Below are 57,671 nucleotides of genomic sequence, written 5' to 3'. Positions count from 1 at the left end.
GATGGCCGGACAGCTCATCGTCGGCATCGGCTTCGCGGTGCTGGCGCTGATGTTCGCCGACAACCGCGGCAACACCCCGGCCTCCACGAAGCTCTCCTTCGTCCAGGACTTCGGCTGGTCCATCGGGCCGGTGCTGTTCGTGGTCTGGGCGCTGTTCATGATCCTCGCCATGTCGAACGGCGTGAACCTGACGGACGGTCTGGACGGCCTCGCCACCGGCGCCGCCACGATGGTCTTCGGCGCCTACACGTTCATCGGCGTCTGGCAGTTCCAGGAGTCCTGCGCCAACGCGGCGACCCTGACCAACCCGGCCGCCTGCTACGAGGTACGCGACCCGCTCGACCTGGCGGTCGTCGCCTCCGCCCTCATGGGCGCCTGCTTCGGCTTCCTGTGGTGGAACACCTCGCCCGCCAAGATCTTCATGGGCGACACCGGTTCGCTGGCCCTCGGCGGCGCGCTCGCCGGCCTCGCGATCTGCTCCCGCACGGAGATCCTGGTCGCCCTGCTCGGCGGCCTCTTCGTCCTCATCACCATGTCGGTGGTCATCCAGGTCGGCTCCTTCAAACTGACCGGGAAGCGCGTCTTCCGCATGGCCCCGCTGCAACACCACTTCGAACTCAAGGGGTGGTCCGAAGTCCTTGTCGTGGTCCGCTTCTGGATCATCCAGGGCATGTGCGTGATCGTCGGACTCGGCCTCTTCTACGCGGGATGGGCAGCCAAGAAGTGACCAACTGGCAGGGCAAGAACGTCACCGTCGCCGGCCTCGGCGTCTCCGGCATCCCGGCGGCCAGGGTGCTGCGCGGCCTCGGCGCGGCCGTCACGGTCGTCAACGACGGCGCCGACGACCGGGCCCGGGCGCAGGCCGCGGAACTGGAGGCGCTCGGCGTCACCGTGCGCCTCGGTGACGGCGACACCCTGCCCGAGGGCACCGAACTCGTCGTGACCGCGCCCGGCTGGCAGCCCGGCAAGCCGCTGTTCGCGGCGGCGGCCGCGGCGGGCGTCCCCGTCTGGGGCGACGTCGAACTCGCCTGGCGGCTGCGGGACCTGGACGGGCGGAAGCCCGCCCCCTGGCTCGCGGTCACCGGCACCAACGGCAAGACCACCACGGTCCAGATGCTCGCCTCCATCCTGAAGGCGGCGGGCCTGCGCACCGCGGCGGTCGGCAACATCGGCGTCTCCCTGCTCGACGCGGTCCTCGGCGAGCAGACCTACGACGTCCTCGCCGTCGAACTCTCCAGCTACCAGCTGCACTGGGCGCCCTCGCTGCGCGCGCACTCCGCCGCGGTGCTCAACCTCGCGCCGGACCACCTCGACTGGCACGGCTCCATGGAGGCGTACGCCGCCGACAAGGGCCGCGTCTACGAGGGCAATCGGGTCGCCTGCGTCTACAACGTGGCCGACAAGGCCACCGAGGACCTGGTGCGGGAGGCGGACGTAGAGGAGGGCTGCCGGGCGATCGGCTTCACCCTCGGCGCCCCCGGACCCTCCCAACTCGGCGTCGTGGACGGCATCCTGGTCGACCGCGCCTTCGTGGAGAACCGGCAGAAGAACGCCCAGGAACTGGCCGAGGTCTCCGACGTCCGGCCGCCCGCCCCGCACAACATCGCCAACGCCCTTGCCGCGGCGGCCCTGGCACGCGCCTACGGGGTGCCCGCCCGGGCCGTACGGGACGGGCTGCGGGACTTCACCCCCGACGCGCACCGCATCGCGCACGTCGCCGACGTGGACCAGGTCGCCTACGTGGACGACTCCAAGGCGACCAACACCCATGCCGCGGAAGCCTCCTTGGCGGCCTACGAGTCGATCGTGTGGATCGCCGGCGGTCTCGCCAAGGGCGCCACCTTCGACGAACTCGTAGCCAAGTCGGCGAAGCGGCTGCGCGGCGCGGTCCTGATCGGCGCGGACCGCGCGCTGATCCGCGAAGCCCTGGCGCGACACGCGCCGGAGGTACCGGTGGTCGACCTCGACCGGACCGACACTGGGGCGATGCTCGCGGCTGTCCAGGAGGCCAAGGGGCTCGCCCGCCCCGGGGACACGGTGCTGCTGGCGCCGGCCTGTGCGTCCATGGACATGTTCGCCAACTACAACAAGCGCGGTGACGCGTTCGCGGAGGCGGTTCGCGGACTCGGCGCCTGACCCGGCCGGCTCGCCGGGCGAACCTGGGAGGGACGGACGCGTGACTTCGCTGTGGCCCGGAGACGCCGATGCCGACTAGCCGTACCGGACGACCTCCCGTGCAGCGGGCGCCGCGGCGCCCCGCCGTCGCCCGCTCGCCCCACGACAACCCCGCGGCCCGCCTGGTCACCCGCGCCCGCAGGGCCTGGGACCGGCCGCTGACCGCGTACTACCTGATCCTCGGCGGCAGCCTGCTGATCACCGTGCTGGGCCTCGTGATGGTCTACTCGGCCTCGCAGATCACCGCGCTCCAGCTCTCGCTGCCCGGCTCCTACTTCTTCCGCAAGCAGTTCCTCGCCGCCCTGATCGGCGGGGTGCTGATGCTGGTCGCCTCGCGGATGCCGGTGAAGCTGCACCGCGCCCTGGCCTACCCGATGCTGGCGAGCGCCGTCTTCCTGATGGCCCTGGTCCAGGTGCCCGGGATAGGAGTCGCGGTCAACGGCAACCAGAACTGGATCTCGCTCGGCGGCTCCTTCCAGATCCAGCCCAGCGAGTTCGGCAAGCTCGCGCTCGTGCTGTGGGGCGCCGACCTGCTCGCCCGCAAACAGGACAAGCGGCTGCTGACCCAGTGGAAGCACATGCTGGTGCCGCTCGTGCCCGTCGCCTTCCTGCTGCTCGGCCTGATCATGCTCGGCGGCGACATGGGCACCGCGATCATCCTCACGGCCATCCTGTTCGGCCTGCTGTGGCTCGCGGGGGCGCCCACCCGGCTGTTCGTCGGGGTGCTGTCCGTCGCGCTCGCCATCGGCTTCATCCTGATCAAGACGAGCCCCAACCGCATGTCCCGGCTGGCCTGCATCGGCGCCACCGAACCCGGCCCGAACGACACCTGCTGGCAGGCCGTGCACGGCATCTACGCCCTCGCCTCCGGCGGGCTCTTCGGCTCCGGCCTCGGCGCCAGTGTGGAGAAATGGGGCCAACTGCCCGAAGCGCACACCGACTTCATCTTCGCCATCACCGGGGAGGAACTGGGCCTCGCGGGGACGCTGTCGGTCCTCGCCCTCTTCGCGGCTCTAGGCTATGCGGGTATCCGCGTGGCCGGACGCACGGAGGACCCCTTCGTGAGGTATGCCGCGGGAGGCGTGACCACCTGGATCACGGCGCAGGCCGTGATCAACCTCGGTGCGGTGCTCGGTCTGCTGCCGATCGCCGGAGTCCCGCTCCCGCTGTTCTCCTACGGGGGTTCCGCCCTGCTGCCGACCATGTTCGCCATCGGGCTCCTGATCGCCTTCGCGCGTGAGGACCCCGCTGCGCGGGCGGCACTCGCGATGCGGCAGACCCGCTTTGGCAGAAAGCGGGCTGCGGTGAGAGGCTCCGCGAGGGCCGCGGGGCCTCGGAGATGGAACACGATGCGACGGCGTGCCTCGGCGGCGCGTTCGTCCGGAGAGCGGTGAATTTCGGTGCATGTCGTACTCGCCGGCGGGGGGACCGCCGGCCACATCGAGCCCGCGCTCGCCCTCGCGGACGCCCTGCGCAGGCAGGACCCGACCGTGGGAATCACGGCCCTGGGCACGGAACGCGGACTTGAGACCCGACTCGTACCCGAGCGCGGCTACGAACTCGCGCTGATCCCCGCCGTACCCCTGCCACGCAAGCCCACCCCCGAACTGATCACCGTCCCCGGGCGGCTGCGCGGCACCATCAAGGCCGCCGAGCAGATCATGGAGCGCACCAAGGCGGACGCGGTCGTCGGCTTCGGCGGCTACGTGGCCCTGCCCGGCTATCTGGCGGCCAAGCGCCTCGGCGTGCCGATCGTCATCCACGAGGCCAACGCCCGCCCCGGGCTGGCCAACAAGATCGGCTCGCGCTACGCGGCCCAGGTCGCCGTCTCCACGCCCGACAGCAAGCTGCGCGGCGCGAGGTACATCGGCATCCCGCTGCGCCGCTCGATCGCCACCCTGGACCGCGCCGCGGTACGGCCCGAGGCGCGCGCCGCGTTCGGGCTCGACCCGAACCTGCCGACGCTCCTGGTGTCGGGCGGCTCGCAGGGCGCCCGCCGCCTCAACGAGGTGGTGCAGCAGGCCGCTCCGTACCTCCAGCAGGCCGGAATCCAGATCCTGCACGCGGTCGGCCCGAAGAACGAACTGCCGCAGGTGCACCAGATGCCGGGGATGCCCCCGTACATCCCGGTACCGTACGTGGACCGGATGGACCTCGCGTACGCCGCGGCGGACATGATGCTCTGCCGCGCGGGCGCGATGACCGTCGCCGAACTCTCCGCCGTCGGGCTCCCGGCCGCCTACGTCCCGCTGCCCATCGGCAACGGCGAACAGCGGCTCAACGCCCAGCCGGTGGTCAAGGCCGGCGGCGGACTGCTGGTCGACGACGCGGAACTGACCCCGCAGTGGGTCCAGCAGAACGTGCTGCCCGTACTCGCCGACCCGCACCGGCTGTACGAGATGTCCCGCGCCGCCAGCGAGTTCGGCCGCCGGGACGCCGACGACCTGCTCGTCGGCATGGTGTACGAGGCGATCGCCTCGCGCCACCGCTAGGGTCTGTTGCCTGGATCAGGCGGCGCCGGGACGCGGTGCCCTGCCCCGCGACCCGCCGCGTGATCCGGACGACGGGCCCTAGGACCGCATGAGGGAAGGCAGGGAGCGTGGCCGGACCGACGACCGCCGAGCGCGGTGAACGGCAGAAGCTGGAGTCCGGCCCGCCCCGGCCGCCCTTCCTCGGGCGGCTCCGCCGCCTGCGCAGGCTCCTCGTCCTCCTCCTCGCCGTGTCGGCGGCCGGCGGCGCGACCCTGTGGATTCTGTACGGTTCGCCCTGGTTGCGGGTGGAGCGCGTATCGGCCTCCGGCACCCGGGTCCTGACGCCAGGACAGGTACGCGAGGCCGCCGACGTCCCGGTCGGGGCCCCGCTGGTCTCCGTCGACACGGACGCCATCGAGGCCCGGCTGCGACGCGAACTCCCGCGCATCGACTCGGTGGACGTCGTCCGTTCCTGGCCGCACGGAATCAGCCTGCGGGTGACCGAGCGAACTCCGGTCCTGCTGATCGGAAAAGGCGCGAAGTTCGTCGAAGTGGACGACGAGGGCGTGCGGTTCGCCACCGTTTCCGACGCGCCCAAGGGCGTACCGGCACTGGAATTGGCCGTGGCCCGCCCCGAGTCGCTGCGCCGCTTCCCGACCGGCCGGCTGGTGCGCGAGGCGGTCCGGATCGCCGCCGACATTCCGCCCGCCGTCGCCCGCGACACCCGCGCGGTCACGGTTCGTTCCTACGACTCCGTCTCGCTGCGGCTGAAGGACGGCCGGACCGTGGAGTGGGGCAGCGACGAGAAGGGCCGCGCCAAGGCCAGAACACTCACCGCTCTCATGAAAGCGGCTCCGAAGGCCCGGCACTTCGACGTGAGTGCTCCCACCGCCCCTGCCTCGTCAGGGAGTTGACGCACATCTGTGCAGGCCAGCACCCTGGTTGGGCAGTGACATGGCTGATCACATAGGGTGAAAAGAAAAACGGGAGGTTCGGCGTGTTCGTTGAACGTGCGCCACTTGTCGACTTAGTGTCCTGTTCGGAAGAGTCCAAGGAACAGACACACTGGTAACCCTAAACTTCAGCGTTAGGGTTCGGGTCGGCGTTCGGACCGTCCCATTCGGCATCAGTCGTCGGATCGCGAACACCGCGAGGCGACGACACGTAACTCGAGGCGAGAGGCCTTCGACGTGGCAGCACCGCAGAACTACCTCGCAGTCATCAAAGTCATCGGTGTCGGCGGCGGTGGTGTCAATGCCATCAACCGGATGATCGAGGTCGGTCTCAAGGGCGTCGAGTTCATCGCCATCAACACCGACGCACAGGCGCTGTTGATGAGCGACGCCGACGTCAAGCTCGACGTCGGCCGGGAACTCACCCGCGGTCTCGGGGCCGGAGCCAATCCGGCCGTCGGCCGCAAGGCCGCCGAGGACCACCGCGAGGAGATCGAGGAGGTCCTCAAGGGGGCCGACATGGTCTTCGTGACCGCCGGTGAAGGCGGTGGCACGGGCACCGGCGGCGCTCCGGTCGTGGCGAACATCGCCCGCTCGCTCGGCGCCCTCACCATCGGCGTGGTCACCCGCCCCTTCACCTTCGAAGGCCGGCGCCGCGCCAACCAGGCGGAGGACGGCATCGCCGAACTCCGCGAAGAGGTCGACACCCTCATCGTCATCCCCAACGACCGGCTGCTGTCCATCTCGGACCGCCAGGTCTCGGTCCTCGACGCCTTCAAGTCGGCGGACCAGGTCCTGCTCTCCGGTGTGCAGGGCATCACCGACCTCATCACCACGCCCGGTCTGATCAACCTCGACTTCGCCGACGTCAAGTCCGTGATGTCCGAGGCGGGTTCGGCCCTGATGGGCATCGGCTCCGCCCGCGGCGACGACCGCGCGGTGGCCGCCGCCGAGATGGCGATCTCCTCGCCCCTGCTGGAGGCGTCCATCGACGGCGCCCGGGGCGTCCTGCTCTCCATCTCCGGCGGTTCCGACCTCGGCCTGTTCGAGATCAACGAGGCCGCCCAGCTCGTCAGCGAGGCCGCGCACCCCGAGGCCAACATCATCTTCGGCGCGGTCATCGACGACGCCCTCGGCGACGAGGTGCGGGTCACCGTCATCGCCGCCGGCTTCGACGGCGGCCAGCCGCCGGCCAAGCGGGACAACGTCCTCGGTTCGACCTCCGCCCGACGCGAGGAGCCCGCCCCGGCGCGCCCCGCCGAGAGCCGCCCGTCCTTCGGGTCGCTCGGCAGCGTCACCCCGAAGGAGGCCGCGCCGGAGCCGGCCGCCCCGGAGCCGGTCAGTGAGCTGCCCGTCTCCCCGCCGGTCCCGCCGTCCCGTTCCTACTCGGACAGCGCGGCCGAGGAACTGGACGTGCCGGACTTCCTGAAGTGATAGGACAGCGCTCCACAACGAGCACCGCGAGCGGCGCCCATTTCGCCTTCACCGACCGGTGGGGCGGGGTGAGCGCCGTTCCGTACGAGGAGCTGAACCTCGGCGGGGCGGTCGGCGACGACCCGGCGGCGGTACGCGCCAACCGGGGGCTGGCCGCGGGGGCGCTCGGGCTCGACGCGGCCCAGGTCGTCTGGATGAACCAGGTGCACGGCGCGGACGTGGCGGTGGTCGAGGGACCGCGGGACTCCGCGGAGATCCCCTCGGTCGACGCCCTCGTCACGACGCGGCGCGGACTGGCGCTCGCCGTGCTCACCGCCGACTGCACGCCCGTCCTGCTGGCCGATCCGGTCGCCGGGGTGGCCGCCGCCGCGCACGCGGGACGGCCGGGCATGGTCGCCGGCGTGGTGCCCGCCGCGGTCGCGGCCATGGTGGAGCGCGGCGCCGATCCGGACCGGATCGTCGCCCGCACCGGACCCGCCGTCTGCGGCCGGTGCTACGAGGTGCCGGACGCGATGCGCGCCGAGGTCGCCGCCGTCGAGCCGGCCGCGTACGCGGAGACGAGCTGGGGGACTCCCGCGGTCGACGTGACCGCCGGGGTGCACGCGCAGTTGGAACGGCTCGGCGTGCGCGACCGGGAGCAGTCGCCGGTCTGCACGATCGAGTCGGGGGACCACTTCTCGTACCGACGGGACCGCACCACCGGGCGGCTCGCGGGCTATGTCTGGCTGGACTGATGGGGCATGACGGACCGTAAGGCTCAACTCGCCGGGAATCTGGCGAAAGTGGAAGACCGCATCACGACGGCCTGCGCGAAGGCCGGGCGCAAGCGCGAAGAAGTGACCCTGATCGTGGTCACCAAGACGTATCCGGCGAGCGATGTGCGGATTCTCTCGGAACTCGGGGTGCGGCACGTCGCGGAGAACCGGGACCAGGACGCGGCACCCAAGGCCGCCGAATGCTCGGATCTGCCCCTGAAATGGCATTTTGTCGGCCAGTTGCAGACCAACAAGGTGCGTTCCGTGGTCGGTTACGCGGATCTCGTGCAGTCGGTCGACCGGGCGCGGCTCGTCACGGCCCTCTCGAAGGAGGCGGTGCGGGCGGAGCGCGAGATCGGGTGTCTGATCCAGGTCGCGCTCGACGCCGAGGAGAGCGGGCGGGGGGAGCGCGGCGGGGTGGGGACCGGCGGGATCGAGGAGTTGGGTGATCTCGTCGCCGCGGCTCCCGGACTCCGGCTCGACGGACTGATGACCGTCGCCCCGCTCACCGGTGAGTACGCGGGACGGCAACAGGCGGCGTTCGAGCGGCTGATGGATTTGTCGACTGTCCTGCGCCGGGCGCATCCGGCTGCGAACATGGTCTCCGCAGGGATGAGCTCGGACCTCGAACAGGCCGTGGCGGCCGGAGCGACACATGTACGCGTCGGTACTGCGGTACTCGGAGTCCGACCCAGGCTCGGGTAACGTCGCCAAGAAGTCGGACCACAGCAGAAAATATGGTCATTTCCGCCGCAGGCGGGCATAACGACCTCGTGGATCGCGGGCACTTGGCAGTTCGTCAGCCGATCCACCACAGAGCGGAGGACTCAGAGCATGGCCGGCGCGATGCGCAAGATGGCGGTCTACCTCGGCCTCGTGGAGGACGATGGGTACGACGGCAGGGGATTCGACCCCGACGACGACTTCGAGCCCGAGCTGGACCCGGAGCCCGAGCGGGACCGGCGACGGCACGAGTCGCACCACCAGCCACATCAGGCGCACCAGTCCCAACGGGACGAATCGGTACGAGTGGTGCAGCCCCCGGCGCCGCGTGACCCGGTGCCGCATTCCGCTTCGCTCGCCGCGGAGTCCGGCCGTCCGGCACGTATCGCCCCCGTGGCATCCATCACACAAGAACGCCAGCCCCTGGAGAAGAACGCCCCGGTGATCATGTCCAAGGTCGTGTCCGAACGAGAGCCGTACCGGATCACCACGCTGCACCCCCGGACCTACAACGAGGCCCGTACCATCGGGGAACACTTCCGTGAAGGCACCCCGGTGATCATGAATCTGACTGAGATGGATGACACAGACGCGAAGCGACTTGTCGACTTTGCGGCCGGTTTGGTGTTTGGTCTCCACGGCAGCATCGAGCGGGTGACGCAGAAGGTGTTCCTGTTGTCGCCTGCTAACGTCGATGTCACGGCGGAGGACAAGGCCCGCATCGCAGAGGGCGGGTTCTTCAACCAGAGCTGAGACGCAGGACCGGAACACCGCAGGGAAAACAGGGGAGAGGGAAGCACGGGATCATGAGCGTGGTCGGGCAGGTTCTCTACATCGCGCTGATGTGCTTCCTCATCGTGCTGATTTTCCGGTTGGTCATGGACTACGTCTTCCAGTTCGCCCGCTCATGGCAACCCGGCAAGGCGATGGTGGTCGTTCTGGAGGCCACCTACACTGTCACCGATCCACCGCTCAAGCTTCTGCGGCGGTTCATTCCGCCGCTGCGTCTCGGGGGCGTGGCGCTTGACCTGTCCTTCTTCGTACTGATGATCATCGTCTACATCCTGATCTCCGTCGTGAGCCGGCTGTGAACGATACGGTCTTGCCGAATGCCGACGACTACGTTGAGGTGAAGAGATGCCGTTGACCCCCGAGGACGTGCGGAACAAGCAGTTCACGACCGTCCGCCTCCGAGAAGGCTATGACGAGGACGAGGTCGATGCCTTCCTCGATGAGGTCGAAGCCGAACTGACGCGCCTGCTCCGCGAGAACGAGGACCTGCGCGCCAAGCTGGCCGCTGCCACGCGCGCGGCCGCGCAGAACCAGCAGCAGCAGGGGATGCGCAAGCCGCCCGAGCAGCAGGACCAGCAGCAGCAGGGTCCGCCGCAGGGTATGCGCGGCGGCCCCGGCGCCCCCGTGCCCGCCGGGATATCGGGCCCGCCGCAGCAGCAGATGGGCGGCCCCATGGGTGGCCCGCCCCAGCTGCCGAGCGGTGCCCCGCAGCTTCCCGCCGGTCCCAGCGGCCAGGGCGGCCAGCAGGGTCAGGGCGGTCCGATGGGCCAGGGCCCCATGGGTCAGGGTCCGATGGGCCAGGGCCCCATGGGCCAGGGTGGTCCGATGGGCCAGGGCGGCCCGATGGGTCAGGGACCCGGCCAGATGCAGCAGATGCAGCAGATGGGCGGCCCGATGGGCGGTCCCATGGGTGGCCCCATGGGCGGTCACGGTCCGCAGATGCCGCAGCAGGGCCCCGGTGGCGACAGCGCCGCCCGTGTTCTGTCGCTGGCCCAGCAGACCGCCGACCAGGCGATCGCCGAGGCCCGTTCCGAGGCCAACAAGATCGTCGGCGAGGCCCGCAGCCGCGCCGAGGGTCTGGAGCGCGACGCCCGTGCCAAGGCCGACGCCCTGGAGCGGGACGCGCAGGAGAAGCACCGCGTCGCGATGGGCTCCCTGGAGTCCGCCCGCGCCACGCTGGAGCGCAAGGTCGAGGACCTGCGCGGCTTCGAGCGCGAGTACCGCACGCGGCTGAAGTCCTACCTGGAGTCGCAGCTCCGGCAGCTCGAGACGCAGGCGGACGACTCGCTCGCCCCGCCGCGCACTCCGGCCACGGCCTCCCTGCCGTCGTCCTCCGCGCCCTCCATGGCTCCCGCGGGCGCCGGTGCCCCGTCCTACGGCGGCGGCAACCAGGGCATGGGTGGCCCGGCTCCGGCCGCGCCGTCCTACGGCGGACAGCAGCAGATGTCCCCGGCGATGACCCAGCCGATGGCTCCGGTGCGGCCCCAGGGCCCGTCGCCGATGCAGCAGGCGCCCTCGCCGATGCGCGGGTTCCTCATCGACGAGGACGACAACTGACGGCCTTGAGTACGCCTTAGGCGTCGGCAGCGTTCAGGGCGGAGCCCCCGGTTCATCCGGGGGCTCCGCCCTTTTGCGCCCTCCGGGCCCGGCGCCGGTCGCACGCGCGTCCCGAACGGGGTTGCCGGGGCGGGCGCTTGTGCGGGGGACGCGACGCCGAAGGCCCGGGTCCGCCAGGAACTCCTGGCGGACCCGGGCCTTCGGTCCGTAAGCCTCGGCGGGGTCCCGCCGAGAGGGTGTTACGCCTTGCGGAGGCGGAACGTGAGGGACAGGCCCTCGTCGGTGAACGGCTCGCCGTAGCCGCCGTCGGCCTCGCCCTGCGCGAAGTCGGTGGCGAGCACCTCGTCGGAGATGAGCGGCGCGTGCTCGGCGAGGGCCGCGATGACCGCCGGGTCGGTGGAGGTCCAGCGGAGCGCGATGCGGTCGGCGACGTCCAGGCCGCTGTTCTTGCGGGCCTCCTGGATCAGCCGGATCGCGTCACGGGCGAGGCCCGCCTGACGCAGCTCCTCGGTGATCTCCAGGTCGAGGGCGACCGTCGCACCGGAGTCGGACGCGACGGACCAGCCCTCGCGCGGGGTCTCCGTGATGATGACCTCGTCCGGCGCCAGCGTCACGGTCTCGCCGTCCACCTCGACCGACGCGGTGCCCTCGCGCAGGGCGAGGGAGAGCGCGGCGGCGTCGGTCTCGGCGATGGCCTTCGCGACCGCCTGGACGCCCTTGCCGAACCGCTTGCCCAGCGCGCGGAAGTTCGCCTTGGCGGTCGTGTCGACGAGTGAGCCGCCGACCTCGGAGAGCGATGCGAGGGAACTCACGTTCAGTTCCTCGGTGATCTGCGCGTGCAGCTCGCGGTCGAGCGACTCGAAGCCGGTCGCCGCGACCAGCGCGCGCGACAGCGGCTGGCGCGTCTTGACACCGGACTCCGCGCGGGTGGCCCGGCCCAGTTCCACGAGCCGGCGCACCAGCAGCATCTGCCGGGACAGCTCCGGGTCGATCGCGGACAGGTCCGCCTCCGGCCACGACGACAGGTGGACCGACTCGGGCGCGTCCGGCATGACCGGGACGACCAGGTCCTGCCAGACCCGCTCGGTGATGAACGGGGTCAGCGGGGCCATCAGTCGCGTGACCGTCTCCACGACCTCGTGCAGGGTGCGCAGCGCGGCCTTGTCGCCCTGCCAGAAGCGGCGACGGGACCGGCGTACGTACCAGTTGGAGAGGTCGTCGACGAACGCCGACAGGAGCTTTCCGGCGCGCTGGGTGTCGTACGCCTCCAGGGCCTGCGTCACCTGGTCGGTGAGCGCGTGCAGTTCGGACAGCAGCCAGCGGTCCAGGACCGGGCGGTCGGCCGGGGCCGGGTCGGCCGCGCTCGGCGCCCAGTCGGCGGTGCGGGCGTACAGGGCCTGGAAGGCGACGGTGTTCCAGTAGGTGAGGAGCGTCTTGCGGACGACCTCCTGGATCGTGCCGTGGCCCACCCGCCGGGCCGCCCACGGGGAGCCGCCGGCCGCCATGAACCAGCGCACGGCGTCGGCTCCGTGCTGGTCCATCAGCGGGATCGGCTGCAGGATGTTGCCCAGGTGCTTGGACATCTTGCGGCCGTCCTCGGCGAGGATGTGGCCGAGGCACACGACGTTCTCGTACGAGGACTTGTCGAACACCAGGGTGCCGATGGCCATCAGCGTGTAGAACCAGCCGCGGGTCTGGTCGATGGCCTCGCTGATGAACTGCGCCGGGTAGCGGCTCTCGAACAGCTCCTTGTTCTTGTACGGGTAGCCCCACTGCGCGAACGGCATCGAACCCGAGTCGTACCAGGCGTCGATGACCTCCGGCACGCGGGTCGCCGTCAGGCCGCAGCCGTCCTGCGGGCACGCGAAGGTGACGGCGTCGATGAACGGACGGTGCGGGTCCAGCTCCGACTGGTCGGTGCCGGTCAGCTCGGACAGCTCGGCGCGCGAGCCGACGCAGGTCAGGTGTCCCTCCTCGCAGCGCCACAGCGGGAGCGGGGTGCCCCAGTAGCGGCTGCGGGACAGCGCCCAGTCGATGTTGTTGTTGAGCCAGTCGCCGAAGCGGCCGTGCTTGACGGACTCCGGGAACCAGTTGGTCTGCTCGTTCTCCTCCAGGAGACGGTCCTTGACGGCCGTCGTGCGGATGTACCAGGACGGCTGCGCGTAGTACAGCAGTGCCGTGTGGCAGCGCCAGCAGTGCGGGTAACTGTGCTCGTACGGCACGTGCTTGAAGAGCAGGCCGCGGCTCTGGAGGTCCTCGGTGAGCTTTTCGTCCGCCTTCTTGAAGAAGACACCGCCCACGAGGGGGACGCTCTCCTCGAAGGTGCCGTTCGGGCGGATCGGGTTGACCACGGGCAGGCCGTACGCGCGGCACACCTTGAGGTCGTCCTCACCGAAGGCGGGGGACTGGTGGACCAGGCCCGTACCGTCCTCGGTCGTCACGTACTCGGCGTTGACCACGAAGTGGGCGGTCTCGGGGAACTCGATCAGCTCGAACGGACGTTGATACGTCCAGCGCTCCATCTCGGCGCCCGTGAAGGACTCGCCCGTGGGCTCCCAGCCCTCGCCGAGCGCCTTCTCGACGAGCGGCCGCGCGACGACGAGCCGCTCCTCGCCGTTCGTCACCACGACATAGGTGACGTCCGGGTGGGCGGCGACGGCGGTGTTGGAGACCAGCGTCCACGGCGTGGTCGTCCACACCAGGAGCGCGGCACGGCCGGCCAGCGGACCGGAGGTGAGCGGGAAACGGACGTACACGGAGGGGTCGACGATCGTCTCGTAGCCCTGCGCCAGCTCGTGGTCCGACAGGCCCGTCTCGTCACGCGGGCACCAGGGGGCCACTCGGTAGTCCTGGACCAGCAGGCCCTTGTCGAAGATCTGCTTGAGCGACCACCACACGGACTCGATGTACTCGGGGTCCATGGTCCGGTAGGCGTCGTCCAGGTCGACCCAGTAGCCCATGCGGTTCGTCAGGTCGGTGAAGGCGTCGGTGTGCCGGGTCACCGACTCGCGGCACTTGGCGTTGAACTCGGCGATGCCGTACGCCTCGATGTCCTGCTTGCCGGTGAAGCCCAGCTCCTTCTCCACCGCCAGCTCCACCGGCAGGCCGTGGCAGTCCCAGCCGGCCTTGCGCGCCACGTGGTAGCCGCGCATGGTGCGGAAGCGCGGGAAGACGTCCTTGAAGACGCGCGCCTCGATGTGGTGGGCGCCCGGCATGCCGTTGGCGGTGGGCGGACCTTCGTAGAACACCCACTCGGGCCGGCCCTCGGACTGGTCGAGGCTCTTGGCGAAGATCTTCTGCTCACGCCAGAAGTCGAGCACGGCGTGCTCAAGGGCGGGCAGGTCGACCTGGGCGGGCACCTGGCGGTACGTCGGCGCTGTCATCGGCGAGCTTCCTCCAACGGACTTTCTGCCTTCCGTCGGAGGGACGAGAGCCGTGTTGCTACGGACGCCGTGTGCGGCGCGCTCCCGCGGTACCACCCTCCTTGGCCCGCCCGTGCGCCGTTCGCACCGGTGAGCCCCCTCATTGGGGTCGCGATGCCGGGTCTACTGACCCCTCGGGGGGTGTTCTGCCGGCGGCTCCGGGGTGATCTTCACGTCGCGCTGACCCCCGGGCTTCCACCGTCCCCGGGTCGCTCCTGGCCGCGTACGCCGCTACTCGTCCCCATCCACGCTTCTCGCTCCGCCCAGTGTACGGCGCGCCGGGGACAGCGGCCGACCGGTTTTCCGGGCACCGCCGTGGCCTGCGCGGTGACCCGAATGGCGCGGGTGCCGCGTCCGGATCCCGGGACACCGGTTCTGGCGGATTACCGGGCGGGGAGCTGGGCACAACGCTTGCATGCCTGCCGCGCGGGACTCGCGGGGCCGGCGATGCGCGGGCGTGCCCCGTTGCCGCGGGCCAGAAGTCGATTTATCGTCCCAGCACGACGCGCGAGCAAGATCACAAAATGTGAAGGGGCCGCGGCCATGGTGGCGAAGAAGACCGCCGTACAGCAGTCGGCGTCCGGAAGATCCACGGGTTCGGCGGCCAGGACCTCTGCCGGGAAGAAGGCGGTGGCCAAGAAGGCCGGCGCCGCGAAGAAGGCGCCTGCCACGACCGGTACCGCCGAGAAGGCGCCCCCCAAGAAGGCCACCGCCAACAAGACGCCCGCGAAGAAGGCACCCGCCAAGAAGACGCCTGCCGAGAAGGTGGCCGCCGAAAAGAAGCCTGCCGAAAAGACGTCTGCCAAGAAGGTGGCCGCCGGGAAGACTCCTGCCGAGAAGGCCGCGGTCATGAAGGACACCGCCAAGGACACCGCCAAGACGACCGCCAGGAAGCAGGCGTCGGGGAAGACCGCGGGCGGGAAGAGCGCGGGTACGGCGGGGAAGAGCACCAGCACGGCCAAGAAGACGGCCGCGTCCGCGGCCGAGGGCGCGGCGAAGGCCGCGGAGACGACGGGAGCCACGACGGTGGTTGCGAAGAAGACCCCTGGCACGGCCACGGCCGCGAAGAAGGCCACCGCGGTTCCCAAGGCGCGGCTCGCCGCGCCGGAGTCCGGCGAACTCGCCGTACGCCCCGGGGAGGACCCCTGGACCCCGGAGGAGGTCGAGGAGGCCCGCGCGGAGCTGCAGTCCGAGGCGCTGCGGCTGAGCGCCGAGATCACGTCCTCCGAGGCCGCCCTCGCCGGCCTGATGCGCGACTCCGGGGACGGCGCGGGCGACGACGAGGCCGACACCGGTACGAAGAACATCACGCGCGAGCACGAGATGGCCCTCAACTCCAACGCGCGCGAGATGCTGGAGCAGACCGAGCGTGCCCTGCAACGCCTCGACGCGGGCACCTACGGGCTCTGCGAGAACTGCGGCAACGCCATCGGCAAGGCCAGGATGCAGGCATTCCCGCGCGCCACGCTGTGCGTCGAGTGCAAGCAGAAGCAGGAACGCCGGCACTGAGAACCGCGCGCGGCGTGGGGCCTCCTGAGCACGTGGGCCCGCGGGGGTGTGCCGTACCCTCGTCCTCAGTCAGGAACCTAGGTCGAGGGACTCACTCACGTGGCAGAGGCGGAGCGCATCATCGGTACGCCGGGCATCCCGGGGGCGGCGGCTGCCGAGCCGGAGCAGTCCGGCAAGAACGCGGCGCCGGGGGACCGGCCCGGCGGCGACGGAGCGGCCCCGGCCGGGCGGCCCGCCGAGGAGTCCGCCACGGGCTCTGGATCGGACCAGGCGCAGGAGCGGCCCAAGGGCAGGCGCAAGGTCGCCGTGCTCTTCTCGGTGGCCGCGCTGGCGTACGCCCTCGACCTGGTCAGCAAGATGATCGTGGTGGCCAAGCTGGAGCACCACGACTCGATCGGGATCATCGGGGACTGGCTCAAGTTCGAGGCGATCCGCAACGCGGGCGCGGCCTTCGGCTTCGGAGAGGCGTTCACGGTGATCTTCACGGTGATCGCCGCCGCGGTGATCGTCGTCATCGCCCGGCTCGCCCGCAAGCTGTACAGCGTGCCGTGGGCCATCGCGCTCGGCCTGCTGCTCGGCGGCGCGCTCGGCAACCTGACCGACCGGATCTTCCGCTCGCCGGGCGTCTTCAAGGGCGCGGTCGTCGACTTCATCGCCCCCAAGCACTTCGCCGTCTTCAACCTGGCGGACTCGGCGATCGTCTGCGGCGGCATCCTGATCGTGCTGCTGTCCTTCCGGGGCCTCGACCCGGACGGCACGGTCCACAAGGACTGAGGGCGGGCGCGGGCCGCGGAGTCCGGAGGGTGCTTTCCCGGGGGCTTCCGGGGACGTCGCGGGTACGGGTGTTCGGGCCGTGGTCCGGGGGTGTCCGGGGCGTCCGGCATACTCGACGGGTGAGCACCATTCCCGAGATCCGCACCCTGCCCGTGCCCGACGGCCTGGAGGGCGAGCGTGTCGACGCCGCCATCTCCCGCATGTTCGGCTTCTCCCGCACCAAGGCCGCGGAGCTTGCCGCGGCGGGGAAGGTCTCGGTCGACGGCTCGGTGGTCGGCAAGTCCGAGCGGGTGCACGGCGGCGCCTGGCTGGAGGTCGAGATGCCGCAGGCCCCGGCCCCCGTGCAGATCGTCGCCGAGCCCGTCGAGGGCATGGAGATCGTCCACGACGACGATGACGTGGTGGTGATCGTCAAGCCCGTCGGCGTGGCCGCCCACCCCAGCCCCGGCTGGACCGGCCCGACCGTCATCGGCGGCCTGGCCGCCGCCGGCTACCGGATCTCCACCTCCGGCGCGGCCGAGCGCCAGGGCATCGTGCACCGCCTGGACGTGGGCACCTCGGGCCTGATGGTCGTCGCCAAGTCGGAGTACGCGTACACCTCGCTCAAGCGCCAGTTCAAGGAGCGCACGGTTGACAAGCGCTACCACGCGCTCGTGCAGGGGCACCCGGACCCGACCAGCGGCACCATCGACGCGCCCATCGGCCGGCACCCGAACCACGACTACAAGTGGGCGGTCACCGCCGAGGGCAAGCCCTCCGTCACGCACTACGACCTGATCGAGGCGTTCCGCGCCGCCTCCCTGCTCGACATCAAGCTGGAGACCGGGCGCACCCACCAGATCCGCGTCCACATGTCGGCCCACCGCCACCCCTGTGTCGGCGACCTGACCTACGGCGCGGACCCCACCCTCGCCAAGCGCCTCGGCCTCACCCGCCAGTGGCTGCACGCCAAGCGCCTCGGCTTCGAGCACCCCGGCGACGGCCGGTGGGTCGAGTTCGAGAGCGAGTACCCCGAGGACCTCCAGCGGGCCCTCGACAAGGTCCGTGAGGAGAGCTACGCGTGACGGCCCCGGAGAGCACGGGGACCGGTTCCCCCGCGAGGGCGGACGGCTCGTACGCGGTGCGGGTCGCCGAGGACGCCGCCGACCGCGAGGCCTGCTTCCGGGTCCGCAAGGACGTCTTCGTCGCCGAGCAGGGCGTCCCGGAGGACATCGAGTACGACGCGTACGACGCGGGGGCCCTGCATGTGCTGGCGGTCCGCGCGGACGGCGTACCGCTCGGCACCGGGCGGCTCCTGTACGGCCCGGAGGCGGCGGCCAAGACCGGCGGGGACGCGAGCGTGGGCTCCCTCGGGCGGCTCGCCGTGACGCGCGCCGCGCGCGGGCTCGGGGTCGGTGCCGCGCTCGTGCGCGCCATCGAGGACGCGGCACGCGCGCGTGGCCTGGGCGCGGTGGACCTGCACGCGCAGACCCACGCCCTCGGCTTCTACGAGCGGCTCGGATACGTCGCCTACGGGCCCGAGTTCCCCGACGCCGGCATCCCGCACCGCGCGATGCGCAAGCCCCTGTGACGCGGGGTCTGTGACGCGGGGTCTGTGGCACCGGCCCGTGGCACCGCGCCTGTGACGCGGGCGCCTGTGACGCGGGCCCCGGGATGCGCGACCCTGTGACCCCGGCCCCCGGGACGCGGTGCTCTGTGACGTAAGCCCCAGTGACGCAAGGCTCCGCGAGCGGGGTTTGTCACAGCGGCATGGCACGCTTGAGATCCGGATCACCCGTGATCACCCGTGATCGCCCAGACCTCGCCCGGAGCGCTGACCGTGGATCAGTTGGCCCTGCTGTTCATCCTGTTGCTGGGGGCTGTGATCAGCGTCCCGGTGGGAGACCGGCTCGGGCTGCCCTCGCCTGTGCTGATGACCCTGCTCGGCATCGCACTCGCCCTGCCCAAGTTCGTCCCGAACGTGGACATCCCGCCGGACCTGATCCTCCCGGCGCTGCTGCCCCCGCTGCTGTACGCGGCGGTGCGGCGCACCTCCTGGAGACAGTTCGCGGCCAACCTGCGGCCGATCTTCCTGCTCGCCGTGGCCCTGGTGTTCGTCACGACCCTCGTCGTGGCCGCCGTCGCCAGCGCCATCGTGCCCGGTCTGCCGATCGCCGCCGCCGTCGCGCTCGGCGCGCTCGTGGCGCCTCCGGACCCGGTCGCGGCGACCGCCGTCGCCGGCCAGCTCGGGCTGCCGCGCCGGCTGGTGTCCATCCTGGAGGGCGAGGGCCTCTTCAACGATGTGACGGCCATCGTGCTCTACCACGTGGCCATCGCCGCCGCGGTCAGCGGAAGCTTCTCGCCCTGGCGGGCCGGGCTCGACCTCGTGCTGTCGGCGGTCGTCGCCGTCGCGGTGGGTGTCGCGCTCGGCTGGGCGACGAACAAGCTGATGACCCTGCTCGACGACACCACCCTGCAGATCGGCCTGACCCTGCTCGTGCCGTTCGCCTCGTACGTGCTGGCCGAGGAGCTGCACGGCTCCGGGGTGCTCGCCGTCCTCACCACCGCCCTGTTCCTGTCGGAGTACGCGACCGACGCCGACGACGTCATGACCCGGCTCGCCGGATCGACCGTCTGGGACGTGGTCGACACGCTCGTCACCGGCGTCGCCTTCGGCCTCATCGGGCTCGAACTGCACAACGCGCTGCGGACGGCGGCCGGGCGGTGGGGCGAGATGCTCGGCTGGGCCGGCGCGATCGTGGCCGTGGTGGTGCTCGTACGCCTGGCCTGGCTGCTGCCCGCGACCTGGCTGACCAAACGGCTGCACGCCAAGCGGGACTACGACGAGGAGATCCCCACCTCCTGGCGGGAGACCGTGGTGATGTGGTGGGCCGGGATGCGCGGAGTGGCCTCCGTCGCGCTGGCGCTCGCCATCCCGCTGGAGATGGAGAACGGATCGCCCTTCCCCGACCGGGACGAGATCGTGTTCATCGCCTTCGGCGTGATCATGGCGACCCTGGTGATCCAGGGGCTCACCCTGCCGTGGCTGGTCAGGAAACTCGGGGTGCGGGCCGACGAGGACGAGGAGAAGGCCTTCGAGAAGGAGCTGGCGCTGCGGGCGGCGAAGGCCGCGAAGAAGCGGTTGCGGGAGATCGAGGACGCGGAGGACCTCCCCGAGGAGGTCTCCGAGCAACTGCTGCGCCGGGCCTTCGAGATCGGGGTGCGGATCAGCCCCGATGTCGGGGACGAGGAGCGGCGCGAGGGGCACGAGAAGCGGGTTCGGCGGATCAAGCGGATGCGGCGCATCCAGGCCGAGATGATGAGCGCGGCCCGGCACGAGGTGCTGTCCGCGCGGAACGAGCCCGGCGCCGACCCGGAGATCGTGGACCGGGTCCTGCGCCACCTGGACGTACGCAGCCTGCGCTGAGAGATGGTGTGGCCGGAGGCCGAGGCGAGGCGGAGGTCGCGGGCAGGGCAGCGCCGGGTACGGCGGCCCTGGTAGGGGAGGGCCGCCCGCGCTGTGGCTGCTGCGCGGGCGGCCCGGAGTGGTGTCGAGCGGGGGCTTGCCTCGGGCGGGCCGGGGTCACCCCCGGCCGGGGCCGGTGCGGGGTGGCTGGGTGGAGGAGTGGCGGCTGTGGTGGGCGCGGGCCGCCACGCCGTCCCGGTCCCGCTCCCGGTCCCAGTCCCGGTCCCATTCGTCCCGGCCGGCGCGCCGCGTCTGGCCCGGCGCGAGGACCGCGTCGGCGGTGTTGACGCGGGGCAGCGCGTAGGGATGCTGCTCGGTGAGCCAGCGCATGAGCTGCTCGCGGACCGTGACCCGTACCGTCCAGACGTCGTCCGCGTCCTTCGCGGTGACCAGGGCGCGGACCTGCATGGTGCTGGGCGTGGAGTCGGTGACGGCGAGGCCGTAGTCGCGGCCGTCCCAGGCGGGGCACTCGCGCAGGATGTCGCGCAGCTTCCCGCGCATCGCCTCCACCGGGGCGGAGTGGTCGACGTGCAGGAAGACGATCCCGGTCATCTGGGGCGTACCGCGCGACCAGTTCTCGAACGGCTTGGACGTGAAGTACGACACCGGCATGGTGATCCGGCGCTCGTCCCAGGTCCGTACCGTCAGGAACGTCAGGGTGATCTCCTCGACGGTGCCCCATTCGCCGTCGACGACCACGGTGTCACCGATGCGCACCATGTCGCCGAAGGCGATCTGGAGGCCGGCGAAGAGGTTCGACAGCGTGGACTGGGCGGCGACACCGGCGACGATGCCGAGGATTCCGGCCGAGGCCAGCAGCGAGGCTCCGGCGGCGCGCATCGCCGGGAAGGTGAGCAGCATCGCGGAGACCGCGACCACGCCGACGACGGCGGTGACCACGCGCTGGATGAGCGCGACCTGCGTACGGACCCTGCGTACCCGCGCCGGATCGTGGTGGGTGTTCGCGTAGCGGGAGTACGAGGTGTCGACGACCGCCGTCGCGATGCTCACCACCAGCCAGGCGGCGGCGCCGATGAGGATCAGGGTCAGGGTCCTGCCGATGCCGACCCGGTGCTCCACGAGAAGCTTCGCCTCGTCGTAGGAGCCTCTGAGCAGGGCGGCGAACAGCAGGAGCTGGAAGGGGATGCGGCCACGGCGGAGCAGACCCCACAGGGAGGTCTCGCTGTAGCGGTCGTCCACCCGGCGCAACAGGAAGTCCACGGACCACCCGATGAGCAGTGCGAGCACGACCGAGCCGCCGACGACGATCACCGGGCGCAGTACGTTCTCCATGCCAGAGAACGTAACCGGACCCGGCCGATGATGAACATGTGTTCTCCGAAGGGAACGGGGTACACCCGCCGCCCGGCGCGGGGCGCGGCCTGGGTCCGTCACTGTCGGTGCCGGCTGGCACCATGGGACCCATGGACATCATGCTCTTCCACTCGACGTACGGTCTGCGCCCCGCGGTGCGCGCGGCGGCGGACCGGCTGCGGGCCGCGGGACACGAGGTGTGGACGCCCGACCTCTTCGAGGGGCGCACCTTCGACACCGTGGAGGAGGGCATGGCCTTCAACGAGGAGATCGGCAAGGTCGAGCTGCTCAAGAGAGCGGTACTGGCCGCGGCGCCCTACTCCGAGCGCGGCCTGGTCTACGCCGGCTTCTCCCTCGGCGCCTCCGTCGCCCAGACGCTGGCCCTCGGCGACGAGAAGGCGCGCGGGCTGCTCCTGCTGCACGGCACGTCGGACATCGCGGAGACCGCGTCGGTGGACGAGCTGCCGGTCCAGCTCCATGTCGCCGAGCCGGACCAGTTCGAGACGGACGACTGGCTGAGCGCCTGGTACCTCCAGATGCAGAGAGCCGGCGCCGACGTGGAGATCTACCGCTACGCGGGCGCCGGCCACCTCTACACCGACCCGGACCTCCCCGACTACGACGCCGAGGCGGCCGAGGCCACCTGGAAGGTGGCGCTCGGCTTCATCGACAGTCTGTAGCCGTAGCCGTAGCCGTAGCCGTAGCCGTAGCCGTAGCCGTAGCCGTAGCCGTAGCCGTAGCCGTAGCCGCAGCCGGGGGCCGCGGCCCCGGTGTCACACCGGGTCGTAGGTGCGCTCCACCGTCTGGGTGCCCGTGCGGGTGCGGTAGGAGCGGACCCAGGACGAGGTCGCGTCGGGGTTCGTGCGGTCGGACAGGACGTAGTAGTCCATCTGCGCGCGGGCCGGGGTGATGTCCAGGACGCCGTAGCCGTGGCGGTCGGTGTCGACCCAGTGGACGTGCCGGTTGGCCGCGCGGATGACCGGCGCGGCGAGCGCGGAGACGGTGCCCTCGGGGACCTTCACGATGTCGTCGAGGTTGTCGGAGGTCACCGAGGTGACGACGAACTCCGTGGCCGCGGAGGACGACAGCGGATACGTACCGGCGTCCACCGGCACGTCGTTGGCCCAGGCCATGTGGATGTCGCCGGTCAGGAACACCGTGTTGCGGATCGCGTTGGAGCGCAGATGCGCGAGCAGTTCCCGGCGGTCGTCCGTGTAGCCGTCCCACTGGTCGGTGTTGAGGGCGATGCCCTCCTGCGGCAGCCCGAGCAGCTTGGCCAGCGGCTTGAGCAGGTCGGCGGAGAGCGACCCCACGGCGAACGGCGAGATCATCACCGAGTTGCCGACCAGCCGCCAGGTGGTGTCCGAGGCCTTCAGCCCGGTCTTCAGCCAGTCGAGCTGCGCGCGGCCGGTGATCGTACGGTCCGGGTCGTCGACCGAGCCGCTGGCGGTGGACGCCTGCTGGGAGCGGAAGGAGCGCAGGTCGAGCAGGGAGAGATCGGCGAGCTTGCCGAAGCGCAGCCGCCGGTAGGTGGTGCCGGCGATCGCCGGGCGGACCGGCATCCACTCGAAGTAGGCCTGCTTGGCGGCGGCCTGACGGGCCGACCAGGTGCCTTCGGCGCCCTCGGTGTGGTTGACGGCGCCGCCCGACCAGGAGTTGTCGGCGAACTCGTGGTCGTCCCAGATCGCCACGACCGGGGCCTTGAGGTGCAGGGCCTGAAGGTCCGGGTCGGTCTTGTAACGGCCGTGCCGGATGCGGTAGTCGGCGAGGGTGAGGATCTCGTTGGCCGGCGCGTGCGGCCGTACGACCTTGCCTCGGGTGCCGTACTCGCCCGACTTGTACTCGTAGATGTAGTCGCCGAGGTGCAGCCATGCGTCCAGGTCGCTCCGGGCCGCGAGGTGGCGGTACGCCGAGAAGTAGCCTGCTTCCCAGTTGGCGCAGGAGACCACGCCGAAACGCAGTCCGGGCACGGCCGCGTCCGCCGCCGGCGCGGTGCGGGTACGCGCCGCCGGGGAGTCGGTACCGCCCGCGGAGAAGCGGAACCAGTAGTCGGTGGCGGGCCGCAGGCCCCGGATGTCCGCCTTGACGGTGTGGTCGGAGGCGGCCGTCGCGACGGTCGAGCCCTTGGCGACGACCGTGGTGAACGCCTTGTCCGTGGCGACGGTCCAGCTCACCTCGGTGTCCGCGCCGAGCCCGGAGCCGGGTACGGCGGCGGACTCGGGCGTCACCCGGGTCCACAGCAGGATGCCGTCGGGCAGCGGGTCGCCGGAGGCCACGCCGTGCAGGAAGGCGGGCGTCTCGGTCGCCGCGCGCGCGGGCAGGGCGGCGGCGAGGGGGCCGGCGAGGACGGCGGTGGCGGCCGCGGCCTTGACGACCGAACGGCGGCGCGGGGCGCGGGAGTCGAGGGCGCCCGCGGAGTCGGGGGATCTCTGTCCAATGGTCACGGCCGATCAGGTTACCGACCGGTACAGGCGAAGAGCGGGCGAACTCGTGAAAGTTCGCCCGCTCTTCGCCTGTCGGCCGCTCAGGTCACGAAGACCCCACGGACCACCCGGATTTCCGGGGGAGGGATCAGCCCTTGAGGGCCGCGTCCACGCTCTTGTTGAAGTCGGCGACCGTCAGCAGGGGAGTGCCGTTGTTGAGCTGCTTGCCGTCCATGGCGAAGCCCGGCGTGCCCGTCACCCCTTCCTTGTTGTCGTCGAAGGTCTTCGACATGGCCATCGCCCAGGCGTCGTAGGTGCCCTTCTTGACCGCGTCCTGGAACGTCTTGTTGTCCTTGAGCGCGGAGACGGAGTTCGCGGCCTTGATGAGGTAGGCGTCGTCCTTGAACTTGTCGGTCGACTCGTCCGGGTGCCACTTGGCCGAGTACAGCGCGGTCTTGTACTCCAGGAACGCCTCGGGGCTGACGTTCAGCGCGGCGCCCAGGGCGCTCAGCGCGTTCTTGGAGCCCTCGCCGTTGTCCTTGCTGTCGATGAACGTGGCACCGACGTACTGGAACTTGTACTTGCCGTCGTCGATGTCCTTCTTGACCGTCGGGCCGACGGCCTGCTCGAACTGGGCGCAGATCGGGCAGCGCGGGTCCTCGAAGATCTTCAGGGTCTTCTTGGCGGTGCTCTTGCCGATGACGACCGTGGTGCCCTTGGCGCCCGTGGTGTTGGCCGGGGCCACCACCTTGGCGTCCTTCAGGCCCTCCCAGTAGCTCGGCTTGTTGTTCTGGACGACCGCGTAGCCGATGCCGCCGGCTATCGCGAGGACCGCGACGATGGAGCCGGCCACGACCGCCTGGCGCTTGGCCTTGTCGCGCTTGGCCTGGCGCTCGCGTTCGAGGCGCAGCCGCTCGCGGGCCGCCGTCTTCGCCGACTGGCTGTTCCGCTTGCTCATAGTGGTGATCTCCAAGGGGGACGCGCACGGGTCGTACGCGGAATACGTGCGGGGGACTGCTGGTGCTCGACAGCCGGGCGCGGGATCGCGCGCGGGCGCAGCTCGAAAGACGTGCTCGGGAGCAGGCGGGGCGCGGACGCTCAGGCGAGAGCGGTCGCGGCGGGCGGCCCGCGGCGTCCCAGGGAGTGCACGAACAGCCGGGTACGGGCGGCGGCCGTCCGGCGCGGGGCGCGTGGCAGCGGGCGGGCCGGGGTGAGCCGTACGGTCACGGCGGCGACCGCGAGCAGCAGCGGCCGGAAGGTCGAGGCGGCCACCGCGCGCAGCACCTGGTCCAGGGCGCGCTCGCCGCGCCGCAGCCAGGCGGCGGCCAGCAGTCCGACCGCGATGTGGGCGCCGAGCAGCAGCCAGGCGACGGCCGGGTCGGCGTGCGCGATGAGGGCGCCCGCGCGGTCGGGCGCGCCGCCGGTCACCCGGGACAGCGGAGTGCCCACGCTGCCGCCGCCGCACAGGACGTCGAGGCCGACGGCGCGCAGGGGGCCCGCGACCGGGCCGCCCGCCCTGCCGTAGCAGACGTGCTGGCCGGTGGTGAACACGGTGTCGGCGGCCAGCTCCAGCGGGATCAGCAGGGCCGCGATCCGGCCGAAGCCGCGCTCGCGGCCGGCCAGCGCGAAGGCGACGGCGAACACGGCGGCGGTGATCGCGGCCACCGTGGTGAGCGGCAGCGGGGCCCGGGAGAGCAGCACATGGGAGGCGGTGGACAGCGTCACGACGACAGCCGTGAACACCGCCGCGCGCACGGCCCTGAGCTGGATCCCGGATATGTCCATAGCGGAGGGAAGTCTCCCACGTGCCGCCGTAAGAGCCCCCTAAAGGGTGCCTGTGCGTTACGGGAGCGTTGTGCCGCGGAGACCGGAGCCGGGCCCGGAAGCCTGGGAGTCCGCCCCGGCCCCGGACCCGGGCGCCCGGCACTCCGCCCCGGCTACAGCCCGGGGATCCGGCCGTTGCGGAACAGGTCCACGAAGATCTGGTGGTCCGCGCGGGCCCGCGAGCCGTAGCTGTGGGCGAAGTCCACCAGGAGACCGGCGAAGCCCTCCTCGTCGCCCGCGATGGCCGCGTCGATGGCCCGCTCGGTGGAGAACGGCACCAGCTCCGAGTGGCCGCTCTCGTCGTCCGCCGCCGCGTGCATCGCCGCGGTGGCCCGGCCGAGGTCCGCGACGACCGCGGCGATCTCCTCCGGGTCGTCGAGGTCGCTCCAGTCGAGGTCCACCGCGTACGGCGAGACCTCGGCGACGAGCTGGCCCGCGCCGTCCAGCTCGGTCCAGCCGAGCCACGGGTCGGCGTGCGCCTGGAGGGCGCGCTGCGAGATCACCGTGCGGTGGCCCTCGTGCTGGAAGTAGCCGCGGACGGCGGGGTCGGTGATGTGCCGGGAGACGGCCGGGGTCTGGGCCTGCTTGATGTAGATCACCACGTCGTTCTCCAGGGCGTCGCTGTTGCCCTCCAGGAGGATGTTGTACGACGGGAGGCCGGCGGAGCCGATGCCGATGCCGCGGCGGCCCACGACGTCCTTCACGCGGTAGGAGTCGGGGCGGCTCAGCGAGGACTCCGGAAGCGTCTCCAGATAGCCGTCGAAGGCGGCGAGCACCTTGTAGCGGGTGGCGGCGTCCAGCTCGATGGAGCCGCCGCCCGGCGCGAACCGGCGCTCGAAGTCGCGGATCTCGGTCATCGAGTCGAGCAGCCCGAAGCGGGTCAGCGAGCGGGCCATGCGCAGCGCGCCCAGCAGCGGCCCGTCGGCGGTGTCCAGCGTGAAGGGCGGCACCTCGTCGTCCTTCGCGCCCGTCGCGAGGGCGCGGACGCGCTCGCGGTAGGCCTGGGCGTAGATCGTGACCAGCTCGGTGATCTGGTCGTCGCTGAGGGCCTTCGCGTAGCCGATGAGGGCCACCGAGGCCGCGAAGCGCTTGAGGTCCCAGGTGAAGGGGCCGACGTACGCCTCGTCGAAGTCGTTCACATTGAAGATCAGGCGGCCCTGGGAGTCCATGTAGGTGCCGAAGTTCTCCGCGTGCAGGTCGCCGTGGATCCACACGCGCGAGGTGCGCTCGTCCAGGTACGGGCCGCCCCGCCTGTCCTGTTCGAGGTCGTGGTAGAACAGGCCGGCCGTGCCGCGGTAGAACGCGAAGGCGGAGGCCGCCATCTTGCGGAACTTCACGCGGAACGCGGCCGGGTCGGCGGCCAGGAGCTGCCCGAAGGCGGTGTCGAACACGGCGAGGATCTGCTCGCCGCGTTGCTCGTCGCTGAGCTGCGGTACCGACATCGCTGGGTGCCTCCTGGTGCAGGTGGTGCGGGACATGCGGGAGCGGACGCGCCGCACCCGGGACAAGGGTGTCCGTCCACTTCCAACGGACGAAGATACGCCGGAGTGCCCGGTCCCAGGCCCCGAACGCACACCCCCGGAGCCGGCACCCCCGGCGCGGGTCGGGGTGATCCTCCGCGGAGTGTCAGTCGGGCGTCATAGACTTCGTCGCTGTCCCCCCAGACTGTCCGCAGCCTGTCGCCGATCGTTCCTCCTGGAGGCCGCAACCGTGTCGAAGCCGCCGTTCACGCACCTGCACGTCCACACCCAGTACTCGCTGCTGGACGGTGCCGCGCGGCTCAAGGACATGTTCGAGGCGTGCAACGAGATGGGCATGACCCATATCGCGATGAGCGACCACGGCAACCTGCACGGGGCGTACGACTTCTTCCACTCGGCCAAGAAGGCGGGCGTCACGCCGATCATCGGCATCGAGGCGTACGTCGCGCCCGAGTCCCGGCGCAACAAGCGCAAGATCCAGTGGGGCCAGCCGCACCAGAAGCGCGACGACGTGTCCGGTTCGGGTGGTTACACCCACAAGACGATCTGGGCGGCGAACCGGACGGGCCTGCACAACCTCTTCAAGCTCTCCTCGGACGCGTACGCCGAGGGCTGGCTCCAGAAGTGGCCCCGGATGGACAAGGAGACGATCTCCCAGTGGTCCGAGGGGCTCATCGCCTCCACCGGCTGCCCCTCCGGCGAGCTGCAGACCCGGCTGCGCCTCGGCCAGTTCGACGAGGCCCTGAAGTCGGCCGCCGAGTACCAGGACATCTTCGGCAAGGACCGCTACTTCCTGGAGCTGATGGACCACGGCATCGAGATCGAGCGCCGGGTCCGTGACGGGCTCCTGGAGATCGGCCGCAAGCTCGGCATCCCGCCCCTGGTGACGAACGACTCGCACTACACGTACGCGCACGAGGCGACCGCCCACGACGCCCTGCTGTGCATCCAGACCGGCAAGAACCTCTCCGACCCCGACCGCTTCCGCTTCGACGGCACCGGCTACTACCTGAAGTCGACCGACGAGATGTACGCGATCGACTCCTCGGAGGCCTGGCAGGAGGGCTGCGCCAACACCCTCCTGGTCGCGGAGCAGATCGACACGACCGGCATGTTCGAGGCCAAGAACCTCATGCCGAAGTTCGACATCCCCGAGGGCTTCACCGAGGTCACCTGGTTCCAGGAGGAGGTGCGCCGCGGGATGGAGCGCCGCTTCCCCGGCGGCGTCCCCGAGGACCGCCAGAAGCAGGCGGAGTACGAGATGGACGTCATCATCCAGATGGGGTTCCCGGGGTACTTCCTGGTCGTCGCCGACTTCATCATGTGGGCCAAGAAGCAGGGCATCGCGGTGGGCCCGGGCCGTGGCTCCGCGGCCGGCTCGATCGTCGCCTACGCGATGGGCATCACCGACCTCGACCCGATCCCGCACGGCCTGATCTTCGAGCGGTTCCTCAACCCCGAGCGCGTCTCCATGCCCGACGTCGACATCGACTTCGACGAGCGCAGGCGCGTCGAGGTGATCCGGTACGTGACCGAGAAGTACGGCGCCGACAAGGTCGCCATGATCGGCACGTACGGCAAGATCAAGGCGAAGAACGCCATCAAGGACTCCGCGCGCGTGCTGGGCTACCCGTACGCGATGGGCGACCGGCTCACCAAGGCGATGCCCGCCGACGTCCTCGGCAAGGGCATCGACCTGAGCGGCATCACCGACCCCAAGCACCCCCGGTACAGCGAGGCGGGCGAGATCCGCGCGATGTACGAGAACGAACCGGACGTCAAGAAGGTCATCGACACCGCCAAGGGCGTCGAGGGCCTGGTCCGGCAGATGGGCGTGCACGCGGCCGGCGTGATCATGTCCAGCGAGCCCATCGTCGACCACGCCCCGATCTGGGTGCGGCACACCGACGGCGTGACCATCACGCAGTGGGACTACCCCCAGTGCGAGTCGCTGGGCCTGCTGAAGATGGACTTCCTCGGCCTGCGCAACCTGACGATCATGGACGACGCCATCAAGATGGTGAAGGCCAACAAGGGCATCGACCTGGAGATGCTCTCCCTGCCGCTGGACGACCCGAAGACCTTCGAGCTGCTCTGCCGCGGTGACACCCTCGGCGTCTTCCAGTTCGACGGCGGCCCGATGCGCTCGCTGCTGCGCCAGATGCAGCCCGACAACTTCGAGGACATCTCCGCCGTCTCGGCCCTCTACCGGCCGGGCCCGATGGGCATGAACTCGCACATCAACTACGCGGAGCGCAAGAACGGCCGCCAGGAGATCACGCCGATCCACAAGGAGCTGGAGGAGCCCCTCCAGGAGGTCCTCGCGGTCACCTACGGCCTGATCGTCTACCAGGAGCAGGTCCAGAAGGCCGCCCAGATCATCGCCGGTTACTCGCTCGGCGAGGCCGACATCCTGCGCCGCGTGATGGGCAAGAAGAAGCCCGACGAGCTGGCGAAGAACTTCGTCCTCTTCCAGCAGGGCGCCCGCAAGAACGGCTACAGCGACGAGGCGATCCAGGCCCTGTGGGACGTGCTGGTCCCCTTCGCCGGCTACGCCTTCAACAAGGCGCACTCCGCCGCGTACGGCCTGGTCTCGTACTGGACCGGCTACCTGAAGGCGAACTACCCCGCCGAGTACATGGCCGCCCTGCTCACCTCGGTCAAGGACGACAAGGACAAGTCGGCCGTCTACCTGAACGAGTGCCGGCGCATGGGCATCAAGGTGCTCCCGCCCAACGTGAACGAGTCGGAGCAGAACTTCGCCGCCCAGGGCGACGACGTGATCCTCTTCGGCCTCTCCGCCGTCCGCAACGTCGGTACGAACGTGGTGGAGTCGATCATCCGCAGCCGCAAGGCCAAGGGGAAGTACGCCTCGTTCCCCGACTACCTCGACAAGGTCGAGGCCGTCGCCTGCAACAAGCGGACCACGGAGTCGCTGATCAAGGCCGGCGCCTTCGACACCATGGGGCACACCCGCAAGGGCCTCACCGCGCAGTTCGAGCCGATGATCGACAACGTGGTGGCGGTCAAGCGCAAGGAGGCCGAGGGCCAGTTCGACCTCTTTGGCGGCATGGGCGACGAGGCCACCAGCGAGCCCGGCTTCGGACTCGACGTGGAGTTCACCACCGACGAGTGGGACAAGGTCTATCTCCTCGCCCAGGAGCGGGAGATGCTCGGCCTGTACGTCTCCGACCACCCGCTGTTCGGCCTGGAGCACGTCCTGTCCGACAAGGCGGACGCGGGCATCTCCCAGCTCACCGGCGGTGAGCACGGGGACGGCGCGGTCGTGACCATCGGCGGCATCATCTCCGGCCTCCAGCGCAAGATGACCAAGCAGGGCAACGCCTGGGCGATCGCCACCGTGGAGGACCTCGCCGGCTCCATCGAGTGCATGTTCTTCCCGGCGACCTACCAGCTCGTCTCGACCCAACTCGTCGAGGACGCCGTGGTCTTCGTCAAGGGACGCCTCGACAAGCGCGAGGACGTGCCGCGGCTGGTCGCGATGGAACTCCAGGTCCCCGACCTGTCCAACGCCGGCACCAACGCGCCCGTGATCCTCACCATCCCGGCGCTGAAGGTCACCCCGCCCATGGTCAGCCGCCTCGGCGAGATCCTCAGCCACCACAAGGGCGAGAGCGAGGTCCGCATCAAGCTCCAGGGCCCGCGCAAGACCACGGTGCTGCGGCTCGACCGGCACCGCGTGAAGCCCGACCCCGCCCTGTTCGGCGACCTGAAGGTGCTGCTCGGCCCGTCCTGCCTGGCCGGCTGACAAGGCAGCCGCCCGCCCCGCGAGACCGGGGCAACCGACCTGCGCGAGGGGCGCGTCCATGACCGGACGCGCCCCTCGAATCATGCCCGGACCTCGACGGCCCGGCGGGCCCTGCTGCGGCCCTGGACCTCAACAGTCCACGCAGCGGCCTCAGTTGTGGCCGAAGCGCTTCTGGTGCTTACGGGCGACATCGGCGGGGCTGCCCTGCGCCTGCGACATCGTCGACTGCTGCGCCTGCGCCGAGGACCGCTGCGCCTGCTCCTGCGCGCGCTCGGCCTGCGAGGAACGGTCCTGCTGGGCGCCCTGCTTGCGATTCTTGTTCTTGGCCATGGGGATCTTGCCTCCTGAAGGGGGTCTAGGGGCCAGGGCCGCGACCAGATTCACATAGGCTGGCAAGTGGCGCATTTCGTAGAATTACCGTGCGTAATAAGCCCTGTCGGCGCGTGCTCTCCCGATCCGCCACGCCGAAGATCGAGTTCCGGCCGTTAACCTCCGCACGGTCGGGCAGACTCCAAGGAAGCCCGAAGCAAACCTCCCGGAAAGAGGGTGGACCGCGTGGACCGCTGCATCGTCCTGGTGGACGCCGGGTATCTGCTCGGAGCTGCTGCCAGCCTGCTGGCCGGGGAGCCCTCCCGCTCCCGGATCACCGTCGACCACACCGCCCTCGTCCAGGGCCTGCGCGAGCGCGCCGAGGCCGACACCGAGCGGCCGTTGCTGCGCATCTACTGGTTCGACGGCGCCCCCGACCGCGTCCCGCAGCCCGAACACCGCAGGCTGCGCGTGATGCCCCGGGTGACCGTGCGCCTCGGCGCGCTGACCCGCAGCGACGGACGCTGGGCGCAGAAGGGCGTGGACGCCGCGATGCACGCCGAACTGACCGAGCTGGCACGCAACCGGGCCTGCTCCGACGTGGTCCTGGTCACCGGCGACGGGGATCTGCTGCCGGGCATGATGGCCGCCAAGGAGCACGGCGTCGCCGTACACCTGTGGGCCGTGCAGGCCGCCGACGGCGACTACAACCAGTCCGAGGACCTGGTGGCCGAGGCGGACGAGCGGCGCGTCCTCGACCGGGTCTGGATCACCAAGGCGGTGCGCGCCAAGGACCTCGGCGGGGTCTGCGCGCCGCCGCCCGTGCCGCGTCCCGAGATCGCCGCGATCCTCTCCGCGCCGCTGCCCGAGTCCGCCCTCGCGGCGGCGGCCGAGCGCTCCGCCCCCGAGCCCGAGCACCACCAGGCCGCCGAATCGCAGAACGGCGCCCAGGAGCGCGTCCCCGCCCCCAAGGGCGTGCCGACCCCCAAGGACCTGGCCGCGCTGCGCGGACCGGGCACCCAGCCCGCCCAGCACCCCGCCAACGCCACCCTGCGCTGGTCCTCGGACAAGGGCTGGGTCGACCGGCCCGGCGGAGCGGCCGAGTCGCCCGAGGCCGCCGCGCTGCCCACCCTCGCCCAGCTCACCTCCGCCGAGCAGCGCTGGGCGGACCGCGAGGAGGACATCACCACGGTCGGCGGCGATCCCTACGAGGTCGGCCAGGTCTTCGCCCGCCGCTGGATGGCCCGCCTCACCGACCCCGCCCATCTCCAGAAACTGTCGGCGATGTACCCGCGCGTCCCGCACCGGATCGACGGCGAACTGCTGCGCTACGCGGCCCGGTTCGGCCTGCTCGCGCACAAGGACGACCAGATCGACGAGCACGACCGGTACGCGATCCGGGCCGGTTTCTGGCGCGAGATCGACGTGCGTACGACGGCCGAGCACGCGCCCGCCGGAGAGTGATCCGGCGCCTCCCGGAGAGGCGTTCCGGCGCCCTGGCGGAGGCCGAGCCGTGGCCCCGGGCGCATAACGGGGCATCGGACCCCGTACTCTCGTCCTTCGTGAGTACGCGCACGGCACAGGCAGTCCCGAGGGGACACAGGGGCGATGTCGTGTGCGCCGTGCGCGGTCTGACCAAGACCTACCCGGCCGTCCGCGGCCGGCGCGGCACCCCGGCGACACCCGAGGTCAGGGCCACCGACGGGGTACGTCTGGACATCCGCCGCGGCGAGATCTTCGGGCTCCTCGGGCCCAACGGCGCCGGCAAGTCCACCCTGGTGCGCCAGCTCACGGGGCTGATGCGCCCCGACAGCGGCAGCGTGGAGATCCTCGGGCACGACATCGTCCGCCACCCCGAGCGGGCCGCCCGCATCCTCGCCTACCTCGGCCAGGAGTCCGCCGCCCTCGACGAGCTGACCGTCTCCCTCGCCGCCGAGACCACCGGACGGCTGCGCGGCCTCGACCTGCGCGCCGCGCGGGCCGAGCGGGACGCCGTGCTGGACGAACTGGGCCTGGCCGCGCTCGCCTCCCGCCCCCTGAAGAAGCTGTCCGGCGGGCAGCGCAGGCTCGCCTGCCTGGCCGCCGCCCTCGTCGGACAGCGCCCGCTGCTGGTCCTCGACGAACCCACCACCGGCATGGACCCGGTCGCCCGGCGCGCCGTCTGGGCCGCCGTCGACCGGCGCCGGGTGGAACAGGGCGCCACCGTCCTGCTCGTCACCCACAACGTCATCGAGGCCGAGACCGTCCTCGACCGGGTCGCCGTCATGGACGACGGCCGCGTGATCGCCTGCGACTCCCCGGCCGGGCTCAAGGAGCGCGTGGCGGGCGAGGTGCGGGTGGAACTCGTCTGGCGTACGAGCGCCCCGCTGCACGTCCCCGAGGTGGCCGCGCTGCGCGAGCGCGCCGTCGAGTCGGGCCGCCGCTGGACGCTGCGGCTCGCGCCGGAGGAGGCCCGCGCCGCCGTCGCCACGGTCACCGGAGGCGCCGCCTTCGCCGCCCTGGACGACTTCACCCTGGCCACGCCGAGCCTGGAGGACGTCTACCTGGCCCTCGGCGGCCACGCGACCCAGGGACTGGTGAAGGCGTGAGCGCCCGGGGCGTGCAATCCGTACGGGAGGAGGGCGTCGTACGTGTGCCGAACAGGACGGCTGCCGGAGTGAAGGGAAGCAGCTCGACGTGAGTGTCGTACCCGCCGGAGTTCTGCCGGGCAGCGCGCTGCCCCTGGCCGCGGACGCCGGCGCCGCGGAGCTGGGGCCGCCCGCGCGGCTCTGGCCGTCGCTGGCCGCCGTCTACCGCGCGCAGCTCTCCCGGGCCCGCGTCGCGCGGATCCCGCTGCTGTTCGTGGCCACCTTCCAGTCCGTCGGCATCATGATCATGATGCGCGGGGTGGTGGACGGCGGCGCCGAGGCGCGGGCCGTGGTGGCCGGGTCGACCGTCCTGGTCGTCGCGTTCGTCGCCCTCAACCTGCTCGCCCAGTACTTCGGACAGCTCCGCGCCAGCGGCGGGCTGGACCACTACGCGACCCTGCCGGTGCCGCCGGCGGCCGTGGTGCTCGGGGCGGCCGGCGCGTACGCGTCCTTCACCGTGCCCGGCACCCTGGTGACCGCCGTCTTCGGCTGCGTGCTCTTCGGGCTGCCGCTCGCCCATCTGTGGGTCCTCGCCGCGGTCGTCCCCCTCGCGGGTGCCGCGCTGGCCGGGCTCGGGGCCGCGTTCGGGCTGCTCGCGCCCCGGCCCGAGCTGGCCACGCTGCTCGGGCAGCTCGGCATGTCGGCGGCGCTGCTGCTGGGCGTGCTGCCCGCCGACCGGATGCCCGCCGTCGTCCGGTACGCCCGCGATCTGCTGCCCTCGACCTACGGCGTCGAGGCCTTCGCCCGCACCTTCGGCGCCCACCCCGACTGGGCCGCCGTCCTCGGGGATCTGGCCGTCTGCGCCGGCGTCGGGGTCGTCTCGCTGGCCCTGGCGACCTGGGCCTACCGCCGGGCAGCCGTCCGGTGACGCGGGTGACAGCGGGGCCTGGCACGATGTCAGGGTGACCGCTCCGCTGACTCCACCTCCGCCGCCGCACGAACAGTCCCCCCAGAACCCGCGGCAGCCGCACCACGCCTGGCAGGCCCCGCAGACGCACGGACCCGCGGCACACCCCGCGTATCCGGGCGCGTACGAGGCCTCCTACGGACAGGACGGACCCGGGATGAAGACCGAACTGCGGGAGGCCGCCGTGATCACGGTGGCGGTGGCGCTCGCGGGGGCGCTCCTCGGGCTCCTGTGGTGGTGGCTCGCGCCGCACGTGCCGCTGATCGCCGACGACACCACGGTGTACCTCCAGGACACCGAGGGCGAGCAGGCCATCGGCGTCGATGGAACGTTCACTCTTCTCGCCCTGGGCTTCGGCGCGCTGAGCGCCCTGGTCGTGTTCCTGCTGCGCCGGCGCGGCGGTGTGCCCCTCGTGGTCGCGCTGGCCCTCGGCGGACTGCTCGGCTCGCTGCTCGCCTGGCGCCTCGGGGTCTGGCTCGGGCCCACGCAGAACGTCGTCGCGCACGCCAAGGCCGTCGGCAAGGGCGTCATCTTCTCCGCGCCGCTCCAGCTCGGCGCCAAGGGAGCGCTGCTCGCCTGGTCGCTGACCGCCCTGGTGGTCCATCTGGCCCTCACGGCGCTGTTCGGCCCGCGCGACCCCGACCCGTACCAGCAGAGCCCCTACCCGCAGGCCTAGCCGGGCGGACCGCCCGCTCCGCAGGCCCAGCCGGGCGGACCGGCCGCTGCCCCTCCGCGCCGCCCGTCCCCGGCGACGGGGGGCCGGGTCAGGCCGGACGGCGGCCATGGTTCGCGCGGCCCTTCCGGGTGCGCCACTTGCGTTTGCGTGTTCGTTTCGACATGCCCTTGGTGCTTAACGGAGGACGGGCCGTCCGTCGAGGGGCCGCGCACGCCCTGCGCGTACGCGGGCTGCCCCAGGAGGAGTCAGGCGCGGCCGACCGGCGCGGACACCGCCTCCGTGAGGCGCGCCAGATCGGCGGGGGACAGCTCGACCTCCAGGCCGCGCCGGCCCGCCGAGACACAGATCGTGGCGTGCGCGGACGCCGACGCGTCCAGCACCGTACGCAGCCGCTTGCGCTGGCCGAGCGGCGAGATACCGCCCCGTACGTAGCCCGTCGTGCGCTCCGCCGCCGCCGGGTCCGCCATCGCCGCGCGCTTGCCGCCCACCGCCGTGGCGAGGGCCTTCAGATCGAGGGAGCCCGCCACCGGCACCACGGCGACCACCAGCGCGCCGTCCACGTCCGCCACCAGGGTCTTGAAGACCCGGTCCGGGGACACGCCCATGGCCTCGGCGGCCTCCTCGCCGTACGAGGGGTGGGACGGGTCGTGCTCGTAGGCGTGGACCGTGTACGGCACCCCCGCCTCGGTCAGCGCCACCGTCGCCGGGGTTCCGCCGGGCTGCTGCTTCTTCGCCTTCTTCGCCATCGGCCTTCTCGCAGGAGGTTCAGTTCAGGCTCGTCGGCCCGCGGGTCAGGTCCGCCGCGGGCAACGAGGGCAGATTACGGATGATGGCCGTCTCGGTGCGCAGCAGTTTCAGCTCCTCGCGCAGCCGGGACGCGGTGTCCGGGGCCTGGAGCAGACTCTGCCGGGCCGGCACGTCCAGCATCACCGCGGCGGCGACGAGGTAGGAGACGACCGCCGGCTCGTCCGGCAGGTCCGCGCCCGTGGACAGCGACCGCTCGCGCGCTCCGGCCAGCCGCTTCTGGTACTGGCGGAAGGCGCGCAGCACCCCCTCGGCGAGCGCCCCCGCCTCCTCGCCGGGCTCCTCCGGCAGCTCCTCCAGCTCGGCCGTCAGATAGTCCCCGGAGGCGTCCACGGACAGCAGCCGGACGCGGGTCGTGCCGGTCGCCAGCACCTCGAAGCCGCCGTCGGGGCGCTCCCTGATGGTGGCGGCGTCCGCGACGCAGCCCACCGCGTGGAAGGCCTTGACCGGGTCGTCGCCGAAACCGGCGGCGGGCCCGCGCTCGGGCACGGCGCTCTGGTCCGGCATGCCGGGCGCGCTGAGGGAGACCTCGTGGCCGTCGCGGATGGCGACGACCGCGAAGCGGCGCGGTTCGTCCTCGGGGGTCTTGAGCAGATCGCGCATCATCGCGCGATAGCGCTCCTCGAACACGTTCAGAGGAAGCACGAGCCCGGGGAACAACACCGAGTTCAGGGGGAAGAGCGGGAGCCGGACGGTGGTCACGACGCGAAAGCCTAATGGTCGCCGGAGCGGGCGCGACCGCCGTGCCCGTTCCCCGGCTGCCGGCCGGGTCGCGGAGCCCGCAGCGGAAGCCCCGCCGCGACCTCCAGACGGACGCCGTCGCGCATCGCCAGGAACTGCCCGAGCGGGTCGTCGGAGACCCGGTCCCAGGGGAACGAGGTGGCGTACGGGCCGATGAGGCGGAGCTGCTCCAGGGCGTCCTGCCAGCGGTCGAGGCGGATGAGCACGTAGGTCAGCAGGTTGCGCACCTCGGCGGGCCAGGGGTCGGCGGCGGCGTAGGAGGCGGACACCTCGATCGCGAGGTCGGCCGCCGCGTCCAGCCGTGCGCGGGGTACGGCGGGGCCGCCGCCCTCGGTCAGGTACGCGAAGGCCGCGCGCACCGGGAGCGCCTGGACGAGGGAGCCGGGCAGCGCGTCCTCGGCGGCCGGCTCGGCGAAGTCGAAGCACTCGGTGTGCGAGCCGTACCAGGCGGCCGAGAGGTACTGGAGGGCGGCCACATGGCAGCCGTAGTGGTGCGGTGAGCGGCGGACGGCCTCGCCCCACAGCCGCTCGAACCCGGTGTGCCCCAGGTTCGTGCCGCGCGCGTGGTCGAGCGCGATCCGCCAGGGCACCGGGTCGCGCGGGTCGCCCTCGGCGGCGGAGGTGATCAGCGGGGCCACCTCGCGCAGCAGCTCCGCCCGCGCGGGTGACTCCCAGCCGCGGCGGACCGCCAGCTCCGCCCGGACGAGCAGCGCGTCCGGGTCGTGCGGGTCGGCGGCCTGCCACTGCCTCAGCCACCCGTCCCGGGAGCGGGCGAAGGCGGCGAGGCGCAGCGCGTAGCGGTCGCGGTTCTCCCACTCGGCGGACTCGCGGGTGGTGGCGAGCAGCTTGGCGGCCGGCGCGTACTCGCCGCGGGCCGCGGCCACGAGCGCGGGACCGAGGCGGTCGTCGGGCGCGTCGAGCAGCACCGCGTCGTCGGCGGGCAGCCCGGCGCCGAGGCGGGAGGTGTTCCGTGCCATCCGGGCCGTACGGATGAGTGCGCGCAGCAATGCCATGGTGCCGACCATTGAAAACCGCAGGTCGAGGCCGCGCCAGAGGGACGCGGTGACGCTTTCGTAACCGTCGGTCGGTTGCTTCCGCGCTGGTCAAGGACGGGCAAAGAGTGGCTGGTTCGGGTGTACGGTATCCGTACTCCGGGTCGGGTCCTCCGAATCGGGTCCTCCGGGTCGGGTCCTCCGGGTCGGGCGGCCCGCGTCGGCCGGACCCGTGCCCGTGACTCCGGGACGGAGCCGCGCCCGTACCACGGTCGGAGCCGTGCCCGGCGGGACAGGATGGCGGGCTGTGCGCGGTCAGACTCGGCGCAATAGGCGGGTCGCGCCCGCCGCTACCGTTGTCGCCAGAATCCAGCCGGCCAGGATCACCGCCGCGGACAGCCACTGCCAGCCGCCGCGCAGCTGCCAGGACCCGACCTGGCCCAGGTCGATCACCGGCAGCAGCAGGTCCAGGGCGAAGAGCGAGGGGTTCCACTGGGGATGCGCGCCGGCGTCGACCGGCGGGTGGTCGGCGTGTGCGAAGGCGACCGAGGACGCCGCCCACAGCACCGCCATCCACAGCGCGGCCCGGCCCGGCCGGTACCCGTAGGCGACCGTCCAGTCCTGCGCGTACCCCCAGAGCTTGGCGGCGAGCGGCAGGGTCTCGCGGCGGCGGCGCTGCTTGGCGAGCAGCACCTCGCGGGCGTCCTCGTCCTCCCCGGAGCCGCGCAGCACCGCGGCCAGCCGCTCGTACGGCTCCGGGTTGTACTCGGCGGTCGCCGCCGCCAGCCACTCCAGGCGCCGGGCCAGCGGGAAGGCGCCCTGCGGCACCAGGCTCTCGTACGCGAAACCGCCCATGTGCAGGGCGCCGGGCGCGGGCCAGCTCGTCGCCCGGTCGACCAGGGTGACGATCCGCGCGCCGGACAGCACCACCTTGCCGCGCTCCGGGGCCTCTCCGAGGAACCGCAGCTCGGGGGTCTGCACCCGGCGCAGCGACAGCTCCTGCTCGTCGCCGAGGACGAAGCGGGCCCGTTCGAGGTCGAGCGCGTCACCGAACCGCCCGTCGTCCAGCCGGACGCCGCCCCGGCACTCGAACCGCTGGACCAGCGTCCCGCGCGCCGGGGTGGTGCCGCTGGTCAGCACCGGATTGCCGAGGCCCGCGGGGGTGAGGTAGACCGTGCGGTTGACGGTGAGCTGGGGCGCGTTGAGGGCGAACCGGGAGTACGGGTTGCTGAGCCGGCTGCCGCGCAGGCTCAGCGAGACGCCGACGCTCGCGCCGCGCAGGCTCAGCTCGCCGTGCGACTCCAGCATCTCCGCCTGGAGGTCCTGCCCGACGGTCATGCCGTCGCCGGTGATCGAACGGCCGCGCCGGTCCCGGTGGACCACGGCCTGGTTGAGCAGCAGGTCGGTGCCGATGTGCGCGTCGGTCAGCCGTACCCCGCCGCGGAAGCGGCAGCGCGGCAGATGCAGATCGCCCTCGGTGTGCAGCCGGGCCGCCTCCAGGCGCGGCACCGCGCAGTCCACCAGCCGCACGGTCGTGAACCGCGTCTCCGGCAGCAGCACCTCCTTCTCGAACCGGCAGCCCTTCAGCTCCACGTACGGCACCACCGTGCCGCCCGCCAGGTCGAGCACCCCGGTGACCAGCAGCCCGGTCAGCTTCAGCGAGGCGACCCGGCCCTGTAGCGGCGGCGGCCCGTCGAGCAGCAGCCACGCCACGATCCGGGCCCGCACACTGCGCTCCGGCCCCCAGGGACGGCCGCCGTGCGGATCGTCCGCCACGCCGTCCCCGCAGCGCAGGTCGTACACGCTGCCGTTGCGGAACGCCTGCCACATCCCGGCCTCGGCGGCGGTCAGTTCGTCCGGCAGGTCCCCGGTGCGCGGGCCGGCACCCTCGGTCACGGCACGCCCCTTCCTCCCCGGCTGTCGCGGGATGCGTCCATGCGTGCAATGCCCGCTGGGTGACGGCCCGAACGCATTCGGTGAAGGGGATCTTCCACGCGGTCGAAGGTGGCTTGTATCAGCCATTGATACGGGCGTCCGGCGCCTTCGCGCCGTCTGAGAGAATTGGGCCCGTGCTGCAACATTTCGCGATGGCCCGAATCGATCTGCGCGGCGACGCCCTCCCCGAGGGCACCGCCCTGCGCGACCTGCTGCCCCGAGCCGACTTCGACGTCTCGGCCGCGCTGGAGAAGGTGCGTCCGATCTGCGAGGCCGTCCATCATCGGGGCGACGCGGCGCTGATCGACTTCGCGGAGAAGTTCGACGGTGTGCGGCTGGAGTCCGTACGGGTCCCGGCAGAGGCGCTCACCGACGCGCTGGAGCGGCTCGACCCCGCCGTGCGCGCGGCCCTGGAGGAGTCCATCCGCCGCGCCCGGCTGGTCCACCGCGCCCAGCGCCGCACCCCGCACACCACCCAGGTCGTGCCCGGCGGCTCGGTCACCGAGAAGTGGGTGCCCGTCGACCGCGTCGGGCTGTACGCGCCCGGCGGCCGTTCCGTGTACCCGTCGTCCGTGATCATGAACGTGGTCCCGGCGCAGGAGGCCGGCGTCGGCTCCATCGCGCTCGCCTCCCCGGCCCAGGCCGAGTTCGGCGGCCTGCCGCACCCCACGATCCTCGCCGCCTGCGCCCTCCTCGGCGTGGATGAGGTGTACGCGGCCGGCGGCGCCACGGCCGTCGCGATGTTCGCCTACGGCACCGAGTCCTGCCCGTCCGTGAACATGGTCACCGGCCCCGGCAACATCTGGGTCGCCGCCGCCAAGCGCTACTTCACCGGCCGCATCGGCATCGACGCGGAGGCCGGCCCCACCGAGATCGCCGTCCTCGCGGACGACACCGCCGACCCGGTGCACGTCGCCTCCGACCTGATCAGCCAGGCCGAGCACGACCCGCTGGCCGCCGCCGTCCTGGTCACCGACTCGGCGGACCTCGCGGACGCCGTCGAGAAGGAGCTGGAGCCGCAGGTCGCGGCCACCAGGCACATCGAGGACCGGATCGTCCCGGCGCTGAACGGCCGGCAGTCCGCGATCGTCCTGGTCGACGGCGTCGAGGAGGGCCTGCGCGTGGTGAACGCGTACGGCGCCGAGCACCTGGAGATCCTGACCGCCGACGCGGCGGCCGTCGCCGACCGGGTCAGGAACGCCGGAGCGGTCTTCGTCGGCCCCTGGTCCCCCGTCTCGCTCGGCGACTACGCGGCCGGCTCCAACCACGTCCTGCCCACCGGCGGCTGCGCCTGCCACTCCTCGGGGCTGTCCGTCCAGTCCTTCCTGCGCGGCATCCACATCGTGGACTACACGCGGGACGCCCTCGCCGACGTCGCCCACCACGTGGTGACGCTCGCGGAGGCGGAAAACCTGCCCGCGCACGGCGCGGCGGTCAAGGCAAGGTTCGGATGGAAGGTACCCGAGGGCAAGTGACCGGCATCGACGATCTCCCCGTCCGGGACGAGCTGCGCGGCAAGTCCCCCTACGGGGCGCCCCAACTCGACGTCCCCGTACGGCTGAACACCAACGAGAACCCCTACCCGCTGCCCGAGCCGCTGGTCGAGCGGATCGCCGAGCGGGTCCGGGACGCGGCCCGCGACCTCAACCGCTACCCCGACCGGGACGCGGTCGAGCTGCGCACCGAGCTGGCCGCCTACCTCGCCAAGACCGGCAAGCACCCGGTCACCACCGAGAACGTGTGGGCGGCCAACGGCTCGAACGAGGTCATCCAGCAGCTCCTGCAGACCTTCGGCGGACCCGGCCGCACCGCGATCGGCTTCGAGCCCTCGTACTCGATGCACGCGCTCATCGCGCGCGGCACCGGTACCGGCTGGATCACGGGCCCGCGGCGCGCCGACTTCACCATCGACCTCGCCGCCGCCGAACAGGCCGTCGCCGAGCACCGGCCCGACGTCGTCTTCATCACCACCCCCAACAACCCCACGGGCAACGCGGTCCCGCCCGAGACGGTCCTCGCGCTCTACGAGGCGGCGCAGCGGGCCAAGCCGTCGATGGTCGTGGTCGACGAGGCCTACGTCGAGTTCAGCCACGGCGACTCGCTGCTGCCGCTGCTCGAAGGCCGGCCGCATCTCGTCGTCTCCCGCACGATGTCGAAGGCCTTCGGCGCTGCGGGCCTGCGCCTCGGCTACCTCGCCGCCCACCCCGCCGTGGTGGACGCCGTACAGCTCGTCCGGCTGCCCTACCACCTGTCGGCCGTCACCCAGGCGACCGCGCTGGCCGCCCTCGAGCACACCGACGTCCTGCTCGGCTATGTCGAGCAGCTGAAGTCGGAGCGGGACCGGCTGGTCGGCGAACTGCGCGGCCTCGGCTTCGAAGTGACCGAGTCCGACGCCAACTTCGTGCAGTTCGGCCGGTTCGCCGACTCCCACGAGGCCTGGCGGCAGATCCTCGACCGGGGCGTCCTGGTCCGGGACAACGGCGTACCGGGGTGGCTGCGGGTCTCCGCCGGAACCCCGGAGGAAAACGACGCGTTCCTCGACGCGGTACGTGACTTGAAGAAGGAGCAGAGCGCATGAACCGCGTAGGACGCGTGGAGCGGGTGACGAAGGAGACGTCCGTCCTCGTCGAGATCGACCTCGACGGATCGGGCAAGGTCGACGTGTCGACCGGCGTCGGCTTCTACGACCACATGCTCGACCAGCTCGGCCGGCACGGCCTGTTCGACCTGACGGTGAAGACCGAGGGTGACCTGCACATCGACTCCCACCACACCATCGAGGACACCGCCCTCGCGCTCGGCGCCGCCTTCCGGCAAGCGCTCGGCGACAAGGTGGGCATCTACCGCTTCGGCAACTGCACGGTCCCGCTGGACGAGTCCCTCGCCCAGGTCACCGTCGACCTGTCCGGCCGCCCCTACCTCGTGCACACCGAGCCCGAGCAGATGGCGCCGATGATCGGCGAGTACGACACCACCATGACCCGGCACATCCTGGAGTCCTTCGTGGCCCAGGCCCAGATCGCCCTGCACGTCCACGTGCCGTACGGGCGCAACGCGCACCACATCGTGGAGTGCCAGTTCAAGGCGCTGGCCCGGGCCCTGCGCTACGCCTCCGAGCGCGACCCGCGCGCCGAGGGCATCCTTCCTTCGACCAAGGGCGCACTGTGAGCGACGCGCGCGCGGCCACCGGGCCGCAGACAACGACGATGCCCGCACCGCTGCGCCGCGCGGGCAAAGAAGCGAACGGAACGACACTGTGACAGGCCTTTCCAGCATTCTGATCGTCGTCGGCCTGTTCCTTCTGGGCGGCATCTACTCCTTCGTCAAGCAGGGGATGCCCAAGAGCCTCATCGTGCTGCTGTCCATCGGCGCCGCGATGTGCCTCGTCGCGGGCGTGATGCGGCTGGAGGTGTGGGCGTGAGCGCACCCGCCAGGAAGGTCGTCGTCTTCGACTACGGCTTCGGCAACGTGCGGTCCGCCGAGCGGGCCCTCGCCCGCGCCGGAGCCGAGGTCGAGATAACACGCGACTTCGACACCGCCATGAACGCGGACGGACTCCTCGTGCCCGGCGTCGGCGCGTTCGCCGCCTGTATGAAGGGCCTCAAGGAGGCGCGCGGCGACTGGATCATCGGCCGCCGACTGGCCGGCGGACGCCCGGTGATGGGCATCTGCGTCGGCATGCAGATCCTCTTCACCCGCGGCATCGAGCACGGTGTGGAGACCGAGGGCCTCGACGAGTGGCCGGGCACGGTCGGCCCCCTGGAGGCCGACGTCGTCCCCCACATGGGCTGGAACACCGTGGACGCCCCGGCCGGCTCACAGCTCTTCGCCGGACTCGACGCCGACAGCCGCTTCTACTTCGTGCACTCCTACGCCGTCCACGACTGGACCCTGGAGACCGGCAACCCGCTGCTGCGCCCGCCCCTGGTGAGCTGGTCCACGCACGGCAAGCCCTTCGTGGCGGCCGTCGAGAACGGCGCCCTGTGGGCCACCCAGTTCCACCCCGAGAAGTCCGGCGACGCCGGAGCCCAGCTCCTCACCAACTGGATCGGAACACTGTGAGCAAGCTCGAACTCCTCCCCGCCGTCGACGTCCGCGACGGCCAGGCCGTCCGTCTCGTGCACGGCGAGTCCGGGACCGAGACCTCGTACGGCTCCCCGTTGGAGGCGGCGCTCGCCTGGCAGCGCGCGGGCGCCGAGTGGCTGCACCTCGTCGACCTGGACGCCGCGTTCGGCACCGGCGACAACCGGGACCTGATCTCCGAGGTCACCCGCGCGATGGACATCAAGGTCGAGCTGTCCGGCGGCATCCGCGACGACGCCTCCCTGGCCGCCGCCCTCGCCACCGGCTGCACCCGCGTGAACCTCGGCACCGCTGCCCTGGAGACCCCCGAGTGGGTCGCCAAGATCATCGCCGAGCACGGTGACCGGATCGCCGTCGGCCTCGACGTCCGGGGCACGACGCTGCGCGGCCGGGGCTGGACCCGCGACGGCGGCGACCTCTACGAGACGCTGGCCCGCCTCGACTCCGAGGGCTGCGCCCGCTACGTGGTGACCGACATCGCCAAGGACGGCACCCTCCAGGGCCCCAACCTGGAACTGCTGCGCAACGTGTGCGCCGCGACCGACCGCCCCGTGGTCGCCTCCGGCGGGGTGTCCTCGCTGGACGACCTGCGCGCCATCGCCGGGCTCGTGCCGCTGGGCGTCGAGGGCTCCATCGTCGGCAAGGCCCTGTACGCCAAGGCGTTCACCCTGGAAGAGGCCCTGGAAGCGGTGGCCGAGTGAGCGCCGTGCGCCGGGTCAACACGGGCGCGCCCTGGGAGGACGCCTTCGGATACTCCCGCGCGGTGGAACTGCCGAACGGGCTGGTGCTGGTCTCCGGCTGCACCTCCGTGGTGGACGGCGAGATCACCGAGGGCGGCCCGTACGAGCAGGCGGTCAACTCCTTCAACGTCGCGTTCGCGGCGCTGGAGCAGCTCGGCCTCGGCCGCGACGACGTCGTCCGCACCCGCATGTACATCACGCACGCCCGGGACGTGGAGGACGTCGGCCGCGCCCACAAGGAGCTGTTCGACACCGTCCGCCCCGCCGCCTCGATGCTCATCGTGTCCGGGTTCGTGGACTCGCGACTGGTCGTCGAGGTCGAGGTCGAGGCGTTCCGCTCGGGCGGTCCGGCGGGCGAGGAGGCGTCATGAGTCTGGCGGTTCGGGTGATCCCCTGCCTGGACGTGGACAACGGCCGGGTCGTCAAGGGCGTCAACTTCCAGAACCTGCGCGACGCGGGCGACCCCGTCGAGATGGCCAAGGTGTACGACGCCGAGGGCGCCGACGAGCTGACCTTCCTGGACATCACCGCGTCCTCGGGCAACCGCGAGACCACCTACGACGTGGTGCGCCGCACCGCCGAGCAGGTGTTCATCCCGCTGACCGTCGGCGGCGGAGTCCGCACCGCCGAGGACGTCGACAAGCTGCTGCGGGCGGGCGCCGACAAGGTGGGCGTCAACACGGCCGCGATCGCCCGGCCCGACCTCATCCGCGAGATCGCGGAGCGGTTCGGCCGCCAGGTGCTCGTCCTGTCCGTGGACGCGCGCCGGACCGAGAGCGGCTCGTTCGAGGTCACCACGCACGGCGGCCGGCAGGGCACCGGCATCGACGCCGTGGAGTGGGCCCACCGGGCCGCCGAGCTGGGCGCGGGCGAGATCCTGCTCAACTCGATGGACGCGGACGGCACGAAGGACGGCTACGACATCGAGATGATCGAGGCCGTCCGCAAGCACGTCACCGTCCCGCTGATCGCCAGCGGCGGCGCCGGCCGGCTCGGCCACTTCCCGCCGGCCATCAAAGCGGGCGCCGACGCGGTGCTCGCCGCGTCCGTCTTCCACTTCGGGGATCTGCGGATCGGCCAGGTCAAGGAGACCCTGCGGGAGGCGGGACACCCCGTCCGCTGAACACCCGCCCGACACACCCGCCCGACGGCCACCGTCCCGTCAACGGCCCGCACCTGAGCAGCAGTTGCTGCCGGGTGCGGGCCGTTTTTCGTGGGGTCCGCCGGGCGCCGGACGCGGGTCGGGGCGCGGCTCCCGGACTGGCGGGCGTCTCCCGGACTGGCGGGCGGGTGCGCCGGGGGTGTCTTTGGGCGGGCGGTCAGGGGGGCCGCCGTCGAAAGGCCGCCGTCGGGAGGCCGGCGGGCCTGCGGCTGCGCGGACGCCAGCCAAGGCGGCAAGTCAAGGCCCGAGGGCGCGGGGCGCGAGCCCAGGAACGAGGGCGCGGGCCGCGAGCCAAGGCCGGTGATTCTGCCGATGTGCGCGGGCGGTCGAGGGCCGGACAGTTGCCCCCGCAACCACCGAGACGGACCCGGCCGCTCCACAGTGTGCGCCGGCCGACCCCATGCCCCGGCAGCGTTCCGGGCGCGGTACGGGTCCGTCGTCCCTCACCGAGAGGACGCACCTACCGTGCAGCAGAACCGCACACTCCCCGCCGCGTCCGGCGGCCCCGCTCCGTCCGCCCGCCGACCGCACCGGCTCCCGAGCCGGCTGACGCGGGCCTGCCTCGCCGCGCTCCTGGCCGCGGGTGGCCTCGTCGCCGCGCAGGCCACGGGAGCGCAAGCCGCAGGCGCACCGGCCGTCTCGGCACCGGCCGTCGCCGCCAACCCGTACGAGCGCGGCCCCGCCCCGACGAACGCCAGTATCGAGGCGACCCGTGGGTCCTACGCCGTCTCGCAGACCAGCGTCTCGTCGCTCGCGGTGTCCGGCTTCGGCGGCGGCACCGTCTACTACCCGACCTCGACCAGCGACGGGACCTTCGGCGCGGTCGCCATCTCCCCCGGGTACACCGCGTCCCAGTCCTCCATCGCCTGGCTCGGGCCGCGGCTCGCCTCGCAGGGCTTCGTGGTGTTCACCATCGACACCCTCACCACCCTCGACCAACCGGACAGCCGTGGACGGCAGTTGCTCGCCGCGCTCGACTATCTGACCCAGCGCAGTTCCGTACGGACCCGGATTGACAGCACGCGCCTCGGGGTGATGGGCCATTCCATGGGCGGTGGCGGCACGCTGGAGGCCGCGAAGAGCCGCCCCTCGCTCCAGGCGGCCATCCCGCTCACCGGCTGGAACCTGGACACCACCTGGCCGGAGATCAAGACGCCGACGCTGATCGTGGGCGCGGACGGCGACACGATCGCCCCCGTGGCCACGCACTCCGAGCCCTTCTACCGGAGTCTGCCGAGCACGCTCGACAAGGCGTACCTGGAGCTGCGGGGTGCCACCCACTTCACCCCGAACAGCTCCAACACGACGATCGCGAAGTACAGCGTTTCGTGGCTGAAGCGGTTCATCGACAACGACACCCGCTACGAGCAGTTCCTCTGCCCGCTGCCCCGGGCGTCCCTGACGATCGCCGAGTACCGGGGCAACTGCCCGCACACCTCCTGACCCCCGGCCCCTGACCCCTGACCCCGAGCCGCACCGCAGGACCCCGGACGGGTTCTGCGGTGCGGCTCGGGGCCGGGGGGCTTGTGCCGGTGCACAAGCCTTGCGCCCCGCGCCTGGGAGGCGGCCCATCCGGGCACCCCGCCGACCCCTGTTCACGCAGGTCACAGGGGGTTCTGGTGGGGGCGGGGGCGGCTGGACACGGGTCTTCCGCCGTCGTTTACGCGGAAGTAACGTGACGGTCGTGAAGGGAAACGCGACTGCGCGAAGTCCACTCCGGACAGCGGGCCGGAGCGCCTTACCGCCGGCCCCCGAAGGCCCGGCGAACGAACCGGGCCGGAGCTGTGGCTCCGGGGAGCCGGATGCCGGTGTGGGGGCGGGGGTGGCGGCTGTACGGAGGCCGGGGGGCCGGGGCAGCGGGGTCGGCCGGGACGGTCAGGGTTGCCTGGGCGGCGAGGTCGACTGGGAGGGTCAGGGTTGCCGGGGCGGCCGGGACGGTGAGGCCTGCCGGGACGGCGGAGACGGTCAGATCGACGGGGCCGATCTGGGCGGCTGGGGTGACCGGTCCGACTGGGGTGACCCGGACGACCGGGCTGCCTGGTCCGGCGGGGATGACCGGGGCGGCCGGTCCGACGGGGACGACCGTGCCCACTGGCCTGACCAGCCCGACCAGCCCGACCAGCCCGACCAGCCCGACCCGGAGGGCCGGGACGACCGGAGTTGTGCCGAACTCCGGTATCCGTTCGGCAGGTTGGTCGGGTCGCGCGAAGCGACGGCCGTATACGACTCGGGCTCCGGCGGCTGCCCTTCCGCCCCGTCCGCTGCCCAGGCCGGTATCCGGCCCGTCCCCGAGGCCAGCGCCCCGTCCGCCGTCCAGGCCGGCATCCGGCCCATCCCCGAAACCACCGCCCCGCCCGCCGGTCCCGCGACCGACGCCAGTGCGCGGGCTCTCCGGCTCGTCGACGCCGCCGAGCGGGCCCGGCTCGCCGGACTGCCGTATCGGGCACGGGAGTTGCTGGCGAGGGTCGACGGCGAGGGCGTGTCGGATGCCGTGCGTGGTGCCGTCCAGCTGGTGAACGGGCGGCTCGCCCTTCAGGACGGGCCGGTGGCCGATGCCCGTGAAGTGCTGCTGCTGGCGGCCGAGTTGCTGGCTCCCGCCGATCCCGCCCGTGCCCTGGCCACCCGGCTCGCCGCGATGGACGCGGCCTGGGCGATGGGCGACGCGGCGGCCTTCCTGGAGGTGCTGGACCCCGGACCCGGACCCCGAGGCGCCGGGGAGCCGGAGGACGTCGGCGGGCAACAAGCCGTCGTGGGGCCGGAGATGGCGGGCGCGGGCCGCGTGTCCTGGCGGTCCGAGGCCGGCGCGCCGGGTTGCCGAGGGGACGCCCGGCCGGAGGCGGACACATGGGTGGCTGCCTACCGGGCGGGGATGGCCGAGGTCATGCGCGGGCGGCCGGCCGCCGGACGGGAGCGGTTGCGGGAGGTGATCGCCGGTGCGGGTGCCGCCCGGAGCGCCGCCGGCCCCGAGGCCCTGCTGCTGGCCGGGGGAGCCGCGCTCGTCGCCGGTGACCTCCCCGCCGCCTGCCGGGCCAACTCCCGTGCGCTCGCCGTCGCCAGGGCCCGTGGACCGTACCTCCTGGTCGCCCAGGCGCTGGAACGCCTCGCCTACGGCGAACTCCGCGCCGGCCGGCACGCACGGGCCCGCGCCCACGCCGAGGACGGCCTGCGCACCGCCCTCGCCGGCGGACAGAGCAACCTCGCCGCCCACCATCACGCGATCCTCGCGCTGGTGGCCTCCGTCGAGGGGTCCCGGGAGGCCGTCGCCGAGCACGCCTCCGCCGCCGAACGCGTCGCCGCCCCGCACGGTCTCGCCCAGGCGAGCACCCTCGCCCAGTGGGCGAGGGCCCGCGCCGACCTGGCGTCCGGCCGGCTCCCGGAGGCCGCCGCCCGGCTCGGCCCGCTGGTCGGCGCCGGGCCGCGCCGTGGCCACTTCGCCGTACGGATGCTCGCCGTCCCCTGCTTCGTGGAGGCGGCGGCCCGCACCGGCCGGACGGAGGAGGCCCGTTCGGCGGTGGCCGAGTTCACCCGGTGGGCCGCGCAGGGCGCCGACCCGCAGGCGCCCGCGCAACTCGCCCGGTGCAGAGCCCTGTTGAGCGAGGGCACCGCGTGCGAGCCGCTGTTCACCGCCGCGCTCGCCCAACACGACGCGGTCACCGGCGACTTCGAACGCGGCCGTACCCAACTCCTCTACGGGGCCTGGCTGAGACGGCAGCGCAGACCGGGGGAGGCCCGGGGCCGTCTGCGGGACGCGCTGGTGTCCTTCGAGCGCGGCGGGGCGCTCGGCTGGGCCGCTCAGGCGAGGGCGGAACTGCGCGCCACCGGCGACGCGTCCCCCGCCGAACCGGCCGGTCCGCTCGCCCTCCTGACGCCCCAGCAGTTACGGATCGCCCGCTGCGTCGCGGAGGGCGCCACCAACCGCGAAGTGGCGCTGCGGCTGTCGGTGAGCCCCCGCACCGTGGACCACCACCTGCGCAATGTGTTCGCCGCCCTCGGGGTCCGCTCCCGCGTCGAACTCTCCCGCTGGGTGGACCGGGCAGAGAAGACCGCCGCACACCCCTAGGTACCGACTGGGCGGTATGTCATCCTGCGGGATCAGGAGGTCCGGACACCCGTGTGCCGCGCGTCGGCCGCCGGGTCCGGCCGGGCCGCGAGCCGACCCCGGTGGAGGACAGCGATGCAGCACCTCGTACCCGCCCACGGCCGGCCCCTGCCCGGACGGCGGCCCCCGGAACCGGGCGCGCGCTCGTCCGTCGACGCGGAGGCCCTCTCGGTCCTGCACCGCGCCGCCCGCGCGCTGATGGCCGGGCTGCCCGAGCTGACCGAACGCCTGATGACCCTGCTGCGGGAGCGCGAACCCGCCTACCGCACGGCCATGGAGACCGATGTGGACAGCGTGCGCGAGGAGGTGCGGCGGTCGTTGCGGCTCAACGTAGGCTCCCTGATCCGGCCCGGCGAACTGCGCGAGGACGCCCGGCGCTGCTCCTGGGCCATCGGCCGGGCGCGGGCCGAACGCGGGCTCCCGCTGGACGCCCTGCTGCGGGCGTTCCGGCTGGGCGGCGGCATGATCTGGCAGGAACTCGTGGACGAGACGACCCGCCGTCACCCCGCCGACGCCCGCCTGCTCGTCCATGTCGCCGCCGACGTCTGGAACTTCGTGGACGACCACTGCGCCGTGGTCGCCGACGCCTACCGGCAGACCGAGCGCGAGCTGATGTGGCGCAGGGAGAACCGGCTGCGGCTGATGACGGCCGCGCTGCTCGACGGCACCGCGCGGATCGCCGACCTGCCCGCCACCGCCGCCGCGCTCGGCCTGCCCGAGCAGGGAAGATACGCGGTGGTCCTGGCCCGCCTCCCCGCCGGCCGGGCCTTCACCGAGGCGCGGACCCAGGTGCGCGTCTCCGGCCTGCGCGTCCTCTGGTACCGCGACCGTGACCGGGCCGGCGCCGGCAGCTACGGCATCGTCCTGCTCGGCGGGCACCCCCACGACGGGGACGAACCCGGCCACGGCCACGAGACCGGGCTCCTCGTCGACCCCGGCGCCGGACCGGCGTACGACGACCCGGGAACCGGCCTCGGCACCAGCCCCGGCCTCGGCACCGGCCCCGGCCTCGGCACCGGCGCCGATGGCGGAGACGGTGACGGCCGGGACGAGGGGCACCCCTGGACGTACGGACTCGACGTGGACGCCGGGGAGATCGCCCGGCGGCTGACCGCCCCGCCCGTGGCCCGGGTCGGGGTGAGCCCCGTGGTGGAGGGCCTCGCGGCGATCGGAGACGCCCGCCGCCTCGCGGACACGGCGCTGCGGGCCTGTCCCCGGTCCGGTGGCACCGTCGTACTGGAGGAGCACCTGCCCGCCGCGCTCGTCGTCTCCGCTCCCGCCCTCGGCGGGGCGCTCGCCGAGCGGGTTCTCGGGCCGCTGCTGCGGCTGGACCCGTCCGACCGGGACCTCATGCTGGACACCCTCACGGCCTGGCTTGCCTGCGACGGTTCCGCCCAGCGGGCCGCCGGCCGGCTCTACTGCCACCGCAACACGGTCCTGAACCGGCTCCGTCGCTGCGAACAGCTCACCGGCCGCTCCCTGACCCGCCCGGCCGACGTGGTGGAACTGTCCCTGGCCCTGGCCGCGCACACCCTGCTCGACCCATAGAGGCCCTTGGCGTACCCGGGCTCCCTGGACGTATCCGGGGCACCCTTGGCCGTGACCCGCGTCAGCTTCCGGTCGTGTCCGCACGCACCTCTGGCCGTGCCCGCGCGAACCTCCGGCCGTGCCCACGCGACACGCACCGCCCCTGTCCGAGCGCGAGCATCGCCTCGGCCGGCTCGCCGGCCGCCGTGCCGGGGGGAGAGCATCGTCGTCCCGCCGGCGAGGAGGACGAGCGGGGCGTCGTCGTCACCGAAGGACTCGATGCCCAAGGCGACCCCGGTGGCGTCGACGGTGGTCATCGGGTCACCGCAGGACGTCGTAGGTCAGGTGCGTCGCCGTCGATGTCGGGGTCACGCGCCGCTGGACCAGCGTGCGCGGCACCGCGCCCGTGAACAGGGGAGTCCCGGAGCCCAGGACGACGGGCGCGAGGTGCAGCGTCAGCACGTCGGCCAGGCCGGCGTCGAGCGCCGAGCCGACGGTGGCGCCCCCGCCCATGAGGACGACGTCGAGGTCCTTGCCGCTGTCGGCCGACGCCGCCTCGGCGCGCCCGCGCGCGGCGGTCACCGCGTCGGGCAGGCCGGTGGTGACGAACGTCCAGTCGAGGTCGGTGAGCCGCACCGACTCCGGCGGCGAACTCGTCACCACGACGAACGCGGGCTTGCCGACCTCGCGGGCGCCGTAGCCGACCGTGTCGTTCCAGCCGTTGGGCCCGTCGACCAGGTCGAAGAGGTGGCGGCCGAGGACGACGGCGCCCGACCGGGCGGTGGCCTCGCTCAGAACCCGGCGGTCCTCGGGGTCGTCGGAGAACGCCCAGGTGTGCAGGGCGTCCCCACCGGTGCCCAGACCGCCGACCGGGCCGGGGTCGGGCCCGGTGACGAAGCCGTCGAGTGAGACGGAGATGTCGGCCACGATTCGCGTCATGTCAGGGCAGACCTGATCCTCGGCCGAAACTCATCGCTCGCGGTCCGGCAGACAGGAAAGGAAAGTTGCGCAATATTCATTGCGCAACTTTTCTTTCGTATCTACGGTGGAGCCATGACACGCAAGGAAGACCGGCGGATCAGTGACCTGGGGACGCTCAAGGCGATCGCCCACCCGCTCCGGATGCGGCTCTACCGCGCCCTGCACGTCGCGGGCGCGGCCACCGCCTCCCAGCTCGGTGAGCAGGTCACAGAGGCCCCGTCGCTGGTCAGCTACCACCTGCGCAAGCTCGCGGAGCACGGACTGATCGAGCCCGCCGAGCCGCGCAGCGGAGACGGGCGCGAGCGCTGGTGGCAGCCGGCCACGGAGGGCCTGAGCGTCCACGACGAGGACTTCCGCAGCGCCCCGGAGACGGCCGCCGCCCACACCGCGTTCGCCCGGCTCCTGGTCGACCAGCGGGCCGACCTCTACCGCCGCTATCTGGACGAGCGGCACGCCTGGAGCCCCGAGTGGGGCACCGCGGCCTCCGACTCCGAGTCCACCCTGCGGCTGACCCCGGCCGAACTGGCCGAGCTGAACAAGGAGTTGCTCGCCGTCATCAGGAAGTACGACGAGAAGGGCCGTGCGGAAGAGGCGGCCGGTGACACCGAAGGGCGCGAGAACGTCGCGCTGCACACGTACGGCTTCCCCTTCCGCCCCTGACCCCGAGAGGACCCGGCCCGTGACCACCACCGTCATGGCGGCGCCCGCCCCGGCCGCCGAACGGCCCGCCCACCGCGACGGAAACGTACTGCGCTGGCTCGGCGCCTACACGGCGTCGATGATCGGCGACAACGTCTTCTACATCGCCCTGTCCTGGGCGGCCGTCCGGTCCGGTACGCCGTCTCAGGCGGGGCTCGTGATGGCGGTCAGCGCCGTGCCGCGCGCGTTGCTGATGCTGGGCGGGGGAGTGGTCGCCGACCGGTTCGGGCCGCGCCGGGTGGTGATCGGCAGCGACGCGGTGCGCTGCGCGGCCGTCCTGACCGTGGCCGCGCTGCTCTTCACGACCGGCCCGGGGCTCTGGCCGCTGGCGCTGCTCGCCGTCGTCTTCGGCGCCGTCGACGCCGTGTTCATGCCCGCGGTGGGCGCCCTTCCCGCCCGTATCACCGGCCGGGACCAGCTCACCCGGGTCCAGGGCATGCGCGGTCTCGCCGTCCGCTTCGCCAACGTGGTGGGCGCGCCGCTCGGCGGACTCGGGGTGGCCCTCGGCGGTTCGGCGACGGCGTTCGCGCTCGCCGGGCTGCTCATCGCGGTGTCGGTGCCGCTGCTGGTCTCCGTCCGGATACGGGAGCCGGCCGGGGAGGTCACCGGAGGAGATCACCAGCCCGACGGGCATGCGGACCCCCGCGAGCGCGGGGCGGAAATCGACGGTCACGCGCGCGGGGAGGAAAACGGCGGCCACGCGCGCGTGCCCGGGGGCGGCGGTACGGACGGTTCCGGGGCCATGCCTCAGCGGCAAGAGCGGGAGGCGCGGCAGAAGGGGCGGGAGGAGCAGGACGGGCAGGACAGGCAGGAGGAGCGACAGGCGGCCCGCGCGACCGCCTGGCGGGACCTGCGCGACGGGCTGCGCTACATCCGCGGCCACCGTGTCCTCGCCCCGCTCATCCTCGCCATCGCCCTCGGCGACCTCGGCTTCGTGGGCCCCCTGAACGTCGGCCTGGCCCTGCTCGCCGACCAGCGCGGCTGGGGCGCGTCCGGCATGGGGCTCGTGGTCGCCGCGTTCGGCGTCGGCGCGGGAGCCGCCGCGCTGCTGCTGGCCTGGCGGGGCACGTTGCCGCGCGCGGGGAGTGCGGGTGCCGCGGCGCTCCTGGGCGGCTCGGTCGCCATCGGCGCGCTCGCCTTCGTACCGGGGGTGGGCGCGGCCGTCGGCGTGGCGCTCGCCATCGGACTGCTCGCCGGGCTCAGCGGCGCCCTGTGCGGCGCGCTGCTGCAGACCCAGTCCGACCCCGCCTACCTGGGCCGGGTCACCGCGGTCGCGGGCATCGTGAGCCTCGGTGTCGCGCCGCTCAGCATGCCGCTGACCGCCGCCGCGATCGGCTGGTGGGGGACCGGTCCCGTCTTCGTCGCCAGCGCGGCGGTGTGCGGCCTCGGCGGGGTGGTCGCCCTGGGCGTACGGGACCTGCGGCGGGCCGAACTGCCCCGCTGAGGCCGGCCGGGCGGCGGCCCGGCGTGTCGGTCACGTGGCGCCCCGCGGCCCGGCGGCCCGGCGTGCTGGTCACGTGGCGTCCCGCAGCCCGGCGCGTTGGTCACGTGGCGTGCCGCGGCACGGCGTGCCGGATACGTCCGTTGCCGCGGCCCGGCGTGTCGGATACGTCCGTTCCGCAGCCCGGCGTGTCGGTCGCAAACCGTGCCACCGCCCCGCCTGGCGGCGCCTCAAAGGCCCAGTTGCTTGCCTTCCCGGAGCCGGGTGATCGCCTCCTTGTCGCCGTCGAGTTCGACGTCGGCGACAGCCTTGCGGCCGTAGGCGAAGAGCAGCAGCTCGGAGGGCTCGCCGGTCACGGTGACGACCGGGGTGCTCTTGTTGAGCACCGTCGTCTGGCCGTTCGGGCGGCGCAGGACCACGCCGGTCGGGGCGCCCCGGCCCATCAGCCGGGCCGTGCGGTCCAGCCGGGACCACAGGGCGTCCTGGAACACCGCGTCCAGCGGTCGCGGGGTCCAGCCGGGCTGGGCGCGCCGCACGTCCTCGGTGTGGACGTAGAACTCGACCACGTTCGACGCCTCGTCGATCTGCTTCAGGGAGAACGGCGAGAACCGCGGGGGTCCGGTACGGACCAGCTGGATCAGTTCCTCGTAGGGCTTCCCGGCGAACTCGGCCATCACCCGGTCCAGGCGCGGGGCGAGCTGCTTGACGAGGAGACCGCCGGCCGCGTCGGGGCGGCGCTCGCGGACCACCACGTGGGCCGCGAGGTCCCGGGAGTTCCAGCCCTCACACAGGGTCGGGGCCTCCGGGCCCACCGCTTCCAACAGGTCGGCGAGAAGGAGTCGTTCACGCTTCGCATGGGTCGACATGCCAGCCAGCCTACGACCGCCCGGCCCCTCCGCCCACCACGAGCCGCCCCGGATCGCCCCGGTCCGCCCCGGTCCGCCCACGGACGGCCACCGGGTCCGGTCCCTCGGGGTCCCTTGGACGGCATCGGCCTTGCCGGTGGACATGTGAACCCCCGCCCCCGGGATCCCGGCCGGCCCACGCCCCCCCGGCGCGCCCCTGTGGACAACCCCCCGTTCCGGCCTGTGGACAGTGGGCTGGTGTGTCCGGTGGGGGCGGCACAATGGCCTGCATGACCCGTACGCCTCCGTCCAGCCGCCTTGATCCCGAGATCGCCGCCCGCCTCAAGCGTGGTGCCGACGGGCTCGTTCCCGCCATCGCGCAGCAGTACGACACCGGTGAGGTGCTGATGCTGGGCTGGATGGACGACGAGGCGCTGCACCGCACCCTCACCACGGGCCGCTGCACCTACTGGTCGCGCAGCCGCCAGGAGTACTGGGTCAAGGGCGACACCTCCGGGCACGTCCAGCACGTGAAGTCGGTGTCCCTGGACTGCGACGCCGACACCGTCCTGGTCCGCGTCGACCAGGTGGGCGCCGCCTGCCACACCGGCGACCGCACCTGCTTCGACGCGGACGTGCTGCTCAAGGACACCGGCGGCACCGATTCCGGTGTACCGGCCCGGGATCAGTAAGGTCAGCCGCCATGGACCTTGAGACGTTCCGCAAGCTGGCCACCGACCGCCGTGTCATCCCCGTGAGCCGCAAGCTGCTCGCGGACGGCGACACACCGGTCGCGCTCTACCGCAAGCTGGCCGCCGAGCGCCCCGGCACGTTCCTGCTCGAATCCGCGGAGAACGGCCGCACCTCCCTGTCCTGGTCCCGCTACTCCTTCGTGGGCGTCCGCTCCGCCGCGACCCTCACGGAGCGGGACGGACAGGCGCACTGGCTCGGCACCCCGCCGGTCGGCGTCCCCGTGGACGGCGACCCGCTCGCCGCGCTGCGCGCCACCATCCAGGCGCTGCACACCCCGCACGGCGAGGGCCTGCCCCCGTTCACCGGCGGCATGGTCGGCTATCTGGGCTACGACATCGTGCGCCGCCTGGAGAAGATCGGCCCCGGCGAGCGCGACGACCTGAAGCTGCCCGAGCTGACCATGCTGCTCACCAGCGACCTGGCCGTCCTCGACCACTGGGACGGCTCGGTCCAGCTCATCGCCAACGCCATCAACCACAACGACCTGGACACGGGCGTCGACGAGGCCTACGCGGACGCGGTCGCCCGCCTCGACGCGATGGAGGCCGACCTCTCCCGCGCGGTCTCCCAGCCGCCCGCCGCGCTGCCGCCCTCCGAGCTTCCCGAGTACACCGCGCTGTGGGGCGGCCCCGACTTCCAGGCGGCCGTCGAGGACGTCAAGGAGCGCATCCGGGCCGGCGAGGCCTTCCAGGTCGTGCCCTCCCAGCGCTTCGAAACGCCGTGCACCGCCAGCGCGTTGGACGTCTACCGGGTGCTGCGGGCGACCAACCCCTCCCCGTACATGTACCTGTTCCGCTTCGACGGGTTCGACGTCGTCGGCTCCTCCCCGGAAGCCCTCGTCAAGGTCGAGGACGGGCAGGCGATGGTGCACCCCATCGCGGGCACCCGGCCGCGCGGCGCCACCGTCCAGGAGGACCAGGCCCTCGCCGACGAGCTGATCGCCGACCCCAAGGAGCGCGCCGAGCACCTCATGCTCGTCGACCTGGGGCGCAACGACCTGGGACGGGTCTGCGAGCCCGGCTCCGTCGAGGTCGTCGACTTCATGTCCATCGAGCGCTACTCCCACGTGATGCACATCGTCTCCACCGTGACCGGCACGGTCGCCGCCGGCCGCACCGCGTTCGACGTGCTGACCGCCTGTTTCCCCGCCGGCACCCTGTCCGGCGCGCCCAAGCCGCGCGCGATGCAGATCATCGACGAACTGGAGCCCTCCCGGCGCGGGTTGTACGGCGGCTGCGTCGGCTACCTGGACTTCGCGGGCGACTCCGACACCGCCATCGCCATCCGGACGGCCCTGCTGCGCGACGGCACGGCGTACGTCCAGGCCGGCGCCGGCATCGTCGCCGACTCGGTCCCGGAGGCGGAGGACGAGGAGTGCCGCAACAAGGCGGCGGCGGTGCTCCGCGCCGTCCACACGGCCAACCGCCTCGGCCACTAGGGCGTGTCGTTTGGATCATGTGGCGGGTCGCGGGGCAGGGCACGCACTCCCCCAAGCTCTTCGAGCAGGGGGTACCCCCAGCGGCGTTGTC

50 protein-coding genes (1 of these 50 running past the window's edge) are annotated in these 57,671 nt (G+C 72.3%); 37 read left to right on the top strand and 13 right to left on the bottom strand.

Going from position 1 to position 57,671, the window contains the following annotated elements; all coding sequences use genetic code 11:
* From mraY to AB0912_RS25680, 11 genes are all read left to right on the top strand, one after another.
* Positions 1 to 727, top strand: the 3' portion of a protein-coding gene (gene mraY, locus AB0912_RS25730) for a phospho-N-acetylmuramoyl-pentapeptide-transferase (RefSeq protein WP_366703664.1). Its footprint begins 347 nt before the window's first position; 727 of the gene's 1,074 nt are visible here — the last part of the coding sequence; its start codon lies off the left edge, out of view; its stop codon occupies positions 725 to 727.
* Positions 709 to 2,136, top strand: a complete 1,428-nt coding sequence (murD, locus tag AB0912_RS25725; RefSeq protein WP_366703662.1) for a UDP-N-acetylmuramoyl-L-alanine--D-glutamate ligase — start codon at positions 709 to 711, stop codon at positions 2,134 to 2,136. Before mraY ends, murD begins: the two co-directional genes overlap by 19 nt.
* A gap of 68 nt (positions 2,137 to 2,204) precedes the next feature.
* Positions 2,205 to 3,569: a putative lipid II flippase FtsW gene (gene ftsW / locus AB0912_RS25720; RefSeq protein ID WP_366703660.1), complete on the top strand. Its 1,365-nt coding sequence runs from the start codon at positions 2,205 to 2,207 to the stop codon at positions 3,567 to 3,569.
* A 6-nt stretch (positions 3,570 to 3,575) separates the two neighbouring features.
* Positions 3,576 to 4,667: an undecaprenyldiphospho-muramoylpentapeptide beta-N-acetylglucosaminyltransferase gene (murG, locus tag AB0912_RS25715; RefSeq protein WP_366703658.1), complete on the top strand. Its 1,092-nt coding sequence runs from the start codon at positions 3,576 to 3,578 to the stop codon at positions 4,665 to 4,667.
* Positions 4,668 to 4,774: 107 nt separating this feature from the next.
* Positions 4,775 to 5,560, top strand: a complete 786-nt coding sequence (locus tag AB0912_RS25710; RefSeq protein WP_366703656.1) for an FtsQ-type POTRA domain-containing protein — start codon at positions 4,775 to 4,777, stop codon at positions 5,558 to 5,560.
* Between the two features lie 276 nt (positions 5,561 to 5,836).
* Positions 5,837 to 7,033: a cell division protein FtsZ gene (ftsZ, locus tag AB0912_RS25705; RefSeq protein WP_366703654.1), complete on the top strand. Its 1,197-nt coding sequence runs from the start codon at positions 5,837 to 5,839 to the stop codon at positions 7,031 to 7,033.
* Positions 7,030 to 7,767: a peptidoglycan editing factor PgeF gene (pgeF, locus tag AB0912_RS25700; protein ID WP_366703652.1), complete on the top strand. Its 738-nt coding sequence runs from the start codon at positions 7,030 to 7,032 to the stop codon at positions 7,765 to 7,767. Before ftsZ ends, pgeF begins: the two co-directional genes overlap by 4 nt.
* A gap of 6 nt (positions 7,768 to 7,773) precedes the next feature.
* Positions 7,774 to 8,493: a YggS family pyridoxal phosphate-dependent enzyme gene (locus tag AB0912_RS25695; RefSeq protein ID WP_366703649.1), complete on the top strand. Its 720-nt coding sequence runs from the start codon at positions 7,774 to 7,776 to the stop codon at positions 8,491 to 8,493.
* A gap of 129 nt (positions 8,494 to 8,622) precedes the next feature.
* The gene (gene sepF, locus AB0912_RS25690) at positions 8,623 to 9,264 is read left to right on the top strand and encodes a cell division protein SepF (RefSeq protein ID WP_366703647.1); all 642 of its coding nucleotides are present in this window, start codon (positions 8,623 to 8,625) and stop codon (positions 9,262 to 9,264) included.
* Positions 9,265 to 9,317: 53 nt separating this feature from the next.
* Complete coding sequence (locus AB0912_RS25685; RefSeq protein ID WP_028803186.1) at positions 9,318 to 9,602, top strand: YggT family protein; 285 nt, start codon at positions 9,318 to 9,320, stop codon at positions 9,600 to 9,602.
* A 46-nt stretch (positions 9,603 to 9,648) separates the two neighbouring features.
* Positions 9,649 to 10,860 (top strand): DivIVA domain-containing protein, encoded by a 1,212-nt coding sequence (locus AB0912_RS25680; protein ID WP_366703645.1) that lies wholly within the window; start codon positions 9,649 to 9,651, stop codon positions 10,858 to 10,860.
* Between the two features lie 239 nt (positions 10,861 to 11,099).
* Here AB0912_RS25680 and ileS read toward each other — a convergent pair whose 3' ends face one another.
* Positions 11,100 to 14,243, bottom strand: a complete 3,144-nt coding sequence (gene ileS, locus AB0912_RS25675) for an isoleucine--tRNA ligase (protein WP_366703643.1) — start codon at positions 14,241 to 14,243, stop codon at positions 11,100 to 11,102.
* A gap of 582 nt (positions 14,244 to 14,825) precedes the next feature.
* Here ileS and AB0912_RS25670 point away from each other — a divergent pair.
* From AB0912_RS25670 to AB0912_RS25650, 5 genes are all read left to right on the top strand, one after another.
* Positions 14,826 to 15,791: a TraR/DksA C4-type zinc finger protein gene (locus AB0912_RS25670; RefSeq protein ID WP_366703641.1), complete on the top strand. Its 966-nt coding sequence runs from the start codon at positions 14,826 to 14,828 to the stop codon at positions 15,789 to 15,791.
* A 99-nt stretch (positions 15,792 to 15,890) separates the two neighbouring features.
* Positions 15,891 to 16,565: a signal peptidase II gene (gene lspA, locus AB0912_RS25665; RefSeq protein ID WP_366703639.1), complete on the top strand. Its 675-nt coding sequence runs from the start codon at positions 15,891 to 15,893 to the stop codon at positions 16,563 to 16,565.
* Positions 16,566 to 16,684: 119 nt separating this feature from the next.
* A complete protein-coding gene (locus AB0912_RS25660; protein ID WP_366703637.1) occupies positions 16,685 to 17,629 on the top strand; it encodes an RluA family pseudouridine synthase in 945 nt (314 codons plus the stop codon).
* Positions 17,626 to 18,135: a GNAT family N-acetyltransferase gene (locus tag AB0912_RS25655; protein ID WP_366703635.1), complete on the top strand. Its 510-nt coding sequence runs from the start codon at positions 17,626 to 17,628 to the stop codon at positions 18,133 to 18,135. The genes AB0912_RS25660 and AB0912_RS25655 overlap by 4 nt, the downstream gene beginning before the upstream one ends.
* 249 nt (positions 18,136 to 18,384) lie before the next feature.
* A complete protein-coding gene (locus AB0912_RS25650) occupies positions 18,385 to 19,971 on the top strand; it encodes a Na+/H+ antiporter (protein WP_366703676.1) in 1,587 nt (528 codons plus the stop codon).
* 156 nt (positions 19,972 to 20,127) lie between these two features.
* On the opposite strand, the gene AB0912_RS25645 is transcribed toward AB0912_RS25650, so the two are convergent.
* Positions 20,128 to 21,303, bottom strand: coding sequence for a mechanosensitive ion channel domain-containing protein (locus tag AB0912_RS25645; RefSeq protein ID WP_366703633.1), 1,176 nt, complete (start codon positions 21,301 to 21,303; stop codon positions 20,128 to 20,130).
* Between the two features lie 131 nt (positions 21,304 to 21,434).
* Between AB0912_RS25645 and AB0912_RS25640 the strand changes: the two genes are divergently transcribed.
* On the top strand, positions 21,435 to 22,004 hold the full coding sequence (locus tag AB0912_RS25640) for a dienelactone hydrolase family protein (RefSeq protein WP_366703630.1): 570 nt from the start codon (positions 21,435 to 21,437) through the stop codon (positions 22,002 to 22,004).
* 93 nt (positions 22,005 to 22,097) lie between these two features.
* Here AB0912_RS25640 and AB0912_RS25635 read toward each other — a convergent pair whose 3' ends face one another.
* The 4 genes from AB0912_RS25635 to AB0912_RS25620 form a co-directional block, all read right to left on the bottom strand.
* On the bottom strand, positions 22,098 to 23,768 hold the full coding sequence (locus tag AB0912_RS25635; protein ID WP_366703628.1) for an alkaline phosphatase D family protein: 1,671 nt from the start codon (positions 23,766 to 23,768) through the stop codon (positions 22,098 to 22,100).
* Between the two features lie 127 nt (positions 23,769 to 23,895).
* A complete protein-coding gene (locus AB0912_RS25630; RefSeq protein WP_366703626.1) occupies positions 23,896 to 24,705 on the bottom strand; it encodes a thioredoxin domain-containing protein in 810 nt (269 codons plus the stop codon).
* Between the two features lie 140 nt (positions 24,706 to 24,845).
* Entirely contained in the window at positions 24,846 to 25,532 is a 687-nt protein-coding gene (locus tag AB0912_RS25625; RefSeq protein WP_366703624.1) for a hypothetical protein, read from the bottom strand.
* 152 nt (positions 25,533 to 25,684) lie between these two features.
* Positions 25,685 to 27,013 (bottom strand): DUF2252 domain-containing protein, encoded by a 1,329-nt coding sequence (locus AB0912_RS25620; protein WP_366703622.1) that lies wholly within the window; start codon positions 27,011 to 27,013, stop codon positions 25,685 to 25,687.
* Between the two features lie 268 nt (positions 27,014 to 27,281).
* Here AB0912_RS25620 and dnaE point away from each other — a divergent pair, with 268 nt between their 5' ends.
* Positions 27,282 to 30,821: a DNA polymerase III subunit alpha gene (gene dnaE, locus AB0912_RS25615; protein ID WP_366703620.1), complete on the top strand. Its 3,540-nt coding sequence runs from the start codon at positions 27,282 to 27,284 to the stop codon at positions 30,819 to 30,821.
* A 150-nt stretch (positions 30,822 to 30,971) separates the two neighbouring features.
* Here dnaE and AB0912_RS25610 read toward each other — a convergent pair whose 3' ends face one another.
* Positions 30,972 to 31,151 (bottom strand): hypothetical protein, encoded by a 180-nt coding sequence (locus AB0912_RS25610; protein WP_366703618.1) that lies wholly within the window; start codon positions 31,149 to 31,151, stop codon positions 30,972 to 30,974.
* Positions 31,152 to 31,376: 225 nt separating this feature from the next.
* Here AB0912_RS25610 and AB0912_RS25605 point away from each other — a divergent pair, with 225 nt between their 5' ends.
* The 4 genes from AB0912_RS25605 (at position 31,377) to AB0912_RS25590 (ending at position 35,340) form a co-directional block, all read left to right on the top strand.
* A complete protein-coding gene (locus AB0912_RS25605; RefSeq protein ID WP_366703616.1) occupies positions 31,377 to 32,594 on the top strand; it encodes an NYN domain-containing protein in 1,218 nt (405 codons plus the stop codon).
* A 149-nt stretch (positions 32,595 to 32,743) separates the two neighbouring features.
* Positions 32,744 to 33,718, top strand: a complete 975-nt coding sequence (locus AB0912_RS25600; RefSeq protein WP_366703674.1) for an ABC transporter ATP-binding protein — start codon at positions 32,744 to 32,746, stop codon at positions 33,716 to 33,718.
* Positions 33,719 to 33,806: 88 nt separating this feature from the next.
* Positions 33,807 to 34,625, top strand: a complete 819-nt coding sequence (locus AB0912_RS25595) for an ABC transporter permease (protein WP_366703614.1) — start codon at positions 33,807 to 33,809, stop codon at positions 34,623 to 34,625.
* A gap of 34 nt (positions 34,626 to 34,659) precedes the next feature.
* Complete coding sequence (locus AB0912_RS25590; protein ID WP_366703612.1) at positions 34,660 to 35,340, top strand: AAA family ATPase; 681 nt, start codon at positions 34,660 to 34,662, stop codon at positions 35,338 to 35,340.
* Positions 35,341 to 35,585: 245 nt separating this feature from the next.
* On the opposite strand, the gene ybaK is transcribed toward AB0912_RS25590, so the two are convergent.
* From ybaK to AB0912_RS25570, 4 genes are all read right to left on the bottom strand, one after another.
* Entirely contained in the window at positions 35,586 to 36,086 is a 501-nt protein-coding gene (ybaK, locus tag AB0912_RS25585; RefSeq protein ID WP_366703610.1) for a Cys-tRNA(Pro) deacylase, read from the bottom strand.
* Between the two features lie 19 nt (positions 36,087 to 36,105).
* Positions 36,106 to 36,846: an LON peptidase substrate-binding domain-containing protein gene (locus tag AB0912_RS25580; protein ID WP_366703608.1), complete on the bottom strand. Its 741-nt coding sequence runs from the start codon at positions 36,844 to 36,846 to the stop codon at positions 36,106 to 36,108.
* Between the two features lie 11 nt (positions 36,847 to 36,857).
* Positions 36,858 to 37,898, bottom strand: coding sequence for a hypothetical protein (locus AB0912_RS25575; RefSeq protein ID WP_366703606.1), 1,041 nt, complete (start codon positions 37,896 to 37,898; stop codon positions 36,858 to 36,860).
* 294 nt (positions 37,899 to 38,192) lie between these two features.
* Entirely contained in the window at positions 38,193 to 39,773 is a 1,581-nt protein-coding gene (locus tag AB0912_RS25570; RefSeq protein WP_366703604.1) for an oxidoreductase, read from the bottom strand.
* Between the two features lie 191 nt (positions 39,774 to 39,964).
* On the opposite strand from AB0912_RS25570, the gene hisD reads away from it, so the two are divergent.
* From hisD to AB0912_RS25515, 11 genes are all read left to right on the top strand, one after another.
* Positions 39,965 to 41,287: a histidinol dehydrogenase gene (hisD, locus tag AB0912_RS25565; protein WP_366703602.1), complete on the top strand. Its 1,323-nt coding sequence runs from the start codon at positions 39,965 to 39,967 to the stop codon at positions 41,285 to 41,287.
* Positions 41,284 to 42,390, top strand: coding sequence for a histidinol-phosphate transaminase (locus AB0912_RS25560; RefSeq protein ID WP_366703600.1), 1,107 nt, complete (start codon positions 41,284 to 41,286; stop codon positions 42,388 to 42,390). The genes hisD and AB0912_RS25560 overlap by 4 nt, the downstream gene beginning before the upstream one ends.
* Positions 42,387 to 42,980, top strand: a complete 594-nt coding sequence (hisB, locus tag AB0912_RS25555; RefSeq protein WP_366703598.1) for an imidazoleglycerol-phosphate dehydratase HisB — start codon at positions 42,387 to 42,389, stop codon at positions 42,978 to 42,980. The genes AB0912_RS25560 and hisB overlap by 4 nt, the downstream gene beginning before the upstream one ends.
* 88 nt (positions 42,981 to 43,068) lie before the next feature.
* Positions 43,069 to 43,233 carry a hypothetical protein gene (locus AB0912_RS25550; RefSeq protein WP_366703596.1) on the top strand — a complete coding sequence of 55 codons (165 nt, stop codon included), beginning with the start codon at positions 43,069 to 43,071 and terminating at the stop codon, positions 43,231 to 43,233.
* Positions 43,230 to 43,874 (top strand): imidazole glycerol phosphate synthase subunit HisH, encoded by a 645-nt coding sequence (gene hisH / locus AB0912_RS25545; RefSeq protein WP_366703594.1) that lies wholly within the window; start codon positions 43,230 to 43,232, stop codon positions 43,872 to 43,874. The genes AB0912_RS25550 and hisH overlap by 4 nt, the downstream gene beginning before the upstream one ends.
* Positions 43,871 to 44,596: a bifunctional 1-(5-phosphoribosyl)-5-((5-phosphoribosylamino)methylideneamino)imidazole-4-carboxamide isomerase/phosphoribosylanthranilate isomerase PriA gene (priA, locus tag AB0912_RS25540; RefSeq protein WP_366703592.1), complete on the top strand. Its 726-nt coding sequence runs from the start codon at positions 43,871 to 43,873 to the stop codon at positions 44,594 to 44,596. The genes hisH and priA overlap by 4 nt, the downstream gene beginning before the upstream one ends.
* Positions 44,593 to 45,006, top strand: a complete 414-nt coding sequence (locus AB0912_RS25535; RefSeq protein ID WP_366703590.1) for a RidA family protein — start codon at positions 44,593 to 44,595, stop codon at positions 45,004 to 45,006. Before priA ends, AB0912_RS25535 begins: the two co-directional genes overlap by 4 nt.
* Positions 45,003 to 45,758 (top strand): imidazole glycerol phosphate synthase subunit HisF, encoded by a 756-nt coding sequence (gene hisF / locus AB0912_RS25530; RefSeq protein WP_366703588.1) that lies wholly within the window; start codon positions 45,003 to 45,005, stop codon positions 45,756 to 45,758. Before AB0912_RS25535 ends, hisF begins: the two co-directional genes overlap by 4 nt.
* A 504-nt stretch (positions 45,759 to 46,262) precedes the next feature.
* On the top strand, positions 46,263 to 47,240 hold the full coding sequence (locus AB0912_RS25525; RefSeq protein WP_366703585.1) for a dienelactone hydrolase family protein: 978 nt from the start codon (positions 46,263 to 46,265) through the stop codon (positions 47,238 to 47,240).
* Positions 47,241 to 47,619: 379 nt separating this feature from the next.
* Positions 47,620 to 49,857 carry a LuxR C-terminal-related transcriptional regulator gene (locus AB0912_RS25520; protein WP_366703583.1) on the top strand — a complete coding sequence of 746 codons (2,238 nt, stop codon included), beginning with the start codon at positions 47,620 to 47,622 and terminating at the stop codon, positions 49,855 to 49,857.
* Positions 49,858 to 49,971: 114 nt separating this feature from the next.
* Positions 49,972 to 51,444 carry a helix-turn-helix domain-containing protein gene (locus tag AB0912_RS25515; protein WP_366703581.1) on the top strand — a complete coding sequence of 491 codons (1,473 nt, stop codon included), beginning with the start codon at positions 49,972 to 49,974 and terminating at the stop codon, positions 51,442 to 51,444.
* Between the two features lie 300 nt (positions 51,445 to 51,744).
* Here AB0912_RS25515 and AB0912_RS25510 read toward each other — a convergent pair whose 3' ends face one another.
* Positions 51,745 to 52,362 (bottom strand): dihydrofolate reductase family protein, encoded by a 618-nt coding sequence (locus AB0912_RS25510; RefSeq protein ID WP_366703579.1) that lies wholly within the window; start codon positions 52,360 to 52,362, stop codon positions 51,745 to 51,747.
* Positions 52,363 to 52,476: 114 nt separating this feature from the next.
* Between AB0912_RS25510 and AB0912_RS25505 the strand changes: the two genes are divergently transcribed.
* Both AB0912_RS25505 and AB0912_RS25500 read left to right on the top strand, forming a co-directional pair.
* A complete protein-coding gene (locus AB0912_RS25505) occupies positions 52,477 to 53,064 on the top strand; it encodes a helix-turn-helix domain-containing protein (RefSeq protein WP_366703577.1) in 588 nt (195 codons plus the stop codon).
* Between the two features lie 34 nt (positions 53,065 to 53,098).
* Positions 53,099 to 54,547, top strand: a complete 1,449-nt coding sequence (locus AB0912_RS25500) for an MFS transporter (protein ID WP_366703672.1) — start codon at positions 53,099 to 53,101, stop codon at positions 54,545 to 54,547.
* Positions 54,548 to 54,774: 227 nt separating this feature from the next.
* Here the strand turns inward: AB0912_RS25500 and AB0912_RS25495 are convergent, their stop codons facing one another.
* Positions 54,775 to 55,410: a TIGR03085 family metal-binding protein gene (locus AB0912_RS25495; protein ID WP_366703575.1), complete on the bottom strand. Its 636-nt coding sequence runs from the start codon at positions 55,408 to 55,410 to the stop codon at positions 54,775 to 54,777.
* Positions 55,411 to 55,679: 269 nt separating this feature from the next.
* Between AB0912_RS25495 and hisI the strand changes: the two genes are divergently transcribed.
* Both hisI and AB0912_RS25485 read left to right on the top strand, forming a co-directional pair.
* Positions 55,680 to 56,081 carry a phosphoribosyl-AMP cyclohydrolase gene (gene hisI, locus AB0912_RS25490; RefSeq protein WP_366703574.1) on the top strand — a complete coding sequence of 134 codons (402 nt, stop codon included), beginning with the start codon at positions 55,680 to 55,682 and terminating at the stop codon, positions 56,079 to 56,081.
* Between the two features lie 11 nt (positions 56,082 to 56,092).
* Positions 56,093 to 57,580 (top strand): anthranilate synthase component I, encoded by a 1,488-nt coding sequence (locus AB0912_RS25485; RefSeq protein ID WP_366703572.1) that lies wholly within the window; start codon positions 56,093 to 56,095, stop codon positions 57,578 to 57,580.
* Positions 57,581 to 57,671 lie beyond the last annotated feature (91 nt).

This window comes from Streptomyces sp. NPDC007084 (assembly GCF_040703595.1).
Lineage (GTDB): Bacteria > Actinomycetota > Actinomycetes > Streptomycetales > Streptomycetaceae > Streptomyces.
This window is presented reverse-complemented; position numbering and strand designations above follow the sequence as displayed.

Bases quoted from the DNA above. Each gene is read 5' to 3' on its own strand.
- AB0912_RS25610 (WP_366703618.1), bottom strand. From the start codon at position 31,151: ATGGCCAAGAACAAGAATCGCAAGCAGGGCGCCCAGCAGGACCGTTCC.
- AB0912_RS25695 (WP_366703649.1), top strand. From the start codon at position 7,774: ATGACGGACCGTAAGGCTCAACTCGCCGGGAATCTGGCGAAAGTGGAA.
- AB0912_RS25645 (WP_366703633.1), bottom strand. From the start codon at position 21,303: ATGGAGAACGTACTGCGCCCGGTGATCGTCGTCGGCGGCTCGGTCGTG.
- AB0912_RS25485 (WP_366703572.1), top strand. From the start codon at position 56,093: ATGGACCTTGAGACGTTCCGCAAGCTGGCCACCGACCGCCGTGTCATC.
- ftsW (WP_366703660.1), top strand. From the start codon at position 2,205: ATGCCGACTAGCCGTACCGGACGACCTCCCGTGCAGCGGGCGCCGCGG.
- AB0912_RS25515 (WP_366703581.1), top strand. From the start codon at position 49,972: ATGCAGCACCTCGTACCCGCCCACGGCCGGCCCCTGCCCGGACGGCGG.
- AB0912_RS25575 (WP_366703606.1), bottom strand. From the start codon at position 37,898: ATGGCATTGCTGCGCGCACTCATCCGTACGGCCCGGATGGCACGGAAC.
- hisD (WP_366703602.1), top strand. From the start codon at position 39,965: ATGGCCCGAATCGATCTGCGCGGCGACGCCCTCCCCGAGGGCACCGCC.
- AB0912_RS25630 (WP_366703626.1), bottom strand. From the start codon at position 24,705: ATGAGCAAGCGGAACAGCCAGTCGGCGAAGACGGCGGCCCGCGAGCGG.
- AB0912_RS25505 (WP_366703577.1), top strand. From the start codon at position 52,477: ATGACACGCAAGGAAGACCGGCGGATCAGTGACCTGGGGACGCTCAAG.
- AB0912_RS25685 (WP_028803186.1), top strand. From the start codon at position 9,318: ATGAGCGTGGTCGGGCAGGTTCTCTACATCGCGCTGATGTGCTTCCTC.
- hisI (WP_366703574.1), top strand. From the start codon at position 55,680: ATGACCCGTACGCCTCCGTCCAGCCGCCTTGATCCCGAGATCGCCGCC.
- hisF (WP_366703588.1), top strand. From the start codon at position 45,003: ATGAGTCTGGCGGTTCGGGTGATCCCCTGCCTGGACGTGGACAACGGC.
- AB0912_RS25670 (WP_366703641.1), top strand. From the start codon at position 14,826: ATGGTGGCGAAGAAGACCGCCGTACAGCAGTCGGCGTCCGGAAGATCC.
- AB0912_RS25620 (WP_366703622.1), bottom strand. From the start codon at position 27,013: ATGTCGGTACCGCAGCTCAGCGACGAGCAACGCGGCGAGCAGATCCTC.
- sepF (WP_366703647.1), top strand. From the start codon at position 8,623: ATGGCCGGCGCGATGCGCAAGATGGCGGTCTACCTCGGCCTCGTGGAG.
- AB0912_RS25640 (WP_366703630.1), top strand. From the start codon at position 21,435: ATGGACATCATGCTCTTCCACTCGACGTACGGTCTGCGCCCCGCGGTG.
- AB0912_RS25495 (WP_366703575.1), bottom strand. From the start codon at position 55,410: ATGTCGACCCATGCGAAGCGTGAACGACTCCTTCTCGCCGACCTGTTG.
- hisB (WP_366703598.1), top strand. From the start codon at position 42,387: ATGAACCGCGTAGGACGCGTGGAGCGGGTGACGAAGGAGACGTCCGTC.
- AB0912_RS25625 (WP_366703624.1), bottom strand. From the start codon at position 25,532: ATGGACATATCCGGGATCCAGCTCAGGGCCGTGCGCGCGGCGGTGTTC.
- AB0912_RS25500 (WP_366703672.1), top strand. From the start codon at position 53,099: ATGGCGGCGCCCGCCCCGGCCGCCGAACGGCCCGCCCACCGCGACGGA.
- ileS (WP_366703643.1), bottom strand. From the start codon at position 14,243: ATGACAGCGCCGACGTACCGCCAGGTGCCCGCCCAGGTCGACCTGCCC.
- AB0912_RS25680 (WP_366703645.1), top strand. From the start codon at position 9,649: ATGCCGTTGACCCCCGAGGACGTGCGGAACAAGCAGTTCACGACCGTC.
- murD (WP_366703662.1), top strand. From the start codon at position 709: ATGGGCAGCCAAGAAGTGACCAACTGGCAGGGCAAGAACGTCACCGTC.
- ybaK (WP_366703610.1), bottom strand. From the start codon at position 36,086: ATGGCGAAGAAGGCGAAGAAGCAGCAGCCCGGCGGAACCCCGGCGACG.
- AB0912_RS25510 (WP_366703579.1), bottom strand. From the start codon at position 52,362: ATGACGCGAATCGTGGCCGACATCTCCGTCTCACTCGACGGCTTCGTC.